The sequence below is a fragment of the Pseudomonas sp. Pseusp16 genome, from assembly GCF_047324915.1.
Taxonomy (GTDB): Bacteria; Pseudomonadota; Gammaproteobacteria; order Pseudomonadales; family Pseudomonadaceae; genus Aquipseudomonas; species Aquipseudomonas fluorescens_CD.
The window spans coordinates 853,781-910,496 of sequence record NZ_CP168522.1 but is presented as its reverse complement, the minus strand read 5'-3'; the positions used below and the strand labels follow the sequence as shown (position 1 = coordinate 910,496).

The 56,716-nt window shown below is 60.8% G+C and carries 51 protein-coding genes and 1 pseudogene (1 of these 52 only partly in view); 15 read left to right on the top strand and 37 right to left on the bottom strand.

Annotation, left to right across the window (positions count from 1 at the left end; genetic code table 11):
- From ACEN8Q_RS04005 to ACEN8Q_RS03995, 3 genes are all read right to left on the bottom strand, one after another.
- Positions 1-721: the beginning of a tyrosine-protein phosphatase gene (locus ACEN8Q_RS04005; RefSeq protein WP_413428906.1), read on the bottom strand. 1,199 nt of this gene lie to the left of the window's left edge; only the first 721 of its 1,920 coding nucleotides appear in the window; its start codon is at positions 719-721; its stop codon lies beyond the left edge, outside the window.
- 283 nt (positions 722-1,004) lie between these two features.
- Positions 1,005-1,511: a hypothetical protein gene (locus ACEN8Q_RS04000; protein WP_413704576.1), complete on the bottom strand. Its 507-nt coding sequence runs from the start codon at positions 1,509-1,511 to the stop codon at positions 1,005-1,007.
- A 121-nt stretch (positions 1,512-1,632) separates the two neighbouring features.
- Positions 1,633-2,079, bottom strand: a complete 447-nt coding sequence (locus tag ACEN8Q_RS03995; RefSeq protein WP_413426818.1) for an anti-virulence regulator CigR family protein — start codon at positions 2,077-2,079, stop codon at positions 1,633-1,635.
- Positions 2,080-2,261: 182 nt separating this feature from the next.
- Between ACEN8Q_RS03995 and ACEN8Q_RS03990 the strand changes: the two genes are divergently transcribed.
- The 3 genes from ACEN8Q_RS03990 (at position 2,262) to ACEN8Q_RS03980 (ending at position 4,632) form a co-directional block, all read left to right on the top strand.
- Complete coding sequence (locus tag ACEN8Q_RS03990; protein WP_413426820.1) at positions 2,262-3,170, top strand: alpha/beta fold hydrolase; 909 nt, start codon at positions 2,262-2,264, stop codon at positions 3,168-3,170.
- Positions 3,171-3,467: 297 nt separating this feature from the next.
- Complete coding sequence (locus ACEN8Q_RS03985) at positions 3,468-3,704, top strand: hypothetical protein (protein WP_413426822.1); 237 nt, start codon at positions 3,468-3,470, stop codon at positions 3,702-3,704.
- Between the two features lie 190 nt (positions 3,705-3,894).
- A complete protein-coding gene (locus tag ACEN8Q_RS03980) occupies positions 3,895-4,632 on the top strand; it encodes a hypothetical protein (RefSeq protein WP_413426824.1) in 738 nt (245 codons plus the stop codon).
- Between the two features lie 34 nt (positions 4,633-4,666).
- On the opposite strand, the gene ACEN8Q_RS03975 is transcribed toward ACEN8Q_RS03980, so the two are convergent.
- The 30 genes and pseudogenes from ACEN8Q_RS03975 to ACEN8Q_RS03830 form a co-directional block, all read right to left on the bottom strand.
- Complete coding sequence (locus ACEN8Q_RS03975; protein ID WP_413426826.1) at positions 4,667-5,470, bottom strand: hypothetical protein; 804 nt, start codon at positions 5,468-5,470, stop codon at positions 4,667-4,669.
- Positions 5,471-5,697: 227 nt separating this feature from the next.
- Positions 5,698-6,852: an OmpA family protein gene (locus ACEN8Q_RS03970; RefSeq protein ID WP_413704575.1), complete on the bottom strand. Its 1,155-nt coding sequence runs from the start codon at positions 6,850-6,852 to the stop codon at positions 5,698-5,700.
- Positions 6,853-6,879: 27 nt separating this feature from the next.
- Positions 6,880-7,314 (bottom strand): type VI secretion system baseplate subunit TssE, encoded by a 435-nt coding sequence (tssE, locus tag ACEN8Q_RS03965; RefSeq protein ID WP_413704574.1) that lies wholly within the window; start codon positions 7,312-7,314, stop codon positions 6,880-6,882.
- A gap of 3 nt (positions 7,315-7,317) precedes the next feature.
- Positions 7,318-7,854: a type VI secretion system lipoprotein TssJ gene (tssJ, locus tag ACEN8Q_RS03960; RefSeq protein ID WP_413704573.1), complete on the bottom strand. Its 537-nt coding sequence runs from the start codon at positions 7,852-7,854 to the stop codon at positions 7,318-7,320.
- Complete coding sequence (gene tssG / locus ACEN8Q_RS03955) at positions 7,835-8,932, bottom strand: type VI secretion system baseplate subunit TssG (protein ID WP_413704572.1); 1,098 nt, start codon at positions 8,930-8,932, stop codon at positions 7,835-7,837. Before tssG ends, tssJ begins: the two co-directional genes overlap by 20 nt.
- Complete coding sequence (gene tssF, locus ACEN8Q_RS03950; protein WP_413704571.1) at positions 8,896-10,665, bottom strand: type VI secretion system baseplate subunit TssF; 1,770 nt, start codon at positions 10,663-10,665, stop codon at positions 8,896-8,898. Before tssF ends, tssG begins: the two co-directional genes overlap by 37 nt.
- A gap of 24 nt (positions 10,666-10,689) precedes the next feature.
- Positions 10,690-12,276, bottom strand: a complete 1,587-nt coding sequence (gene tssA / locus ACEN8Q_RS03945) for a type VI secretion system protein TssA (RefSeq protein WP_413426838.1) — start codon at positions 12,274-12,276, stop codon at positions 10,690-10,692.
- Positions 12,273-15,641, bottom strand: a complete 3,369-nt coding sequence (locus ACEN8Q_RS03940) for an ImcF-related family protein (protein WP_413704570.1) — start codon at positions 15,639-15,641, stop codon at positions 12,273-12,275. Before ACEN8Q_RS03940 ends, tssA begins: the two co-directional genes overlap by 4 nt.
- Positions 15,634-16,770 (bottom strand): hypothetical protein, encoded by a 1,137-nt coding sequence (locus ACEN8Q_RS03935; protein WP_413704569.1) that lies wholly within the window; start codon positions 16,768-16,770, stop codon positions 15,634-15,636. Before ACEN8Q_RS03935 ends, ACEN8Q_RS03940 begins: the two co-directional genes overlap by 8 nt.
- Positions 16,767-17,030 carry a PAAR domain-containing protein gene (locus ACEN8Q_RS03930; protein WP_111286946.1) on the bottom strand — a complete coding sequence of 88 codons (264 nt, stop codon included), beginning with the start codon at positions 17,028-17,030 and terminating at the stop codon, positions 16,767-16,769. Before ACEN8Q_RS03930 ends, ACEN8Q_RS03935 begins: the two co-directional genes overlap by 4 nt.
- Complete coding sequence (locus tag ACEN8Q_RS03925; protein ID WP_413704568.1) at positions 17,030-19,399, bottom strand: T6SS phospholipase effector Tle1-like catalytic domain-containing protein; 2,370 nt, start codon at positions 19,397-19,399, stop codon at positions 17,030-17,032. The genes ACEN8Q_RS03930 and ACEN8Q_RS03925 overlap by 1 nt, the downstream gene beginning before the upstream one ends.
- Positions 19,387-19,908: a DUF3304 domain-containing protein gene (locus ACEN8Q_RS03920; protein ID WP_413704567.1), complete on the bottom strand. Its 522-nt coding sequence runs from the start codon at positions 19,906-19,908 to the stop codon at positions 19,387-19,389. The genes ACEN8Q_RS03925 and ACEN8Q_RS03920 overlap by 13 nt, the downstream gene beginning before the upstream one ends.
- Before the next feature lie 14 nt (positions 19,909-19,922).
- Positions 19,923-20,240 (bottom strand): hypothetical protein, encoded by a 318-nt coding sequence (locus ACEN8Q_RS03915; RefSeq protein WP_413704566.1) that lies wholly within the window; start codon positions 20,238-20,240, stop codon positions 19,923-19,925.
- The gene (locus ACEN8Q_RS03910) at positions 20,228-20,746 is read right to left on the bottom strand and encodes a DUF3304 domain-containing protein (RefSeq protein ID WP_413704565.1); all 519 of its coding nucleotides are present in this window, start codon (positions 20,744-20,746) and stop codon (positions 20,228-20,230) included. Before ACEN8Q_RS03910 ends, ACEN8Q_RS03915 begins: the two co-directional genes overlap by 13 nt.
- Before the next feature lie 104 nt (positions 20,747-20,850).
- Positions 20,851-21,923: pseudogene (locus ACEN8Q_RS03905) on the bottom strand (T6SS phospholipase effector Tle1-like catalytic domain-containing protein); the annotation flags it as partial.
- Complete coding sequence (locus ACEN8Q_RS03900; protein ID WP_413704564.1) at positions 21,911-22,426, bottom strand: DUF3304 domain-containing protein; 516 nt, start codon at positions 22,424-22,426, stop codon at positions 21,911-21,913. The gene ACEN8Q_RS03900 and the pseudogene ACEN8Q_RS03905, both read right to left, overlap by 13 nt.
- 54 nt (positions 22,427-22,480) lie before the next feature.
- Positions 22,481-22,912: a YceK/YidQ family lipoprotein gene (locus ACEN8Q_RS03895; protein WP_181456806.1), complete on the bottom strand. Its 432-nt coding sequence runs from the start codon at positions 22,910-22,912 to the stop codon at positions 22,481-22,483.
- 49 nt (positions 22,913-22,961) lie between these two features.
- Positions 22,962-23,732 (bottom strand): DUF4123 domain-containing protein, encoded by a 771-nt coding sequence (locus ACEN8Q_RS03890; RefSeq protein WP_413704563.1) that lies wholly within the window; start codon positions 23,730-23,732, stop codon positions 22,962-22,964.
- A 16-nt stretch (positions 23,733-23,748) separates the two neighbouring features.
- Positions 23,749-26,145, bottom strand: a complete 2,397-nt coding sequence (locus tag ACEN8Q_RS03885; RefSeq protein WP_413704562.1) for a type VI secretion system Vgr family protein — start codon at positions 26,143-26,145, stop codon at positions 23,749-23,751.
- Between the two features lie 2 nt (positions 26,146-26,147).
- Positions 26,148-28,793: a type VI secretion system ATPase TssH gene (tssH, locus tag ACEN8Q_RS03880; RefSeq protein ID WP_413704561.1), complete on the bottom strand. Its 2,646-nt coding sequence runs from the start codon at positions 28,791-28,793 to the stop codon at positions 26,148-26,150.
- Positions 28,794-28,943: 150 nt separating this feature from the next.
- Positions 28,944-29,435, bottom strand: coding sequence for an Hcp family type VI secretion system effector (locus ACEN8Q_RS03875; RefSeq protein WP_413426859.1), 492 nt, complete (start codon positions 29,433-29,435; stop codon positions 28,944-28,946).
- A gap of 34 nt (positions 29,436-29,469) precedes the next feature.
- Entirely contained in the window at positions 29,470-31,176 is a 1,707-nt protein-coding gene (locus ACEN8Q_RS03870) for an OmpA family protein (protein WP_413426861.1), read from the bottom strand.
- Between the two features lie 7 nt (positions 31,177-31,183).
- A complete protein-coding gene (tssL, locus tag ACEN8Q_RS03865; RefSeq protein ID WP_413426863.1) occupies positions 31,184-31,867 on the bottom strand; it encodes a type VI secretion system protein TssL, short form in 684 nt (227 codons plus the stop codon).
- Positions 31,864-33,219, bottom strand: coding sequence for a type VI secretion system baseplate subunit TssK (gene tssK / locus ACEN8Q_RS03860; RefSeq protein ID WP_413704560.1), 1,356 nt, complete (start codon positions 33,217-33,219; stop codon positions 31,864-31,866). Before tssK ends, tssL begins: the two co-directional genes overlap by 4 nt.
- 39 nt (positions 33,220-33,258) lie before the next feature.
- A complete protein-coding gene (gene tssC, locus ACEN8Q_RS03855; protein WP_413704559.1) occupies positions 33,259-34,797 on the bottom strand; it encodes a type VI secretion system contractile sheath large subunit in 1,539 nt (512 codons plus the stop codon).
- Positions 34,798-34,830: 33 nt separating this feature from the next.
- The gene (gene tssB, locus ACEN8Q_RS03850; RefSeq protein WP_413426869.1) at positions 34,831-35,334 is read right to left on the bottom strand and encodes a type VI secretion system contractile sheath small subunit; all 504 of its coding nucleotides are present in this window, start codon (positions 35,332-35,334) and stop codon (positions 34,831-34,833) included.
- A 476-nt stretch (positions 35,335-35,810) separates the two neighbouring features.
- The gene (locus tag ACEN8Q_RS03845) at positions 35,811-36,359 is read right to left on the bottom strand and encodes a cupin domain-containing protein (protein ID WP_007975263.1); all 549 of its coding nucleotides are present in this window, start codon (positions 36,357-36,359) and stop codon (positions 35,811-35,813) included.
- 362 nt (positions 36,360-36,721) lie between these two features.
- Positions 36,722-38,020 carry an NAD(P)/FAD-dependent oxidoreductase gene (locus ACEN8Q_RS03840; protein ID WP_413426871.1) on the bottom strand — a complete coding sequence of 433 codons (1,299 nt, stop codon included), beginning with the start codon at positions 38,018-38,020 and terminating at the stop codon, positions 36,722-36,724.
- 53 nt (positions 38,021-38,073) lie between these two features.
- Positions 38,074-39,564 (bottom strand): aldehyde dehydrogenase, encoded by a 1,491-nt coding sequence (locus tag ACEN8Q_RS03835; RefSeq protein WP_413426873.1) that lies wholly within the window; start codon positions 39,562-39,564, stop codon positions 38,074-38,076.
- Between the two features lie 203 nt (positions 39,565-39,767).
- A complete protein-coding gene (locus ACEN8Q_RS03830; RefSeq protein ID WP_008019695.1) occupies positions 39,768-41,144 on the bottom strand; it encodes a glutamine synthetase family protein in 1,377 nt (458 codons plus the stop codon).
- A gap of 283 nt (positions 41,145-41,427) precedes the next feature.
- Between ACEN8Q_RS03830 and ACEN8Q_RS03825 the strand changes: the two genes are divergently transcribed.
- The 5 genes from ACEN8Q_RS03825 (at position 41,428) to ACEN8Q_RS03805 (ending at position 46,741) form a co-directional block, all read left to right on the top strand.
- Positions 41,428-42,189 (top strand): gamma-glutamyl-gamma-aminobutyrate hydrolase family protein, encoded by a 762-nt coding sequence (locus ACEN8Q_RS03825; protein ID WP_413704558.1) that lies wholly within the window; start codon positions 41,428-41,430, stop codon positions 42,187-42,189.
- A 349-nt stretch (positions 42,190-42,538) separates the two neighbouring features.
- Entirely contained in the window at positions 42,539-43,681 is a 1,143-nt protein-coding gene (gene potA, locus ACEN8Q_RS03820) for a polyamine ABC transporter ATP-binding protein (RefSeq protein ID WP_111286908.1), read from the top strand.
- Positions 43,678-44,592, top strand: coding sequence for an ABC transporter permease subunit (locus tag ACEN8Q_RS03815; protein WP_413704557.1), 915 nt, complete (start codon positions 43,678-43,680; stop codon positions 44,590-44,592). Before potA ends, ACEN8Q_RS03815 begins: the two co-directional genes overlap by 4 nt.
- The gene (locus ACEN8Q_RS03810) at positions 44,589-45,473 is read left to right on the top strand and encodes an ABC transporter permease subunit (protein WP_413426879.1); all 885 of its coding nucleotides are present in this window, start codon (positions 44,589-44,591) and stop codon (positions 45,471-45,473) included. Before ACEN8Q_RS03815 ends, ACEN8Q_RS03810 begins: the two co-directional genes overlap by 4 nt.
- Positions 45,474-45,643: 170 nt before the next feature.
- Positions 45,644-46,741, top strand: coding sequence for a polyamine ABC transporter substrate-binding protein (locus tag ACEN8Q_RS03805; RefSeq protein WP_413426881.1), 1,098 nt, complete (start codon positions 45,644-45,646; stop codon positions 46,739-46,741).
- Between the two features lie 238 nt (positions 46,742-46,979).
- Here ACEN8Q_RS03805 and thpR read toward each other — a convergent pair whose 3' ends face one another.
- Positions 46,980-47,522 (bottom strand): RNA 2',3'-cyclic phosphodiesterase, encoded by a 543-nt coding sequence (thpR, locus tag ACEN8Q_RS03800; RefSeq protein WP_413428660.1) that lies wholly within the window; start codon positions 47,520-47,522, stop codon positions 46,980-46,982.
- 122 nt (positions 47,523-47,644) lie between these two features.
- On the opposite strand from thpR, the gene ACEN8Q_RS03795 reads away from it, so the two are divergent.
- A complete protein-coding gene (locus tag ACEN8Q_RS03795; RefSeq protein WP_413704556.1) occupies positions 47,645-47,839 on the top strand; it encodes a hypothetical protein in 195 nt (64 codons plus the stop codon).
- Between the two features lie 14 nt (positions 47,840-47,853).
- On the opposite strand, the gene ACEN8Q_RS03790 is transcribed toward ACEN8Q_RS03795, so the two are convergent.
- Positions 47,854-48,207, bottom strand: coding sequence for a DUF1428 domain-containing protein (locus ACEN8Q_RS03790; RefSeq protein ID WP_413704555.1), 354 nt, complete (start codon positions 48,205-48,207; stop codon positions 47,854-47,856).
- Between the two features lie 16 nt (positions 48,208-48,223).
- Positions 48,224-49,291, bottom strand: a complete 1,068-nt coding sequence (locus ACEN8Q_RS03785; RefSeq protein ID WP_413428657.1) for a hypothetical protein — start codon at positions 49,289-49,291, stop codon at positions 48,224-48,226.
- A 398-nt stretch (positions 49,292-49,689) separates the two neighbouring features.
- Here ACEN8Q_RS03785 and ACEN8Q_RS03780 point away from each other — a divergent pair, with 398 nt between their 5' ends.
- Positions 49,690-49,950 (top strand): hypothetical protein, encoded by a 261-nt coding sequence (locus ACEN8Q_RS03780; RefSeq protein WP_413704554.1) that lies wholly within the window; start codon positions 49,690-49,692, stop codon positions 49,948-49,950.
- 38 nt (positions 49,951-49,988) lie between these two features.
- On the opposite strand, the gene ACEN8Q_RS03775 is transcribed toward ACEN8Q_RS03780, so the two are convergent.
- The gene (locus tag ACEN8Q_RS03775) at positions 49,989-50,225 is read right to left on the bottom strand and encodes a hypothetical protein (protein WP_413428655.1); all 237 of its coding nucleotides are present in this window, start codon (positions 50,223-50,225) and stop codon (positions 49,989-49,991) included.
- A 180-nt stretch (positions 50,226-50,405) separates the two neighbouring features.
- Between ACEN8Q_RS03775 and ACEN8Q_RS03770 the strand changes: the two genes are divergently transcribed.
- The 5 genes from ACEN8Q_RS03770 to ACEN8Q_RS03750 all read left to right on the top strand — a co-directional run bounded on the left by ACEN8Q_RS03770 (position 50,406) and on the right by ACEN8Q_RS03750 (position 56,634).
- Complete coding sequence (locus ACEN8Q_RS03770) at positions 50,406-52,169, top strand: L-lactate permease (RefSeq protein ID WP_413704553.1); 1,764 nt, start codon at positions 50,406-50,408, stop codon at positions 52,167-52,169.
- Positions 52,170-52,428: 259 nt separating this feature from the next.
- On the top strand, positions 52,429-53,928 hold the full coding sequence (glcD, locus tag ACEN8Q_RS03765; RefSeq protein ID WP_413428653.1) for a glycolate oxidase subunit GlcD: 1,500 nt from the start codon (positions 52,429-52,431) through the stop codon (positions 53,926-53,928).
- Positions 53,928-54,992, top strand: a complete 1,065-nt coding sequence (gene glcE / locus ACEN8Q_RS03760; RefSeq protein ID WP_413704552.1) for a glycolate oxidase subunit GlcE — start codon at positions 53,928-53,930, stop codon at positions 54,990-54,992. The genes glcD and glcE overlap by 1 nt, the downstream gene beginning before the upstream one ends.
- 3 nt (positions 54,993-54,995) lie before the next feature.
- The gene (gene glcF / locus ACEN8Q_RS03755) at positions 54,996-56,213 is read left to right on the top strand and encodes a glycolate oxidase subunit GlcF (protein ID WP_413704551.1); all 1,218 of its coding nucleotides are present in this window, start codon (positions 54,996-54,998) and stop codon (positions 56,211-56,213) included.
- Between the two features lie 19 nt (positions 56,214-56,232).
- Positions 56,233-56,634, top strand: coding sequence for a heme-binding protein (locus ACEN8Q_RS03750; protein ID WP_085717966.1), 402 nt, complete (start codon positions 56,233-56,235; stop codon positions 56,632-56,634).
- Positions 56,635-56,716 lie beyond the last annotated feature (82 nt).

Genomic DNA, 56,716 nt, shown 5'->3' with positions numbered 1-56,716 from the left:
CGGCTTGCAGGTAACTGGCCTCCACACCGATCAGCGGCGCATAGATGGTCGCCATGGCCGGTGGCATCGCCGCCAGGGTCGCCTTGATACGCGCGGCGGTGTAGTCGTTGGTCGCCAGGTAGTTGCTCATGATGGTGGCATCGTCGACTCCGGCGATGCTTTGCAGCACAGCCGCGGTCCAGCCGGTACGGTCCTTGCCGGCGGTGCAATGGAACAGCGCCGCGCCGTCGACCGCGGCCAGCTCATTGAACAGCTGGTTGAATTCGCTGCGCATCCCCGCGTTCCTGACGAAATCACGGTTGGTGTCCTGCATCATGGCGGTGGCTTCGGCGGCGCTGTGGAACGCGACATTGGTGACGTTCGCCCCAGACGTGGAGCCGCCGATGATGTCGATGTTGGTGTACGTCGCGCCCGTGAGCATCCTGTCGGGCGTAGCGGCGATCTCGCTGGGCGTGCGCAGGTCGTAGACCGCCTTGATGCCCAGGCCGTTGAGGGTCGCCAGATCCGCCGCCGACGGGGTCAGCGCGTTGGAGCGGTAAAACACCCCGCCACGCAGGGTACCGTCATTGGCCGTGGTATAGGCGGTGGCAAGCCCGGCGACATCGCGGAAATTGTCGATGCTCTTCAGGCGTGGCGTGTTGAGGGGGACCGTCTCGGCAGCCTGGGCGGCAGCGATGGACAGGCTCAAGACAGACAGCGAACACACAAGTCGTTGGAACACAGGGCAGCCTCATTGAAATCGCATTGGGCTGACTAATATCTACATTGAAATGACGCTGAACATGACAAATCGCCCGCGGACGCAAATCACTGCGCGATGTGTCCGGGTGGCTCGTTTTCTGTCCGTGCAAGGGCCGTTTTGCGGCCACTTTACTGAAGGAAGTGAATGATGTGCGGGGTGCGACGCGAGATGCGCAATGGCCGGTGATCTAATGCCTGGTGCAAAAAACCCGCCTCTCGGCGGGTTCTTTGATTTTCTGAAACTGATTTCTACAACCGCGAACTCAATGGGATTTTTTCGAGGTCGACAGTCCGGCTTTACTCAAGCCTTTGGTGTTGTGATCACCCGGCTTCGAGGCCGAAATGGCCCGGGCCTTGGCGACACCGCGAGTATCCTTGGAATGGGCGATGCCTGAGGTCGTGGTGCCACGGCCGTTATCGTCATTGCGCTCACTGCCGAAATGGTTCCCGCTGAGGCCATGGTCGCGCACGGATTTGCCGGCATGGTCGCTGTCCAGCCCGTTGCCGCGGCCGTTACTGCCGGAATGGCCTGTACCGGCGTGTCCGCCACCCATGCCGCCGCCGTGGCCTGCGCCGTTTCCGCCACCATTTCCGCCGCCGTTTCCGCCACCGCCACCGCCACCGCCGCCGTTTCCACCGCCACCGCCCCCACCGCCGTCCTTCGCGTATGCAGAACCCATGATCGACAGGCCGTCAGGGAGTAACGGGGCGGCTGCAAGCATCATGGCGCATGACATTACAGCTACGAGACTCTTGTTTTTAAAAAGCATGATTGCTTCCGTAGGTGGTTGATATCGCGTGGCGTATGACGCGATATCCCTCAGACAGTTCAAGTTGTCACGACAGACGGCTGGAGCACCTTGAATCAGCAGGAAGACGACCTTCCTCAGGTTAATCAAACGCGCCGTCGAGAATTTCATAAATGACCCCGGTGGCCAGCGCTACCAGGATCAAATCCGTACCGACCTGCTGCCACTCGTAACCCTCATAGTGGGGCAGTCTGCCGACCAGTCGGCCATCGAGTTTTTTGGCAATGCCCGGTGGAAGCGGCTTGCCTCGGGCGAGGTTCTTTTGAATACCCGGTGGCAAAGCCGGCCCGGGGCTCCAGTAGCCCGTATTCCCGCCAATGATCTCGAGCACGCTGCCTCGATTGATGCTTGGACCATTGCTCCAGTCCCCGCCACCGGAATTCTTGTTCTTGTTGCCATGACTGCCCTGGTTGCCATGGCTTGCCTTCCCGTTGCCCTGGCCGTTACCCGGATCGGCCAGCGCAGTCAGCGGACCGCTGACCAGAGTCAGACAGGTAATCGCTGCAATCAATGATCGAGACCTGAACATGAGTCGCTCCTTCGTGGCGGGAATATTCCCTGAAATTTAGACGCTATTGACGAAGTTGGTTCCATCGAGGCACAGAACCATAAACCGTCTACGCTCATCCGATCGAAGCCTTGCAGGTGTTTGCCGAAGGATGGGGCATGTCGATTGTATGCATCTCACAGCACCTCCCCGGAGACAGCGCCATGATCCGCCCCCTGCTGACCGCCCTCACCCTGCTCGCCTCAAGCGTCGCGGCCCACGCCGATGTCACGCCGTTCCCTGCCTCCTTCCAGACCCAGGACATCCCCGTCGATGGCGTCACGATGCACGTGCGCGTCGGCGGCAAGGGGCCGGCGGTGGTGCTGTTGCATGGCTTTGGCGACACCGGCGACATGTGGGCACCGCTGGCGGCCGATCTGGCGCGGGACCACACCGTGGTGGTGCCGGACCTGCGCGGCATGGGCCTGTCATCGATTCCAGCGGCGGGCTACGACAAGAAAACCCAGGCCGGCGACATCCGCGGCGTGTTGCATGCGCTGAAGATCGAGCACTCGGTGGTCGTCGGCCACGACATCGGCACCATGGTCGCCTTCGCCTATGCCTCGCGCTACCCGGAACACACCGATCGCCTGGTGGTGATGGACGCGCCAGTACCGGGCATTCCGCCGTGGAACGACATCGTGCGTTCGCCAATGCTGTGGCACTTCGACTTCGGCGGACCGGACATGGAACGCCTGGTCGCCGGGCGTGAGCGCCTCTACCTCGACCGCTTCTGGAACGAATTCGCCGGCAACCCGGCCAAGGTCGACGAAGGCACCCGCCAGCACTACGCCAGACTCTACGCCCGCCCCGGCGCCATGCACGCGGCCTTCGCCCAGTTCCGCAGCATTCGTCAGGATGCCGTGGACAATGAAGCGTCGATGGTCAAAAAACTGAGCATGCCGGTACTCGCGGTCGGCGGTGAGAAATCCTTCGGGGCCAATGAGGCCATCGTGATGCGCAATGCGGCGGACAAGGTCACCGAAGTGGTGATTCCGGGGGCCGGGCATTGGCTGATGGAGGAAGCGCCGACGCAGACCATCGCGGCGATTCGCGGGTTTATCGACAAGTGACGTCGAGACCTGCGATTTCCTGCAGGCACAACTCTGAAACCTTGTATGGAATTCCATTCGGTGAGCGCCCATTCGGCCCGAGATACTCGCCGCAACCTTCTTCGATATGAATCCACCCTTGATACGTCGCAGATACTTCAATGCGTGGCGCTGTTTCCCGATTGTTACCTCAGCGCCGCAGTTGTCACTTCTGCGCCGCCGAACTGGCCAATAGAGTATGGCCGTCGGTGTGCAGCAGGGTCGTCGACTTGTCGGCCCGCGCCGGCACCGATCCCCCCATCACGGAAGAGGTGAATCATGAGTTTCGTCAAAGTGGAAAAAAACCAGAGCAGCGCCCCGTCGGAAGCCGACATGAAAAAAGCCATGGTCGAGTCGGGCGGCAAGCCGGGCGAGGTCACCGGGACCAATGCCGCCCGCACCCTGACCTACACCGGCGTGGTCAATCACACGGTGTACGAGAACAAGCTGATCGAGGTCGCCAAGGGTAAGCGCACGAGCTGGAACTTCGTCTGGGCCGATGCCAAGGCCGCCTGAGGTCAAGGCGGGGCGGCCGATTGGCTGCCCCGCTGACTTGCCCCCTGATACAACCCCGATACCCGCTTGTAACACCAAGACACTTAGCCGCCCTGCCCCTCGCCCCTAGAGTGAAGCCGTCAATGGACTGCAGTGCCAGGCGCCAGCAACCCATTGATTGTCCAACACACCACCAAGGAAGAGGGAAACCATGAGCAAATCAATCGCTGTCAGCCAACAGAGCCAGCAGCTTCACAATGATGTGCAAGAAGCCGTCAAGTCGATCATGGGTGCAACGCAACTGAAGACGTCGGATTACGGCCCGGTATTGAGGTCGGCCCTGGCGGCTTCGCAAAAAACCGTCACCATCGAAATCGCCGCCGGCGACCTGACGCTGCTGAAGAAGTCCGGCTACAAGCTGTGCTTTGCCAAGAAGGTGGGTGACGCCGACTACAACGTGGTCTGGCAGTCCTATGACGCTTACCTGAGCAACAACGAGTTCAGCTGGACGCCTCAATATCAGCTGTTTGCGTCCAACCTGTTCAAGGCAAATGTGCAGGTCAAAGTCTCGACCAATATCGTCAATATCGGCCTGGGGCAAACATCGACACTCGATGAGCACGGTCTGTTGAGTTCGGCGGTTACCGGAGGACCGAACATTTCCATGACCTTTGTAAACGACTACGCACCCATCCATCCGGGTATCAACCAGCTATCTACCGGCATTGATGGCACTCAGGTCAGCACCCCCATTTACGTTGCGGTGGATCAGGTCGTCACCGGTGAAACCGTGTTGACGCCGGTGGAAACCATCCTCGTGTGGTTCGAACAGAACGTACAGACCAGCACCATGTTCAGTACCTCACGCTCCAAGGCGATCGAAATCGACTTGACGTTCGATAACACCGCAGGTCGCCTTTACGAAGGCGGTCAGTGGAAAACCGTGTAACCGTCATGCCGGGGCAACCTTGCGGTTGCCCCTTTCACTCCTCGTTGCCCGTCGTGGCGAAGTAACCCGTCAGCGAGCGGCAGATCGACTGCGCGAGGTCCTCCTGGGTGGCGATGCCATAGGGTCGATCACGATCGAACTGCGCCGACCAGCGAATCCGCCCCTGCGCCACATCCACCAGACGCAATGACGCTCGCACCCGCGAAGGCTCGACCCGCACGCTGCCCTCCAGGCAATAGCTGTAACGCCCGCCACGCTTGAAGTCCGGTACCGGTTCGCTGTTGCGTGCCACCCGCATCAACACATGATTGGTCCCGGTCTGCGCCTGTTCGAACGACTCGAACAGGCGGCAGCTCAACTCCTCGCACAAGCCCCGGGTAAAGTCATCGCCATCGCGGGTGAGGCAGGTAAACGGCTGGATCTGGACCACCGGATGGCGAGTGCCGACGCCCTTGGGCCGCAGCCGCTGATAGGTCAAGCGATAACACCCGGGTGGAATGCTCAAGCGCACCGGGTCCTGCTGGCCATTGCCGGCGTAATGCGCTGCGAGCTTGCGCCGCAAGCGCCCCACCTGGACTCGCACCACCGGATCGTCGCCCGTGCAATACACTGCCGGGTCACGACGAAACACCGCGATGCCGATGGCGTGTTCGGTCAGCGGCGTGTTGCAAGCCTGAAGGTCGTGCTCGACCAGAAAGCGCAACAGACCGCCCATGCGCCTGGACTTGGCAAACAACGGGCTGGCCAGCAACAGCGCCAGCACCCGCTCGATTTCTTCCCGATCGAGCGGCACGGGAACCCCCGCCGCAGTCGAATCGGCCATGCTTTTGATCACCATCGCCTGCCTCCGTGCAGGTTGCCGACAGGAATGGATGTCGCGCTCCGTAATTACCCTTGCAGCGTGAGCAGGAATGAGGCTCGGGCACTGCAACGACCAAGCGTAGCAGCCGTGTCGATATCGGCAGGCAATTGCGATGGTAGCAACCCGCCATCCGACGAACGTTCAATCTCGACGTCTGAAGAATTTGCACGACTTGCCCGCTTGTGGCCGCTGAGCCATTGCCCTCAGCCGCTGGCGAAGGGCTGCCCGCAGGCGCCCGCCTGCGGCACCAGCTGGATATCGACACGGCGGTTGGCCGCACGACCGGGTTCGGTGTCGTTGCTGGCGACCGGCTGGCTGGCAGCAAGTCCCTGGACGGCAAAGCAGCTGTCCGGCAGGTCGCCCATCCGTTGCATCCAGCCACGCACGGCAATGGCGCGGGCGTGGGATAGCTGCCGATTGTGCTCAGGACTGCCGCTGGCATCCGTATGCCCGGTGATCACGATCAGCCAGCCTGGCTGGGCCTTGATGTCGGCCAGGGCGCTGATCAAGACCTTGGTCGAGTCGGGCTTGAGCTGCGCACTGCCCGCCTCGAACAGTGAAAGACTGTCCAGTCGCACGGGGTCACGGACGACCTGCCCCGGTTGGAAGAGGCCCTGCAGACCCGGCCGGCCCTCACCATTCCCGGCCGAAACGCTCCACCAGACCCCGCTGGCCAGTATCAGCGTGGCCGCCACTGCCCCCATCAGGAACGCGGTGCGACGACTCGATGTTTTCATCCCGGGCATAGGCATAGGGGCAGCCGGCAAAATCACAACAGGGGTGACCAGTGCCCGTTCAGGGGCAGCCATTGCCAGCGGTACCGTGGTGCCCGGCAGCCGGCTTTGCTGCACGCGGAATATGACACTCTGGAGCTGCTGGCGCAGGGTCTGCAAGGCGACCACGGGAACCGCTGCCTGAAGATCCAGGCGTGATTGCAGATGCTCCATTTCAACCGCAAGGTGAGCGAGAGCCGTCAGGTTTCGTTCATGCACCTCCAGGCTGCGCAGCAACCATTGCAGTTGAGCGAACAGCCAGGCCAGGATCTCCAGGCGGACAGATGGCGCGGGCGGCCACACGCCGGGCCACTCACCGGCAAGTGCCTCGATCAGTGCAATCCCCTGGGTCATGCCGTCAAGTCCGCAGCGGTGACTGCGGGCCAGCGCGAAGGCTGCCGCCGTCTGCAGATCCGCTCCGTTGCGCTGGAACAGCACCAGGCACAACTGCTCCACCCTGGCCCAGTCCACATCGGGACAGGCCGGGTGACTCAGTTTGGCCAGTTCATCGCGCAGTGCCACACACTCAGCAAACTCGCGCGGATCACCGCCCACGCGAATTCGCATTTCAAATAACGCCGTCATCCGGCCTCCCCTCCCCAACAGATTCGATTACGACAGCCAGTTGCGCTGCTTGAGATGACGCACCACGACTTTGCCCTGGGCGCCCAGGGTCGTGCCGAACGTCACCCGGCCGCCGCCCTTGAGTTGCACCTCCAGGGCATATTCCAGGTGCCCCGGTTGAACCTGTGGCAACAGCTCGATGCTCACCGCCGCCAGACGTGGTTCGTACTTGATCAGGGTCTCTTGCAGCGTCCTCATCAACCCCTGTGCCGAGGCGGGCAACCCCTGCAGGATCACGCCCATGTCCGGGAGCCCGTAATCGGGCAAATGGGCGAGAGTACCGGCACGGCTGTTGAGGATGCGCTGCACATTGTCCAGCACTGACAGAGTGTACTGATCCTCTTCACTGACCTGGGACAGTTCCAGGTCACCGTCGAAGTTCTGCAGGAGCGTTTCATAGAGCGAAGGACTCAACTCGGGCATTGGTTACTCCTTGGCCAACGGTCGCAGGGTCAATCGGTTATCCCCCAACTCGATGACGCGCGCGCGGTCCGGCTCCAGGTCATCGCGCGACAGCGTCAGGCGCCAGGTATTGCGCTCGGTGTCGGGCAGGCGAAACAACGCGACCACCGAGATGAACCGTGCGTCCTTATCCATCGGTACATTCAGTTGCATCCCTTCCCCGGGCTTGACCACCACGGCCCGCGTGTCCAGCAGGTCGCCGGACAGCACATTGTCGTCATCGCCCAACAGGCTGTCGTAGGCGGCCCTCTGTACTTTCCTGTCATCGCGCAATTGGTACACCCGCACCAGCGTTGGCACCGACAAGCCATTCATGTCTGTCCCATTGGTGTTCGTCGCCACCCGGGCATTCAAATCCAGGTGCAGGGTTTTCACCTGTTTGTAAAACATCGCCCGGCCGATGGATGCGGTGGAATCGCTCGCCGATTGGGTCAGACCGCAGCCGGCGAGCAACGCGGCGAGTGCAACGATCATCAGTGGGTTAATAGCGGTACGCGACATGCTGTAGTTCCTTGGCGTCGGGGTTGCTTTTCAGGCCTTGGTAGCGGCCCAGATTGATCGTGATGCTGTGGTCTTGTGCGTCCTGCCGGGTATCTCGACCCAAGCTCAACATGCCGGTCATGCCCAGCAGTACGGGGGTGCCTCCCAGAATCGCTTGCGGCAGGCTGCGTACGGGCAGCGATAGCTGCAGTCGGGCGGTGCAACGCCAGCCCAGGTAAACCCGCAGCAGTACCAGCAGGTCGTTGTACAACTGGCCATGAGGCAGCCAGCCACGCGCCTCGTCTTGATCCTCGGTGAACAGCGCCAGCTGCAATTGGCTGTTGGCGTCGTACCCGACAGCGCCAAGCGGCGTGCCCTGGGACAGGCTCACCGGCTGACGCGTGGACAGGCTTGCCGGCTGCGCCAAAGCAATCTTCTGCGGCCAGTGCGGGGTCACTTTCACTCGGGTATTGGGCGCAAGCAGCGTCACCAGCGCGATGATGCCCTCGGCATTGCGGGTGGGCAGACGCATCGCGCCAAGCAGCGCCAGAAAGCGCGAGACCGGTGTGGCGATGCGCTCGGTGGTGCCGGGAATTCCCAGGCCGATCAAGCCCAGCAGGCATTGCGAAGTCGCATCGCTACCGCCTGCTTCGAAGGTGGCCGGGTACGAGTACTTGCGCCAGATGCGATAGAACTGGGTGAAGATACGGTGATTGAAAATATCGAGGAAAGCCTCCAGCGCCTGATGGCCTTCCCGACGCTGGGCGATATCGTCCAGGAAAGTCGTCGGCATTGGCGAGTCCACGCCATACAGGCCGAGCAGGCGCGTGCGTACCGTGGCCGGGCGCCGAGGATGATTTTCATCGGTTTCGATCGTTTTCAGTTCTCCGGCAGGAAAGCCCATGCCCGGATCGGGGCGAAAGCGCACCGGGTCATCTGCCGGGTGCGTGGTGCTGCCCAGAGGAGGCCGATCCGGCATCGCCTGCTCCAGCAACTGGCAGAAGCGATACAGACTGGCCTCGGCCACCCGCCCCTCCAGCGCCTCCAGCAGTCCACTGGCTTTCAGCCGGGAATACGCTGACTGTGGTTCTCGTTCCATCGCAGGCACTTTCCAGTAGGTTGAAGAATCAGCGTGAGCTGGTTGAACAGGTGTATGTCGGCGTACAAACCGAAGAAGCGATGGAGCATTTCGCCGAACAGGCTGATGTCGCCTTCACCGCAAAAACCGTTGGCATCCAGGGTGACCTCGATGTCCACCCCACGCAGCAGAAAACCTTTTTCGAAGCGCTGCACCAGGTGGTGCCTGACCTCGACGATGGCCGCCAGGCGCCGCCGGTTCAGCTCACTGCCGGTCCAGTCGTACAACGCCAGGGTGCCGCGCAGCACTTCGGCGTTGTCGAGCATTGGCAGGAAGTTCGAGCCCAGGTGGCTGAGTACTCGCCAGTGGAAACGGTCGCGGTTCGGCGGATAGCACGGCAAGGTCGGCGCACAGAGGTTGCGTACTCGCAAGTCCGTCTGTGTGGACTGCACCAGGGTGTCGAGCAAGGTGCTCTGCAACGCCTTGCGCGGCAGTTGGCCGTGGGTGCCGGTCAGGTGCAGGGACAGGCTTTTGTCGTTACGCAGATTGTCCTTGTCAAAGCCCTCGCCGCCGAGGATCAACCAGGTATCGTGCAGGCCATTGGCACCCTGTTTCAGGCGGGTATGGAAGTAACGCTCTGGCGCTACATCGCGCAGCATGCCGCCCTTGTGGCGGAAACTGGTGAATGGCACGTAGTCGTGGCGCTCGGCGTTCTTCGACGCGGTGACCCGATCCACCGAATAGATCTCCGTATGACCGTCCTGCAAGCGCATGGGACGAAGCAGGTAGTCCGTCTGCAACGGTTGCAGCGTCAGCGGGTCGGACTCCAGCGTGAACAGATTGATCACCGGCACCGCATGCAGGCGAATGTGCTCGGCGCTCAGGTTGAAAGCTTGAGGCCAGGACTCGCGCAGGACCACCTCCAGTTCAAACCAGGCTATACCCGTTGCAAACTTTAAATGCTCGAGCCCGCACAAGGTCACGAACATGAATTTTTCGCGGAAGGTGAAATATTCCAGCAGCAACTGATACCCGCTGAAGGCGCTGTCACCCTTGGGCCACAGACGATCCTCTTCGGCAAAGCCCTTGGTCGCAAAATGCCCCTCAAACGGTTGACGCTCCGAGTCGCCCGGCAGGCGTACGTACAAGGCCTGGGTATTGAGGGTCAGCGCCTGATGCAGCGCGCTGGCCAGCGGCGCGTCGGCATTGAGGTACAGCGGCAGGCGACTGAGGTCAATCTGGTTCCAGTCGGTCATTGCACCGCAGGTAAAGCGAAGTCGCAGCAACGAACGCCCGTCGGGTTCGTGAGCCAGTCGCACGGACTCGAGAGCCAGCGGCCGTAACGTCAGATCCTGGGTGGTGGTGTAGCGGCAACGGGTTCGCTGCGGGCCGATGGGCTGCGACAGCACTTCAAAACCGGTTGCGATCACTTCGCTGTGCTTCAACTCGTCCAGCTGCGGTGAAAGCTCGACAATCGATAGCGATGGAATAGTGCGCAGGTAATGCGGCCACAACAGACTGACCAGGCCTTCGGTCAACTCCGGCAGATCATCGTCGAGCTTCTCGCGCAGGCGCCCCATCAGGAAGGCGAAGCCCTCGAACAGGCGCTCCACATAAGGATCGCGCGCGCCGGGCTTGTCCAGGTTCAAATGCGCAGCCCGGTCCGGAAAAGCCTCGGCAAATTCCTGACCGGCCTCACGCAGGTAGCGCATCTCGGCGTCGTAATAACGCAGTGTCAGATTGTCCATGCTCACAATAAAAATCCTGATGAATGAGGGTTAACCGCACAGCACCGCGGCGCGTACCGGATCGATGGCCACCAGCGCCGCTAGCAGTGCGTCCATTCGCTGGCCCAGGGCGGTTTTGTCGGTGTCGTTGCGCTGGGCTTTCAAACGCAACAGCTTGAGCAGCCGGGCCTTGACCTCGAAACTCAGCTGCGGCTCCCACTGCGCCAGCGCCTGGCGCTGCGCGGTCGCGTCCAGCTCGCCGAGCAGATGCAGCGCCAGATCACTCTTGCCGTACTGCTCGGCCACCCGCGCCATCAGCAGGTGCAACAACCAGCGCTGTCGGCCGGTGTGAATGTCGGGACGCTGCGCCAGCCAGGCCAGCGCATGCTCGACGCCGTCGCTGTCGGCCTGCGCCAGGGCTTCGCTCTCCAGCAACAGGATCTCGGTGTCCGCACTTGCCGGTGCGGCGGACGGTGCAGGCAACCACTGCTGTTGGCGATTGCCGCTGACGTGCTGGGTGATCCACTCGCGGGTGGTCTCATCGGCGAAAGGCGTGCCGTCGCTCCAGCACAGCGTTTCCAGGCCCGGCAATCGGTCGAGGAACATCCCCAGGTCGCGCTTGGCGATATCGGCCCAGCTGTCCTGGGGCGCGGGTTGTTTGCTCAACGCCTGGCAGGTGTACCACTGCAGATCCAGCCAGAAATGATTGACGCCTTCGGCGTAGATTCGCTCGACCTGATCGAGCAACTCGCTCCAGCTCTGCTGCAGATACAGGCGCTTGAGTTGCGCCCGGTAGTCGCCCCGGGGCGGCGTCAGGCGCGTCAGGCCATTGGCGTCTTGAGGCGGCGTTTGCTGCACCGTGTCCCAACGCAGGCTCTTCATCAGGCGATGGGCCGCCAGCCAGCCCTGGGGTTGTTCGCGCAGATACCCGGCGAGCGCCCGACCACTGTCCAGCAGATCACGACCGGATTTGATGGCCGTCGCAGCGGCTGCACCGGTCTGGACATTGGCGTCATGGCTGGCACTGTTCTGCGGCACCAGTGCATCCACCCCGCCGGACTGCGCCAATCGCGCGGACAATGCGCCATACAGCGCGTCCAGCGCCGGACGTTGGTCCTGAGGCCATGCGTCCAGTCCGCGCTCGAGCCAGGCCAATGCCGTCACCGTGCGCTCCGCTTCGTCCTTCACCACTTCCGGGTACAGCGACAGGCAGTCGAGCACCTTGGCGCTGGTCAACCACTCCAGGGCCATCTTGCGGCTATTGGGCCGCATGGGCAGGACTTGTTCGGCGTAGCGTTCGATCAAGGCCGCCAACAATTCCAGGCCATCGGCCAGACCGGCCTCACCGTCCTTCTGCAAGCGCGCCCACAGGTAGTAGGTGGCCACGCGCAGGTCCTTGCAGCGCTGGGTGAGCAGTTTCTGCGCCAGTTGCATCACCAGGTCGGCGTCCGCGCCGGACAGCTTGTTGACCTCCTCGCGCATGCACTGGAAGTCGTCGTCGTAGCCGGGGTCTTCGCCGACCGGTGATTCAACGCTGATGGGCTGCAACCAGGCTTGCCAGCGTTCGGCGTGCAGCCGGGCCAGAGACAGGGCGTCACGCTCACCCAGGCAGCGGGCGATCAGGCTTCGCAGGCTCATTCGACACTCCCGTTTTGCGCTACTGCCGCACCGCTCTCACCGACGAAAATCTGCGTCGGCAACTTGAAGTCCCGCAGCTTGAGCAAGGTCAGCGGGCCCGCCCCCAGTTCCGTGCGCAGGTACCAGGTCAGGTCGATGCCATCGGGGGCCCTGAGCTGCAGGCGGACCTGGCTGCCACTGTCGGTCAGCGGCGTGACCTTGGCTTTTTCCAGCAGGCGGATCAGGCCCCAGGTGCCTTCGTAATCGCCGAACAGGCGCTCACCGGCAACCACGCTGGTCCAGGTCAGGCGGGTACCTGGATGGCTGGTGAAGCCCGGCCAGCTGAAGCGTTGCCAGCTTTCTTTCTGGTTGAAGTAGTGGTGTTTTTCGCCGTTGAGGATGAAGGTGGTTTGCACCACATCGCGTACCGGTTTGCCCTGCAATTCGAAACTCATGCCCATGCCGCCGTCGGTGTAGAGCACGTCGGCCAGGTGGCTGAGCTGGTTGATCGCTGCGAGGAACTGCGGGTTGAAGCGCAGGCCCTGGCTGTGCCGCGAGTCGGCCACCCAGCGGCTGCCTTCCTTGCGCAGCACGCCGCCCAGTTGTTGCTGCAGGAATTGTTCGATGCGCCCGGAATCGGCGCGGATCATCTGCCCGAGCATGGGCAGGGAAGCGTCGTTGGTGGTGGCCGCAAAGGGGTAGCGGCCGGCGAAAGCGCTGTGCCAGTCGCTGACGATCGCCCGTTGCCACTGGCTGTTGAGGCCCGCGGCCGAGGGTTGCAGGACGCGTTGCCAGGCCTGTTCCAGCGGCTGCACGAACAAGGTCTGGCCGACGCTGTCCCACTCTGCGCCGAGGCTGGCGGCGAGCAGGCTGGCGTAGGCCTGGGTGTCGGTGAGGTCGACGTTTTTGCCCTGGAACACGCTTTGGGCCAGGGCCTGGATCATGGCTTGCGGGTCGGTGGCACTGCGCACTTGCTGCAATTTCAGGCGCACTTGGGTAACGCGGTTGAGGAAGGCGTGCAGGCTCAGGCGTTCGTCGTTTTTGCCTTCGGCGTCCTTACCCAGCAAGGCCAGCAGCGGGCCGAAGCTGGCGTCCAGCGGATGGCTGAGGGTGGGCTGTTCGATCACTGGCACCGGGTCCTGAGCGATCAGTTTTTGCGCCGACTTCACCAGCGAATCGGCCAAGGCCTGCCCGCGCGCGCCGGCCTGGCCCTGATACGCCAGGGTGTTCATCAGCGCGATCAGCGGTGACTGGCGCACGTCGCTCATCAGCGCCAGTTGATCGATCACCTCGCCGAGGCTGTCCACCGGCTGCCAGCGCAGGCTGTTGAGGAAGTCCAGCCAGGCGTTGGCGTAGTCCTGGAAGTAGCGCTCGGTCAGCTGTTGGCGCAACTGGTCCGGGGTCAGCTCGGCGGCGAGGTCTGTCGGGCGGTCGCTGAGCACCCAGTCGATTTCCTCGCGACGGGCCTCGGCGATGGCGTCGATGGCGCCGCGCACCTGGCCTTCCCAGGCCTGGCGGGTGAACACGCCGGAGACGGTTTTATTGCTGACAAACAGCGCCCGGGCATCGGTGTCGCCGACCATCTGCGGCAGGCTCAGCGCCGGGTAGTGATTGGCCGCGTCGTTGAGGACTTTTTGATACAGGCTGGCCTGGGCGTTGCGCTGGCCCAACTGGCCGAGCAGCACTTGGCGGACTTGCGCCACCAGTCGTTTATCGGGCTCGATGCGCCAGTCCGGGTGCTCCGCCAGTTGCTCGGCGTAGAACTGCCAAAGGATTGGCGACAGGGCTTGCCAGAGGCCCGGCGAAATACCGGTGCGTTGTGGTTGCGCCTCACCAAGGGTCTGGGCGAGGAAAGTTGCGTCGGCTTTTTCCGGATGGGCCAACATCAAGTAGGCCTTGAGCTGCGCGTAGGCGGCAGCGGCGCCGGTGACACGCTCGGGGCTGTCCGGGGGCAGTTTGAGCAAGGCGTTGAGTTGCTGTTGCAGAGTGGCGGCAGCCGGGTCGCGCAGCAGGCGGTTGTTGGCCTCCACAAAACGTGGCCATAGCGTTGCCAGCAGTTGCTCGTTGTGGTTCAGGCCGAAGCGTTGATACCAGGGGGTGCCGTGTTCGGCGCGGCAATCCAGGCGACCCAATTCCCGGGCGACCTCATGGAGAGCGCGCAATTGTTCGTCAGCAGATTGCGCCTGGTGCATCGCTGTGACGGCCGTCTGTACCTCGGCGATGTGCACGCGGTTGCTCGCGAACGAGTACAACAGGCCGGCGCCCCATACCGCGATCAGACCTAACGCCAGCACATGGCCGACTCTCGCAGCGCCCCAGCCGAAGCGACGGTGCTGAACCGCCTTGTCGTCGAGCACGCCTTCCCAGGGCGGGGTGACATGCCAAAGGTGCTTCGCGTGTTCATGAGCGCCCTGCAACGGCAAGCTGAACCACAACCCGCGCAACGGCACACCACGCTCAAACACACGCCACAACGGATCAAGCGCCTGCCGCCAGCGGGCAATGCCCTCGACCTGAAGATCGCGAGCCAGGCGCACCAGAAAGTCATGACCCATAACGTCGCGCATCTGCGTCCAGCCTACCTGACGCAGGGGATCGAGCAGGCTGTCCAGCGAGGTTTCCAGAGCCTGCGCCGTGGCAGGTGACGGCAACAGGCAACCGACCGGCTGGGTCGGACGTTTGTCCTGTTTCCATTTGCTATCGCAGACCTGCCACAAGTGCAGCGGTAGTTGCCAGCGCAGTTGGCAGGCCAGTTCTTGCAAGTGACGCGCGCCGACGTCCATGGCGGCGGTGTCGGCGCTTTGCGCTGTGTTCAGCGCCCAGACCACACCGTCCAGCGGACGCCAGCGGGTCAAGCCATGCCAGCGTGTGCGCCATGACTGGTCCAGTTGGCTTTGTGCGCTGCCGCCCCAGAGCAGGATGGTGTCGTGGCTTGCGAGCCATTTTTTATCTCTGAGGGTTGGAGCGATGGCGTCGATCTGATCAGGTTCGCCAACCATGAGCAGCAAGCGGAATTTATGGCGCCAGAGCAGGTTGTGATTTTCGAGGAGGTATTTCCTTAGCCCCGGCACCCATGAGTCATTCGCTGAAGCGTCCTCTTTGCTCAACGGCGAAGTCGCCATCGCGCCCGTTGCGCCAACCACTCGACTCGATTGCGTGACTGCCAATCGATCCCACGCCAGCAGTACCACCGGGCAGAACCAGCACAAGGCAAACCAGGTCCCTGCCCCCCACAGCGCCAACGACTTGAGTGGCAGTCGAGGCCAGCCGAAATACTCGCGGCTCAAGTCGTACAGTAGACAACCGAGCACCACCAGTACCGTCAACACCAGCAGATAACCCAGTCCCACCTTCTTCAGAGAGCCTTCGCTCGTCTTCTTAATCATTGCCATGAGGCACCGCCATTCCTATAGCCAATCGATTGTTTCCGTCCTGGCTCAGCCAGCCACAGGGCTGTCCGGCCGCCCTTGCCTGCAACAACGCCAGGGACATGCCGATGAAGGGCGCCAGTTGCGCCAACACGCCCCAGTGCCCTGACAATTGATGTTCGGCAGACTGCCAGCCGCCTGCCACGAAAGCGCCCTGACTGGTTTTATCCAGCGCCAGGCAAGCCGGCGGTGCCGCGTCCAGCCCGGCGTAGCGCTGTAGCTGCACACAGAGCTCAGCGGGCGATTCGTCGGACTCGCGCAACAGGTACTCGCCCCGGTGCAATAACTGCCGGCCCTGATGGCTCACCAGCCAGAGAAATCCTGCTTCACCGGGCAGATCCGGCTCGTCAGCGCTCGGTACCGAGACCACCCCGACGCAGAGCACCCAATCCGCCTCATCGCGACAGTCGTGGTGAAACGCATCAATGAGCGTGTCCAGATCGCTCAGGTCAGCCAAAGGCATGCGCGCTTCGGGCAACACCACGCCGCCCTTGGTCACTGCCTTTAAATAGGCGCATTGACTGGCCTCATCGCCGATCCAGGCGATCCCTCGCAACGACGGCCAGCGTTCTTTCAACTCGGGGAGTTCAAGGGTCATCCGCGCCAGGCGTCGGGCCAACGCCGGAGTACGCTCACTGGACGAGCCCAGCGCCACCGGGCAGCACAACATGGGCTGCGTGGAGCCATCGGGCTTCGATGGCTTGGGTGCGGGTGCACCGGCCATCAAACCGTGGTAATGGGTTTGCTCATCGCCCACGGGCCCCAGCAGCAACACTTGCTCCACCGGCAGACCCAGGCACCGCCACCCCCACCAGCGCTGCACAGCGGCATCAACCGTGCGCCGATACACATCGCGGTTGAACAGGCCGATTTGCCACCCCAGCACACGCAGGGCCAGTGCCAACATCCAACACAACGGCAGCACGGCACTCCATAACCAGAGCTCCAGTCGTGGCTGATCCTCTGGCCATAACGACAACAACACCGCCGACTGCAACCCCCAGAGCCACAGCAAAGCGAGCCACCAGCGTCGCCAACGGGGTTCGCGCGGTTCGATAACGTCCGGGTATTGCGGCGCCCGATTCATGGCGCCGACATCATTGACGAAGCGGCAAGGGAGCTGACCAGTTGGCAGCCGCATTCACACTGGCACCCATCCAGCGCCACGGGCGTGTCGTCCATGGTCGCTATCGAGGTGCCCTCCTTGATGCGTGTCAGCCCGTGCAAATCGCAGCGGGCCTGATCCCCCACGCAGGCCACCGGGAAACCGAAGGCCTCGTAGTGACCTTCAAGCACTTCACCACCGAAAGGGCTGAGCGAGTCGCCCATGCGTACCAGAGGCAACATCACACGTCCTCCCCGGTGAGTTCGAACAAACTGCCCGCCTCGCGCAGCATGGCGGTGGTTCGATCGATCATCTGCGCATAGTTTTCCTCGGCAATCTGCTGCTTGAGCTCAGCCGCCACCTGGCCGATATGAGCCGTCGGTTTGAGCAACTGCGCGGCCTCCGGCAGGAACGGCAGCGCCACACCCCGCGCCTTGTCGATCACCTGATAGCCGATGGTGGCGCCACCGATGCCAGCGGCCAGCCCGCCAACCCCGCCCAGCACCCCACCGCGCTTGATGCCGTAGACCGTTGCACCGGCGAGCATCGCCACGCCCAGTATTCGTCCAGCCACCACCACGGGTGCCAGGTCCCGGCTGTTGGCATTGCCGAAATACGTCATGCGATAGAAGAAATAACCGGCCCACAGCTCACGGGATTTCAACGCGTCATGCATGAACCAGGCGCGGGAGTCATGTATCTGGTCATCGAACAGCGCGACCACCAGCGCCATGCGCGGGTCGGTGCTGGGCGTGCCTCGATCGTCGCGGAACAATTGTTTGGTGCGCAGATCACCTGCGGCCCTGATCGCGGCGTGGTCGTGCAATTCATCGTTTTCGTTGAGCAGATAGATGGCGTCGCGCAAGATCACATCGGTGATCGTACCGGCCGCACTGGTTTGCTTGCGGTCGAAGCCTCTGTAGTCGCGCTTGAATTCCGCAGCCGCCTCGCTGAGCTGGGTCTTGTCGATCTGCGGTTCGTAGATGGGCGGGCCGGGATGATTCGTTGCCGCCTCGGGCGCTTTCAGCCGATCGGCCAAGATGATTTTCTTCTCCTTTTCATAGGCCTCGCGTTGTTGCTCAGTCTCGTAGCCAGTGATTTCGTTGGCCTGGGTGAAAAACGGCTGATGCTTGTAACTGTCGTTGTTCTGCAACGGGTCATTTGCATAACGACCGATGCGCCAGCCGGTGATCCAGCCCAGTTGATCAGCGAGGGCTTCTTCCACTGTTGTACTGAGTAGCTCGGGTTTGTACTCCCAGGGTTTTGTATGGGTGGGGGTGGGGGTGGGGGTGTAGGTGGTTATGCCTGGGAGGGTTTGGCGCCAGGCGTTGAAGCGTTCGACTAGCGTGTCACTGATTCCAAACTCTCTCTCGGTTGCAGGACTCATGGCACGCCATTGTCTAGACGGCAGCAGGCATTCCGGAAGCACGGTTTCCCGTACCTGCAACGGCGCGCCCGCAGCGAAGGCTTCGGCATACATATCGTGCAGGACGATCTGCGACACCAGTTCATTGGTACCGCCTCGGGCTTTGCCTTGGTCATTCTGCGGATAACCACCCCCGACATCGGAATGCACACCGGGGTACACCACTTCATAAGTGTTGAGCGGGTACTGACCGTCCTCGTTGCGGATCGAGTCCAGCGGAAAACACGAGCGTTGCTCGAAGGCCGCGACGAAGTGCCGGCAGCGTTTGACGAAGTTCGGAAATTTTGCCGCGTCGGGCAACAACTGACTGTCATCAGCCCAGTCCATGTGCCCGGCAAAAAAAGGCGCTGCATGGGCGATGCCGACCGAGGCGACCGTGTCCAGCACACCGAGAAACTCGACGCTGACCGGCAGACCGATCAGTCGCTGTTCGGGAAGCTCGGCACCGGCCGGCGTATCGAACAACTGGCTCAGCCAGGTCACAAAGGCGCGCGCCTCAGCCGCGCCGCGCGAGAAGCCGTATACGAACAGTTTGATTCCCAGCACCTTGGGTAGCCGGGACTTTTCTTTGCAAGCTTTCAAGGGGCCTAGCAGCCCGTTCATGACTCGACGTCGCTTGCCATCTCCCAGGACGCTCATCAGCGGTGCCTGCCAGGTGCTCATTTCCTTGACCGCGTCCTTGGCGTCTGTACGCTTTATTTCTTCTTTGTTTTTCAGTGCATAGGACAATGCACTGGCTACCTGTACCAACGCCCAATTGATCCGATCCTCACCTCCCGTCGCGAACCGTAGCCCGTCTGCGCTGTAATCGAGTTCGCCAATTTCCGGAAACGGCGTGCCGACACCGGGCATGTAGTAAGAAAAGTAGCCTTCATCCTTGGCCTTGTTTCCTTGAATTGACGCATGGTAGAGCTTGGCGATATTGCTCGGGTGATTCTTCTTCGTATCGTTGAACTCGTTATTGTTAGTGCCATCGAAGAACAGACTGATGTGCAGACTGTGGCAGCATTCAAACCCCAGGGACTGTCCTTTGGAATCGACGCCTCGCTGGTGACAAACCTCTTCGGCGATTTGCTTTTTGTAATTGGCTGTCACTGTCACAACATCACTAGGCAAACGCCTTTCCAGTGGAAAAACCGGCGGAGCCCATACCTTGGCGCTTTTATTTTTCTTTACTTCGGACATACGGTAGGCTCCTTCATATCCTGTGGCTCTTTAATGGGGTTATTGGGCGATCCGTACCCCCAACATGAAGTCGTAACTTTTATTTGATTGCACGTTAAGAAATGCACACTTAAACCACATGAATCTGTTCCCGACCATTCGGGAATATCCACAATAGTGCTGTAGCGCTGAAACTTCGCCTCATGCGCAGCCCACGCACCCTCATCAAATTCAAACCCAGTTGTTTTTCGTTTTATTTTTGCAAAAGGTTCAGGATCGATTTCCCATTCAATATGAGCCTTTAAACCTGGGCGCCATTTAGTCGGCAAAATAATACAACACGCACTTCCCCCACCTCCGTGAGCTCGGTACCCATTAACGGAAAACCAATTAATCGCATGCAGGGTGTGGTTAACCGCCTGTAGATTCCCCCCCGCCATTTCATTGTCCGCCGTGGAGCATCCAACTAACGCCAGTCCAAACAAGCCCAACAACCATCGCACCCTTGTTTTTTTCATAGTTATCTCCATCACCGATCACTCCCTTATTTCATTTCAGGCTGCATGGGAAAAATCCCCACTGGGAGCTTTCCCATACAGTCTCTTGGGTGATTCTTATTCGTATCGTTGAATTCGTTATTGTTAGTGCCATCGAAGAACAGACTGATGTGCAGACTGTGGCAGCATTCAAACCCCAGGGACTGTCCTTTGGAATCGACGCCTCGCTGGTGACAAACCTCTTCGGCGATTTGTTTTTTGTAATTGGCTGTCACCATCACAACATCACCAGGCAAACGCCCCTTCAGTGGAAAAACCGGCGGAGCCCATACCTTGGCGCTTTTATTTTTGTTTACTTCGGACATACGGCAGGCTCCTTCATATCCTGTGGCTCTTTAATTGGGTTATTGGGCGATCCGCACCCCCAACACGAAGTTGTAACTTTTATTTTATTGCAAGTTAAGAAGTGCACACTTAAACCACACAAATCCGTTCCCGACCACTCTGGAATATCCACAATGGTGTTGTAGTGCTGATATTTAGCTTTATGCTGTAACTGAGCTGCCCGGTAACCCTCTGGATCGGATGGCCATTTTGAGTACGCGAATTGATCGGTATCCACCTCCCATTCAATATGAGCCTTTAAACCTGGGCGCCATTTAGTCGGCAAAATAATACAACACGTACTTCCGCCGCCTCCGTGGGTTCGGTACCCATTAACGGAAAACCAATTAATCGCATGCAAGGTATGGTTAACCGCTTTGAGATTACCTCCCGCCATTTCATTGTCCGCCGTAGAACATCCAACTAATGCCAATCCAAAAAAGCCCAACAACCATCGCACCTTTGTTTTTTTCTTAGTTATCTCCATCACCGATCACTCCCTTATTTCATTTCAGGCTGCATGGGAAAGAAGTCCGCACGGGCATTTTTCCCATGCAGTCTGAAGAGCGAAGAAACGTGTGGGGAAATAACCTGTTCATTCTGCGGATACCCGCCCCCGACATGGGAATGCACACTGGGGTACACCACTTCATAAGTGTTGAGCGGGTACTGACCGTCCTCGTTGCGGATCGAGTCCAGCGGAAAACACGAGCGCTGCTCGAAGGCCGCGACGAAGTGCCGGCAGCGTTTGACGAAGTTCGGAAATTTCGCGGCGTCCGGCAGCAACTGACTGTCATCGGCCCAGTCCATGTGCCCGGCAAAAAAAGGCGCCGCATGGGCAATGCCGACCGAGACGACGGTGTCCAGCACACCAAGAAATTCCACACTCACCGGCAGACCGATCAGACGTTGCTCAGGAAGCGCGGCACCGGCCGGCGTATCGAACAGCTGGCTCAGCCAGGTCACGAAGGTTCGGGCCTCAGCCGCGCCGCGCGAGAAGCCGTATACGTACAGTTTGATTCCCAATACCTTGGGTTGCCGGGACTTTTCTTTGCATTTCTCCACCCCCCCAGCAGTCCCTTCATGACTCGCCGTCGTTTGCCTTCTCCCAGGACACTCGTCAGTGGGGCCTGCCAGGTGCTCATGTCTTTGACTGCTTTTTTTCTGTCGGCTATGGATAATTCTTCGTTGGTCAATGCAAACTTCAGCGCATGAGCCAAGGACATTAATGCCCAATTGATGCGATCTTCACCACCCGTCGCATATCGTAGGCCGTCTGCGCTGTAATCCAGTTCGCCAATCTCCGGAAACGGCGTGCCGACACCTGGCATATAATAAGAAAAGTAGCCCTTACCCTTAGCTTTGTTTCCTTGAATCGACGTATGGAGGAGTTTGGCGATATTGCTCGGGTGACTCTTCTTTGTGTCATTGAATTCGTTATTATTAGTACCATCGAAGAACAGGCTGATGTGCAGACTGTGGCAGCACTCGTACCGTTGGGACTGCCCTTTTGAGTCGACCTCTCGCTGGTGACCGTGCTCCTCGGCAGTTTGCTTTTTATAATTGGCAGTCACCGTCACAGTATCACCAGGCAAACGCCCCTCCACCGGAAAAACTGGCGGCACCCAGACCTTGGCGTTTGAATTATTCTTTACTTCGGGCATACGACTGGCTCCTTCATATCCTGTGGCTCTTTAATTGGGTTATTGGGTGATCCGTACCCCCAACACGAAGTCGTAACCTTGACTTTATTGCAAGTTAAAAAGTGCACCTTAAGGTCGCATGACTCTGTTCCTTGCCACTCTGGAATATCCACTATGGTGCTATAGTGCCGATATTTAGCCTTATGAGTTTTCATAAACTCTCTGAACTCATTCGTCCCGAGGGGTGGTGACTCAGCAAAAGGCTCCGGATCAACTTCCCACTCAATACTTGCCTTCAAACCAGGACGCCATTTAATCGGCAAAATGATACAACACGAACTTCCACCACCACCGTGAGCTCTGTACCCATTGACCGAAAACCAATTAATCGTATGCAAAGTATGATTAACCGCCTGTAGATTTCCACCGGCCATTTCATTGTCCGCCGTGGAGCATCCAACCAATGCCAATCCAAGCGACCCCAACAGCCATCGCGTCATAGTTTTTCTCAAAGGTATCTCCATTACCGCTTACTCCCTTATTTCATTTCAGGCCGCATGGGAGAAATCCCGATGTATCTAAAGCACAGTTCTGGCTGGACAGGCATTTACGTCAAGATCATAGAACTCAAGCCTTTCCTTATCCGGGAGTCCGTTATCGGCCTGGCAGTATTTATCCAGCAGGTAGCCTTCGAACTCCCGATCAGCGATCAGTTTTCTCTTGTGGTCGCTGTGCAACAGCATAGTGTCGACAACGAAGTCCACAGGCATACCGAGCACAATAATGAAGGGGCAGGCGATACTCAGATAACAAACTACAGGTGTGTAGTCGTAACCTCCGCGGCCCTCCAGGGTGAGCATGGCCCAATCATATTGAATGGCCGGATAGTAATAGTTCGAACTATAGTTTTTTCGCGATGACGCGTCTCGCTCAATCAAAGTCCCGCAGCCGACAATTGAAAAAACAACACCCAGTAACGGTATAACCATCATGCGCTTCAGCACGTTCATCTCCTTCACTCGTTTATCCCTATAACGCGCCACGAGCATTAAACAGCTATCAAACCGGCACATTGGAAACAGGAAAGTTCTGCCAAATGTAGTCGCTCAAATCGCCAACATAACTTTCCTGTCTGGCTTGCAAGATCAATGAGTACAGCAAGTTGAAACGCTGTTCCCGAGAGCCATCCAGATGATCGAATTCACCGCCAGTGAGCAGTTGTTGAGCCTCACCGATGCACATAATCCGTGCGCATTGCTCATTGCTGAGTTTTACAAAGGGGCTGACTCCGACGCCCGTCTGCTTCTGCAGGCGAGTGCCCGGTCTCCATTGCGGCTGGTTGTCGCGATCAAGCCAGCCCCAGAAGCAGGCGACTCGCAGGAACTCGGCGCGCTGTTCGCTGGTGAGGATGGTGTTCAGCAGCAGGGGAAAGATTCGCGGATCGTAAAAACGCAATAAGCCGACCCGCTCGCCCCACTGCATTTGAAGCAGAGCTTGCAAGGCATGACTCAGTTCTTCAAACCGCAGGGACGTAACCAGAACCATCAGCCTGGCCTCGGAAGCGCCGTGTTCGATCAGCTCTTCCAGCCAGGCCCTGTGTTGCCAGATGGTCAGGTCCAGGCGCATCAACAGCGGAGCCTGGTCCAGCAGCTTTTCCTCCGGCATACCCGTGAACAAAGAGAACCATGGCGCCTTGGGGCCCAGTGCCTGCAACCCGGGAACCGCGCAATGGCTCCAATTAGCCTGATCAAGCAAAAGATTGACTTCATGTAACTCGGCTGAGGCGCACACCTGTTCGATTTGCTCCAGCCATTGGATAGGCGTTTTCATCCGTATGTCTCCTCAATCAACCTTGACGCGTCAGCAAACCAATCGCTCTCTTTTGGGCCTTTTTCAGGCAGTCCTCGCACACCGATTTGGGCAACACCATCAACGGGATACGCTGGCCGCCGGGCCCCTCCCAGATGTGCTGCCCCCTGGAGCGAATCTTGGTGTGACTTTCGAAAAGCAGCCCTTCATTCGGGTCGAGGTAGATCCCCACATCTCCGGTGCCGAGCGTGATGCTTTTTTCGGCCAACAACTTCAGATGCCCCTGTACCGACTGCACGTTGATGTCCTGCTGGGCGAACAGGTTCATCGGGCCGCCATGGGACTCGATGTCCAGTGGACCCTCGCCGGACACCAGACGCATGCCTTCCCGCTGGGCGAGCAGCGAAATGCCTTTTTTGGCGTGTGCCGACAGGTGCTGCTCGGCGGCAAAGTTGATGTCGTCCTGGCTTTGCAGGTACATCCCGTCGCCGCTTTCGAGCAAAAGGGCCGCCGGGGTGACCGCGCCGATACCGTCGGGGGCGCTGAGGAGGATGGCCGGGGCGGACAGGTCTTGGGCGTCTGCTTGTAGTTGGTGCAGGCCTTCGATGGCAGGTGGTCGACTGTTATGGGCCTGGGCAATTTCCTGCCACTGGGCCATTTGCTGCCGGGCGCCTTCGATCTGGCGGGTGGCCGGGCCCATGTCGAGCACATCGCCCGAGGCTTTGGTCTGTTCATCGGCAGTGATGAACACGCCTTTGCCACCCCGGATGCTGCCCCAATCATCGGTGCGCAGCTCAAAGCCTTCCCCACGCTTCTGCTTCTCGGCATCCACCAGATGCCCCAGATTCAGCTGGCTCTTGCCCCCATACTCGGTACTGAGCTTGACGTGCTCCTGCCCGCGCCGGTCTTCCATGCGCAGCTTGTTGTTGGCCGGGGTGCGCAGCACGTTGCGGGTGTAGTCGCGCTTGGCCAGGGTCACGTGGTCCGGGTGGCGGTCGTCGTGCAGGGCGTGGGCGATGTAGGGGCGGTCGGGGTCGCCTTGTTCGAAGGCGATGGCCACTTCGGTGCCGGCGATCAGCGGCAGGTGCAGGCCGTGGGTGTCGCCGGCGTAGGGTCGCGCCAGTCGCAGCCACAGGCTTTCCTGGCCGAGCTTCCAGCTGTCGCGGTCGAACAGGAAGTTGACCTTGTAGCGGCCTTCCTTGTTGATATCGGCGTAGAGGTCGCGGGCCTGCGAGCTGCTGACGCGGGCCGGGACGGTGCCGGCGATATTTGGCTTGGGCAGCAATGGCGGGCGAAAGCACACGGTTTCCGCGTAAGGGATGGCCTCGAAGGTGCATTCGAAGCTGGCATCGCGGGCGGCGCGGGTAGTCAGGTGGGTGATCACGGCGCGGGGGGCGAAGGCCTGGGGCGCACCGCCAGTGATGGTGAGGACCTGGCCCGGTACGAGGGTGGCGCTGCTGCTGACACCGCTCAGCAGGGTCTGCTCGTTGAGGTAACGCTCGTGGCGCAAGCGGGCGTAGAAGTAGCCGCTTTCGCTTTGCAGGTCTTCGTCCTGGTCGTAGGTGTCGCCGAGTACGGTGTAGGGCTCGGCGTAGTGGTAGGCCTCGCCGTAGGTGGTTTTCGCCCCCCGGGTCTGGTCGACGTCGCTCTGCAGCCAGGCGTTGGCGTTACGCGGGTCGTAGGCGCGCAGGTGGAGGTTTTTTTCCACCACTCGATGGCTCGATTGCAGCCGCCAGACGCCGTCCTGATCGTTGCTGTTCAGACCGGCGGGCGGACGGTACGACAGCTCGATATCGAACTGGTAGCCGCGCTGGTCGTCGCAGAGTTCCACGACATCGATGTTCAGCCGTTGGTCGCTGGTGAACCGGTACCAGATGCCCACTTCGGCCAGCAGCCGGGCGATGAACGCCAGGTCACTTTCGCCGTACTGCATGACCTGTTCGCGCTTGGGGTAGTCGCGCACCAGCCTGAACAGGAAGTCCTGGCCCTCGAATTCGTGGCGGCTGCGCAGGACGTGTTCGACGATTTCCGGCACCGACTGGTGCTGGTAGATGCGGTATTGCCGACCGCGGCCGAGCAGGGCCAGGCGCGGTTGCAGGGTGAGTTCGTAGCGCGCTTCGTCGACGGAGGCGGACAGGCGTTTGAAGGCGGTGATCACGCCGTTCAGGGTGCGCAGCGGTTTGATTTCTGGCGTGGGCAGGCCCTTGATCACCGGTGGCTGTTTGCCGGCGTACAGGCTGAAACGCGCGTCCTTGCCGAGCAGCTGTTCGGCGGCGAGGTCTTGCTCGGTGCTGGTGAATTCGATGTGGTAGCTGAAGGGCTGGCTCAGGTGCTCTTTGCCGTGGAAGGCGAGGACATCGAGTGGAGCCTCGAGGTTGCGAACCCAGAGTTTGTGGCGGCTGTGGTCGAAGAAGACGGGCAATGAATCGAGCATGTTCAGGCCTCCTCGACCCTAGAGGACGCCGTTTGCCGAGCGTCGGTGAAGGACAGGCAGATGCCGTGTTCGGCGCTGAAACCCAGCATCACGCCAAGGGTTTTCAAATTGACGGCCTGACGCTGCAGGAGCTGCTGGCTGAGGACCGGCAATATCTGCTGGTTGAGCAAGCTGTCGATGTTGCGTGCGCCGGTGTCGGGCAATAGGCAGGCGGCAACCAGTGCATCGTTGAGCGAGTCTTCGATCCGGCAAGTCAGGCCGTAATGGCGGTGCAGGCGCCTGGCGACCTGGGCGAGTTTGAGCGCGACGATACGCTTGAGTGCGCAGGCATCCAGCGGGCGGTAGATCAGGGTTTGAAAGCGTGCCAGCAAGGCTGGCTGAAAATGCTCGCGCAGGATCGGTCGCAGCCATTCGTGCAGGGTGCTGTCCGGCGCATCGGGTTGCTCCTGAAGACCGGCCTGCAGTTCGTCGCTGCCAAGGTTGGAGGTCATCAGGATGACGGTGTTGCGAAAGTCGATTTCGCGTCCCTCGCCATCGCGCATGAAGCCGCGATCGAAGACTTGATAGAACAGGTTGAGCACGTCGCGGTGGGCCTTTTCCACCTCATCCAGCAACACGACACTGTAGGGGCGCTGGCGGACCGCCTCGGTGAGCACGCCGCCCTGGCCGTAACCGACGTAACCCGGTGGCGAGCCCTTGAGCTGGCTGACGGTGTGCGCTTCCTGATACTCGGAAAGGTTGAGGGTGATCAGTGATTTCTCGCCACCGAACAGGCAGTCGGCCAGGGCCAGTGCGGTTTCGGTCTTGCCCACGCCACTGGTGCCGACCAGCAGGAATACACCCAGTGGCGCGTTCTCCTGGGTCAGGCCGGTCTTGGCTGCGCGAAGGTGCTGGGCCAATGCATTGAGAGGTTGATCCTGGCCGATCACCCGCTCTGCCAGCTGTTGTTCGAGCAGCAACAGGTTGGCCTGTTCGTCCTTGAGCAGACTGCCCAGCGGCACCCCGGTCCAGTCGGCGATCACCTCGGCCACGCTGCGCGCGGTGACGTCGAGTGAGAACAGCGGTTGGTTGCCCTGGATTTCGCTCAGGCGTTGTTGCAGCACTACACAGTCGTCGGGGCGAGGTGGTTCGGCCTGGCGTGTGTCGAGCAGTTGTCGGGTCAGTTCGAGCTCATGCTGGTATTGCCGGACCCGTTCGATTTGCTGACGGTCGAGCTCGGCGTGTTGAACCTCGATGGTTGCCAGACGATCTTCGACAGGGCCGCCACTGAGTCGCTGATCTTGCAGCAGGGCCTGCTGCTCCAGCTCCAGCGCCGCCTTGCGGGCCTTGAGCCGGACCAGCGCCTGCGGTTCGCAATCGAGGCCCATGCGCACCCGCGCGCTGGCAGTGTCGAGCAGGTCGACGGCTTTGTCCGGCAATTGTCGGCCCGTCAGATAACGTCGCGACAGGCTGACCGCCGCCTGCACCGCCGCGTCCTGGATATGCACGCCATGATGGCTGGCATAACGGGCCTTGAGACCGCGCAGCATGAGGCAGGCACTGTCGTCATCGGGCTCGTCGACCTTGACCATCTGAAACCGCCGCTCCAGCGCGGCATCGCGCTCGAAATACTGCTTGTACTCACTCCAGGTGGTCGCGGCGATGGTGCGCAACTCACCACGGGCCAGCGCCGGCTTGAGCAAGTTGGCCGCATCCGCCCCGCCCGCCTGGTTGCCGGCACCGATCAGGGTATGGGCTTCGTCGATGAACAGCAGCACCGGGTCAGCCGACTGCTGCACGGCGTCGATGACATTCTTCAGACGTTGTTCGAACTCACCCTTGACCCCGGCGCCCGCCTGCAACAACCCCAGATCGAGGGTGCGCACACACACCGGCTTGAGGCTGTCCGGGACATTGCCTTCAGCGATGCGCAAGGCAAGGCCTTCGACCAGTGCCGTCTTGCCCACACCTGGCTCGCCGACCAGGATCGGGTTGTTCTTGCGTCGGCGGCTGAGGATGTCGATGACCTGGCGGATTTCATCGTCACGGCCGAATACGGGATCAATGCTCCCTGCCCTCGCCTTGGCCGTGATGTCCTGAGTGAATCTGTCCAGCACGGCCAGCAAGGCATCGTTGGGCACTTCACTGGAAGTCGAGCCCTCGAATGTCTGCTCCAATGCTGTTGCCTGTTGCACCAGCGGACGTTCTTCGGAGTGTTGGTCGAGCACTGCAAACAGGTGTTGCAACTGGGTTTCGCTGAGACTGAGCAGGGGCCAAGCGGTTTCGCACGCCAGCAGGTCGGGACTCTCCAGCAGCGCACCGAGCAGGTGCGCCGAACGCAGGCTGTCCTTGCTCTCCAGCGACGCACGCAGCCAGGCGTTCTTGATCAATTCCTGCAACTTGCCACACAGCTGCGGTTTGCCCTGCACGCTGCGCGGCAGTGTGTCGAGATGGTCGAGCAGTCCGCGCCACAGCGCGTCCATGTCCCATTCATAACGGCGGGCAATCAGGGTCAGGTCGCCCTCGCCCTGCTCCAGCAGTTTGAGCAGCCAGTGTTCGATGCTGACCTGCGCATGGGCACGGCTCTGGCACAGCGATGCCGCTGCGCTCAGTGCCTGGGCACAGAAAGGATTGAGGCGGCGAAGCAAGCGTGTGGAAGCGAGTGCCATGCGGTACGTCCTTGTGCTGGATCCCCAGCGAGTAGTCGGTTGTGCAAAATGGAAAGCGTGGGGATATGCCTTGTTGAACGTCCGCATGCAGACGCTCGACAAGGCACACCGCAACCAGCAGGCGGATGCCCGCCTGCTGGTTGCCTTGCATCAGGAGCTCTGGCGCTCGCTCCAGGAATCGGAGTGGATGATGTTGCCGTCCTTGAAGGTCCAGGTGACCTTCTCGTACCGCAACTCGATCTGCTCCAGGTGGTTGTGTTTTTCCTTGGTCGGATCTTTCACGTCGTGCATTTTCGACGCGACTTTCACCACCTTCACGTTTTCCAGTCTGGTGTTGAAGTACTCGACTTCCTGGCCGGCATCGTCGATGCGATACCACCTGAACTCGGCGCTCTTCAGCGTCTGGCCGGTGGTCACCGCCTTATAGAGGTAGGGGGTCGAGGCATCGATTTCCTTGCTGAACTGAAACGGGGTATGCACCCGCGTGCCAGTCAACTTGCCGGTGTTGTTGTCGGTGGGGATGTACAGGCTGTGGTCCTGGGCGACCACCTCGATGCTGCCTTCGCGCTTTTGCACGTCCACCGAACCCTTGATGTCCGCGTCGCCGTCATCTTTCAGCCACAGGTAAACGGGAATTGCCATGTGAAGCTCCTTTTCTCGGATCGTGAATGCCGCGTTATGCGACAGGGGGGTGCTGGTCCGCTCCTGCAGCGGGAGGCACGCAGGCCCCCGCTTCAGGAATCAGACGTATATCGACGCGACGATTGGCCTGGCGACCAACCTCGGTGGCGTTGCTGGCGATGGGCTGACTGGCACCGAAACCCTGCACCGCGAAACAGCTGTCGGGGATATCGCCCATCTGCCGCATCCAGTGGTGAACCGCTGCGGCGCGGGCTCGTGACAACGCCAGGTTGTGCTCGGCACTGCCACTGGCATCCGTGTGCCCGGCAATGACGATCAGCCAGCCGGGCTGGGCCTTGATGCCGACAAGGGCGCTGATCAGCACCTTGGCCGACTCGGGCTTGAGCTGGGCGCTGCCGCTGCTGAACAGCGAGAGGCTGTCCAGGCGAACCGTCGTGGCGGATGCCGCCTTTGGCTGTCGGTGGCCGGCGATCACCGCCAACAGATGTTCACGTAGCCGTTCGCCGCGATACAGGCCAAACCCCAGGGACAGGGGCGCGCCGTGGCGGTAATAGTGGTCAAGACGCAGGGCGTCCTGATGCAGTACTACCAGGTTTTTTTCGCGCCTGTCGACGTCAGGTCGGGATACCTGATCCGCCGGAGTGATGGCGTTGTATCGCCGCAGGTCATCGGTCACTTGCCGTGCCAGCAAGGTGTTCTGCCACGCCGAGTTCACCAGCGCGACCAGCGCGGCAGCCGTGAACATCCACAGCGCAATCACACCCGCACGACGGTTCGGTGAGTAGCGCGAATCCCTCGGCAGCAGGCTCAACAACGGATCAGGAAACGGCAAGGCCTGTGACGCATCAGGCTCGATGGGCCGTGGGTCCGCCAATGCAATCCTGTTGCGCAACCATTGCTGCCACAGGTTGCCCGGCACACGCCGGGGCCCCTCCGCGACCAGCGTGATGGCACTGGCCACGACCAGGTCGCTGTGGGTGTGGGCCTCGCGGGGGGCGAGATGTGGTAATACGGTTTCAGCCAGCCACGCCGCCGCGCTGTTGAGCCGAACGCTGGTCTGCAATCGCAACGCGCGCGTGGCATTGTCCGCCACCTGCACCTGCCATTGGTCCAGGCTGACGCACTCGCCGGCTTCGCGCACGTTGGGGCTGGCCTGCCCGGATTCCCAACTGAACCACTGCCCCGCCCCCCGCGGGCTTTGCAGGTAACTCAACACCAGCAGCGGCGCGGCAATGCCCTGTTTGCGCACACGCATCAATTGATGGCGCACCGTCCGCACCCGGCCGGCGAGCACTTCGCTGTCGACCTGTTCCTGGGGATTGACGATGAACAGGACGCTCAATTGCCGGCCCCAGTCAGGACGCAGGGACATCAGGTTGTCAGCTACCGCGGGTAACTGTTCCAGACTGGCCACGCGCACATAACAGCCCTGCCCGGTGATGCGCAGGGCCAGTTGCCCGGCGGGGATCTCCCCAAACAGACCGACCAGGCCGTCACCACAGACCAATACCACCGGCAGGCGATAGGACGCCGGCGGCAATGGCTGGCTTTCGCTCATCAGCAGCGCCTGGCGCTGATGAGCCGCCTGCCGGCCGATCCGCTTCCAGGCCATGCCGACGCCGACAACCACCACGACGATTGCCATGACGCGAAGCCAGAGCGTCATTGGAATGATCAGCAGCAGTACGGTCGCCAGTGTGCCCGCCCAGAGCCAGAGACCACGTTTGAGTTTGAAGGTCATCGGCCCCTCACACCCGGCCAGGCACAAGCGTGGCGATCAGATCGCCCAACAGATAGTCCAGTCCGCACCAGACCGCCGCCAGCAACACACCTGCAGCCAACCCCTGGGCCAGGGGCGTTCGCAGCCAGGCAGGCGTGATGCCGCGAGTGCCCGGGTTGAACTGCGTGTCGATCGACTGGCCGAGTTTCAACGGCTGCACCCTGGCACTCAATGCGGCCAGCAGTTGCTCCCGCTCGGGGTCATCCAGTTGCTGATAACGGCCCTTGAACCCCAGCATCAACACCCGGTGAAAGGCCGTCAGTACATGCAAGTCCGGCGCGGGATCGCGCAGCACTTCGCGCATGTCCTCATACAGGAACTCACCGGCCTGGTGGCGATTGAAAAACCTGGCTTGCAGGGGTTCATTGGCCCACTTGGCGTGGTCTTCCCCTTTGGCGAAGCCCAGCACGGTTTCATCCAGCAACGCGCACTGCGCATGACTGATATGGTCGATGCTGCGTCGGCTCAACCCGGCTTGTTCAAGCTGCCCGAGTACGTGCTCGATCTGTTTGATGCACAGTGCCGATATGTCCTGGCTGCCATGTACGGGTGTGCCGTGCAGCAGCTCGACCACCAGCAGGTAGCTGTCCTGCAACAGCGTATCGACGTCCACCGCCGCTACGGCAGGTAGTTTGGATAAGGTCGGTTTCATGTGCGTAATACCGCGAACAGTTCGAGTTTGACGTCGGCCAGGGTGCCGGGTACGTAGAAGACACAGGTCCCTGCGGCCAGCATGGCCTGCCCCTTCGCATGGTTCAGGTCAAGGGCGAAGTACTGGTTTTCCAGGCGCAGGGGAATGGCCGCCGGAACATGGCTCAGTGGCTGCAACGGCACGCCGTCAAGCGCGGCGTTGACCAGACGCTCGACATCGTCCGGCGCGCCGATCTTGCACAGGCGCGGGAACTGGCTCTGCAACTGCGCCGCCGGCAAGCCGCTACGCACCGACAGATAGAAGTCGGCGCCGTCCTGTTCGCGCAGGCGCCCATCGTCGAGACGGACCTGCCAGCGGTTGGCGCCGGCCTCCTCCAGCGCAAGGGCAATGACTCGCGACGGCAGGCTGGCCTCCAGCAAGGTGGAGATCAGGCGCAACAACGGTGGCAATACCTGTTCCAGATGTTCGTGTCGGTAAGGGGGGATCTGCTCGATGTCGTGTTCGAGGGAAAAGGTCAGCAGGCTGCCGGCCAGCCTGGTCAGCTCCAGGTAGACCTGCTCGGGGTGCCGTGCAGGCCAGGACTTGAGATCGGCCAATACCGGCTGGTAAGTGTTCAAGGCGTTGAGCAGCCAGAACAACGACACGTCCGCCACGGCAAAGTCAGCCATGCGCTGATTGCTTTCGCGACGCATGCCCATCAAGCGCTGACGCTTGGCGGACAACTGGGTCAACAGGTTATCCAATTGCGCCAACAGCCCCGGATGCGCCGCGAAGCTGAGTAGCGGCGGCACATAGCCGGGATCAAGACTCCAGGCGCCCTGCCCGTCGCGCACCAGGCGCGCGATCGGGCAGGTCAGGTAGTCGCCGTTGTCGTCATGGGCAAAGCGCAGGCTCAGTACGTGCTCCAGCACGCCGATCGATTGCGCCTCATCGCCATACAGGTCCTGCACCTGGCGCCAATCCTGACGAAAGCGTGTCGGTCGATCGGCCTTGACGTCGTCGAACAGGCAGTTGTTGCCATTGCCCTGCTCCAGCGGCAAGGCCAGGAGCAACGTTGCACCCGCAAGGTCATCGGGCAACAGGCGCGCCAGTTCCAGGCCCGCTGGCAGACGATCCACATGATCAGTATCGATCAGTGTCCCGTCGGGCATGCGCAATCGCAGCTCAGTGGCCTTGAGCTTACCCAGGCGCAGAGCTTCCAGGTCAAACGCCACCGCCTGGATGCCCCAGGGATGAACCAGCGACAAATGCGCCAGACGCTCATTTGCCCAGGCCTCCCAGCGTGCCTGCTGCTGGAATTGCTGCGGAGACAGAAGAGCCCCCGCGGCCCACAAGGGGCGGTCGATTTTCATGACGTCGTTTCCCTACGAAATGAACAGCGGTTCGGAGCCTCAGGCTTTTGCCTTGGGCATCTGCGAAACCAGCGACAAATTGACGTCCATGCCTTCCACCTGGAAATGCGGCACGGCATACAACTTGACGCGGAAGAAGCCGGGGTTGTCCTCGATGTCTTCCACGGTGACCTTGGCATCGCGCAACGGGTGCGAAGCCTGCAAGTCATCACTTGGGTCGGTCATCTCGGTCACCAGGCCGCCGATCCACTTGTTCAGCTCCAGCTCCAGCAGACGACGATCCTTGGTCGTGCCGATGTTTTCGCGCTGGATCAACTTCAAGTAGTGAGCGATGCGCGACAGCAGGAAGATGTAGGGCAAGCGCGAGTTGATTCGGCTGTTGGCAGTGGCATCGGCCGTGTCGTACAGCGCCGGCTTCTGCGCAGAGTTGGCCGAGAAGAAACACGCGTAGTCGCGATTCTTGTAATACGAGAGCGGGATGAATCCGAGGTTGGCGAACTCGAATTCGCGAGTTTCCGGAATCATCACCTCCGAAGGAATCTTCACCTGGTTGCCCGTGCCCAGATCGTATAAATGGATCGGCAAACCGGTGACCGCACCGCCAGACTGCGGTCCGCGAATCTGCACGCACCAACCGTTGGCAATAAAGCTTTTAACCATGTTGGCAGCGAAGGCAAACGAGGCGTTGGTCCACAGGTATTTGTCGTGATCCAGGCCTTTGACGCTTTCGATGTAGTTGAAGCTGCGCACCGGAACGGTGTCTGGACCATACGGCAGACGCCCCAGCACCCGCGGCATGAGCAAGCCGATGTAACGGGCATCGTCACTCTCGCGGAACGCCTTCCACTTGATGTATTCGGCACGGTCGAAGTAATTGCCGATGTCCTTGATGGCGGCGACTTCTTCCATCGACTGCTTGCCAAAGAACTCGGGGCCGACGGCACCGATGAAAGGCATGTGCGCAGCCGCCGAGACTTTGGAGATGTTGCGCAGCAGGGCTATGTCCTGCGGATCGCGACCAAACTCGTAGTTGGAAATGGCCGCGGCAATCGGCTCCCCGCCGGGCGTGTCGTACTCCTGGGTGTAGGTGTGCAAATACAGGCCGCTTTGCGCGATTTCCGGAGCGTCTTCAAAATCCTGTACCAGGTGCGCCTTGCTGATATCGAGCAGCTCGATTCGTACGTTCTGGCGAAAATCGGTCTGGTCGATCAGCGACTTCACGCCACGCCAGGTTGACTCGGTTCGCTGGAAGTCAGGATGGTGCATCACAGCGTCGAGTTGACGGCTGATCTGTGCATCCAGCATTGCGATATGGCCGTCGAGCAGCGCTCTGTCCAGGCGCTCGATTTTCTGCGACGACTGCTTGAGCAGGTTCAGGAACACACTGACAGCGGCCGTCACGCGCTCATCGGCCGTGGCCTCAGCCAGCGCCTCGGCATTCTGAAAGCTGTCGATGCCGCCTAATTTCGCCACTGGACTGAGATTGATCTTTCCAAACAGTGCGCCATACACGCTTGCATTTTCTTCAGGCAACACTGTAGCGCCGCGCGATTGCGCGTTAGAACTTTCTAAAGACATTGTGGAACTTCCCTTTAAACGAACCGAATTGAATTAACGAGCTTCTTCCGGAGCCAAGGCGGCCAACTCGGCCCGCAGCTCATCACTCAACACATCGTCCTTGAGGATTCGCTCCAGTTCGTGACGGAAGGTAGCGTTGTCCAACAGGTTGGACTTGAGGTCGCGCAGCAGGTTGCGCATCGCCAGCAAGGCACGCAACTGGGGGATTTGCCTCGCCACCTGCTCAGGCTCGAAATCCTTCATGCACTGAAAGTTCAATTCGACCGAAGTGTCGACGCCGTCATCCACCAGGGTATTTTCCACCGCCAGTTTCAGGACTGGCGAGAACTCGGCCAATACGCTATCGAAGTTATTCTTGTTGATTCCAACTTTGTGGCGCTCCGAAAGCGGGCGCTGCTCCTTGCCGTTGCTGTAGTCACCCATGACCATCAACTTCAAAGGCAGCTCGACCTTTTTTTGAGCACCGCCAGTGTGCAAATCGAGCTTGATGTTGACCCGAGCCTTGGGCACTTCATTTTGAAAACTGTTTGAAGCCATAACTCCTCCATGCGAACTCGCAACAGCCGCGAGCAACATCTCTGTCGATAAATGTATCAATCATTTCGGGGGGCAACAATGAACTATCCTGGAGGGACGCACCACCCCGAAAAATACGATTCAGATGCTTCCGACCCTTTTAGGCAAACACTACCTACACGCCAAGTAGGAATTACCCTACACAATTTATGAAACAACCTACAGTCAAGGCGAAGGACCGATAATTTGAAATACAAAACACTTCGACAAATATCTATTTACAGCAATAAAGGCACCGCTTTTACTGTGAAAAATACTTACCTTCGGCGTATTACATCAGGAAACAATTAACGACCAAGGTGGATTACAACAATTGAAACTGACCAAAGCGGGCACCACCAAAACAAAAAAAATCCGATCCCTGAACAGGCATCGGATTTTTTGTTCCACTCGATAAAAGCCGTTTCAACCAACCAGCTGATTATCCTTGCGCGCCGTCAGAAGTTCGCCGGCGTGTTGGCACTGATAATCTCGGCCTCATCCGCCCCGATATTGCGAAACCGATGCGGCAAGGTCGTCGGGAAGTAATAGCCATCCCCGGCATTCAGCACGCTTACCTGTCCGTCCACGGTCAACTCCACGGTACCCCGTGTCACCAACCCACACTCCTCGCCTTCGGAATGCACGATCGGCTCTTCACCCGAACTGGCGCCCGGCGCGTATTGCTCGCGCAGCAGGCGCATCTGCCGGCTCGGCACGGAAGCGCCGATCAGCAGCAGGCGCAGGCCATGGCGGCCGAGGTCGGGCTGTTCGTTGGCGCGGAAGACGTACTGGTGTTCGCGCGGTGGCTGATCGAAGGTGAAGAAGTCGGCCAGGGACATGGGGATGCCCTCCAGCAACTTTTTCAGGGAGCTGACGGAAGGACTGACCCGATTCTGTTCGATCAGGGAGATGGTTGCATTGGTGACGCCGCTACGCCGGGCCAGCTCGCGCTGGGACAGTTTGTAGCTTTCGCGTACTAATTTGAGTCGTGAGCCCGTGTCCATGACAGCCTTATGCGCCAACCTGCAGGAGCGAGCAAGCTCGCTCCTGCAGGGATAATGGAGGGGTGGAGTGCAGGCGCGGATCACGCCGTTTTCCGCTCCCGGAAACGTGAAAGGCGGCTATTAAATCACGTTTGTTCGTAATGCTCAGCAGGTTCGATAAACGGCTGGAAAAATAGCCATTTGCCACGAAGTTGCACAACCTGTGGGAGCGGGCTTGCTCGCGAAAGCGGTGTGTCAGGCGCCATCAATTTTGGCCGAGATGACCTCTTCGCGAGCAAGCCCGCTCCCACAGGGGACCGCGGTGTTTCTGGTATTAAAAAACCGGCGGCACCCTTTTGGGGCGGCCGCCGGCGAGGTAAAGCCTAGATCCCGAAACGGTCGCGCAGCGAGTAGTACACGGCACCGAGGGCGGTCAACGGCGCGGAGAAAGTGCGCCCGCCGATCATCGGCATGTGCGGCAGCGAGGCAAACGCATCGAAGCGCTCGGCGTCGCCACGGATCATTTCCGAGATCAGTTTGCCGGCCAGGTGCGAGCACGTGACGCCGTGGCCGCTGTAGCCCTGCATGTAGTAGGCGTTTTTCTCTATACGGCCGAATTGCGGCATGCGCGACATGGTCAACAGGAAGTTGCCGGTCCAGCGGTAGTCGATCTTCACGTCCTTGAGTTGCGGGAAGGTCTTGAGGATCTTCGGGCGAATCAGTTGTTCGATGTCGTCCGGCTCACGAGCGCCGTAGACCACGCCGCCGCCGTACAGCAGGCGGTTGTCTGCGGTCAGACGGTAGTAGTCGAGCAGGTAGTTGCAGTCTTCGACGCAGTAGTTGTTCTTGATCAGGCTGCGGGCCTGTTTTTCCGACAATGGCTCGGTAACGACGATCTGCGAACCGCACGGCATGCTCTTGCTGGTCACGCGGTTGTCGAGGCCCTGTGGCAGGTAGGCGTTACCGGCGATCAACAGGTACTTGGCCCGCACCAGGCCTTTGGCGGTGCGCACGGTGATCGGCTCGCCGTAGTTGATCTCCACCGCCGCCGACTGCTCGTAGATCTTGCCGCCCAGGCCGATGATGGCCGAGGCTTCGCCGAGGGCCAGGTTCAGCGGGTGAATGTGGCCGCCCTGCATGTCCAGCAGGCCGCCGACGTAGGCATCGGAACCGATTTCACGCTTGATGTCAGCCGCATCGAGCATTTTCAGGTTCTTGTTGCCGTAGCGTTCCCAGCTCTTCTTCTGTTCGGCCAGGCCCTTGAGTTGCTTCTTGTTCATCGCCGCGAAGATGCCGCCGGGACGGTAATCACACTGGATGTCGTAGTGCTGTATGCGCTGACGAATGATGTCGGCGCCTTCGAAAATCATGCTGCCGAGGATTTCGGCGGTCTTGTCGCCGTAGCGCTCTTCGATGACATCGACGTCGCGGCTGTAGGAGTTGACCAGTTGGCCGCCGTTGCGACCGCTGGCGCCGAAACCGACCTTGGCCGCTTCCAGCACGGTCACGCTGTAGCCCGCTTCAGCGAGGAACAGCGCCGAGGACAGACCGGTGTAGCCGGCGCCGATCACGCAGACGTCGCAGTCCACCGCTCCTTCCAGCACCGGGAAATCGCCGGTGAAGTTGCGGGTGGCGGCGTAGTAGCTGTCTACATGCTTTTGTTTAACAGAATCTTGTTTCATAGGTTTCTCCGATGGCCACCGGCAACGTGCAGGCGACCGCCGTTTAAAAGGTCTTAGAGCTTGATCCAGGTCGCTTTGAGTTCGGTGTACTTGTCGAACGCGTGCAGCGATTTGTCCCGACCGTTACCCGACTGCTTGAACCCGCCGAACGGCGCGGTCATGTCGCCGCCGTCGTACTGGTTGACCCAGACGCTGCCGGCACGCAGGGCACGGGCGAAGGTATGGGCCTTGCTCAGGTTGCTGGTCCATACGCCTGCGGCCAGGCCGTAGATGCTGTCGTTGGCAATCGCCAGAGCTTCTTCAGCGGTGTCGAAGGTAATGACCGACAGCACCGGGCCGAAGATTTCTTCCTGGGCGATGGTCATGGCATTGGTCACGCCGTCGAAAATCGTCGGTTCCACGTACTGGCCACCGGTGTCTTCGAGGGTGCGGCTGCCGCCAGCGATCAACTGAGCGCCCTGCTCTTTGCCGATACCGATGTAGCGCAGCACGTTGTCCAGTTGACGCTGGTCGACGACCGCGCCGACGGTCGTCGCAGGATCGAGGGCGTGGCCCGGCTTCCAGGCTTGCAGGGCTTCCACCAGCAGCGGGATGAACTGCTCGCGAATCGAGCGCTCCACCAGCAGGCGCGAACCGGCGGTGCAGACTTCGCCCTGGTTGAAGGCAATGGCACCGGCTGCGGCCTGTGCTGCCGCGCGCAAATCCGGCGCATCGGCAAACACCACGTTGGCGCTCTTGCCCCCCGCTTCGGCCCAGACGCGTTTCATGTTGCTTTGCCCGGCGTAGATCATCAGTTGCTTGGCGATCGCCGTGGAGCCGGTGAAGGCCAGCACGTCGACGTCCATGTGCAGCGCCAACGCCTTGCCGACGGTGTGGCCGTAGCCCGGCAGGACGTTGAACACGCCTTTCGGGATGCCCGCTTCCAGCGCCAGCTGCGCGATGCGGATCGCGGTCAGCGGAGACTTTTCCGAAGGCTTGAGGATGAACGAGTTGCCCATCGCCAGAGCCGGAGCGAATTTCCAGCTGGCCATGATCAACGGGAAGTTCCACGGCACGATAGCCGCGACCACGCCGGCTGCTTCGCGCGTCACCAGGCCAAGCTGATCCTGGGGTGTGGCGGCGACTTCGTCGTAGATCTTGTCGATGGCTTCGGCGGTCCAGCGGATCGCGTTGGCGGTCGCTGGAATGTCGATGCTCATGGAATCGCTGATCGGCTTGCCCATGTCGAGGGTTTCGAGCAGGGCCAGTTCTTCACGGTTTGCCAGAATCAGGTCGGCAAAACGGATCAGGACACGCTTGCGCTCGGCCGGGGCCAGGTTGGCCCAGACGCCGGACTCGAACGCGCGGCGCGCCACGGCGACCGCCGCATTGGCGTCAGCTTCGTCGGTGCTGGCGACGTTTGCCAGGAAACGACCGTCTACCGGGCTGATGCATTCGAACGTGGCGCCACTGGCGGCCGCGCAGTATTGGCCGTCAATGAATGCGCGACCTTCAATGGAGAGGGACTGGAAGCGTTGCTCCCAATCGCTGCGAGTGTTTGTCATGGTTGTGACTCGACGCAGGGGAATAGGTGGTCGCCGGATTGAACGCCAACCAATTACGACCTTGGAAATACGGTCCCCTGTGGGAGCGGGCTTGCTCGCGAAGGCGGTGTATCAAGCGACATCAGTGTTGACTGTGCCGCCGTCTTCGCGAGCAAGTCGGAACGCCGCACCGCCGCTCCCACAGTTGATCGGTGTGATCCGTCTTAAACGGTATGCAGGTACCAGTTGTACTCAAGGTCGGAGATGGAGTTCTCGAACTCGGCCAGCTCGCTTTCCTTGCACGCCACGAACACGTCGATGTACATCGGGTCGATGTAGCGCGCCATGACTTCGCTGTCGTCCAGTTCGCGCAGGGCATCGCGCAGGTTGTTCGGCAGGCTTTGCTCGTTCTGCTCGTAGCTGTTGCCTTCGACCGGAGCGCCCGGTTCGATCTGGTTGGTCAGGCCGTGGTGCACGCCCGCCAATACCGAAGCCATCAGCAGGTACGGGTTGGCGTCGGCACCGGCTACACGATGCTCGATGCGTACGGCGTCCTTTGAGCCGGTCGGTACACGGACAGCCACGGTGCGGTTGTCGATGCCCCAGCTCGGTGAGTTCGGCACATAGAACTGCGCGCCGAAACGACGGTACGAGTTGACGTTCGGGCAGAGGAACGCCATCTGCGCCGGCAGGGTCTCGAGCACACCGCCGATCGCGTGACGCAGCGCGGCGTTCTGCTCGGGATCCTCGCTGGCAAAGATGTTGTTGCCTTCCTTGTCGAGAATCGAAATGTGCACGTGCAGACCGTTACCTGCCTGGCCCGGATACGGCTTGGCCATGAAGGTGGTGTCCATCTCGTGGTCGTAGGCGATGTTCTTCACCAGACGCTTGAGCAGGACCGCGTAGTCGCACGCCTTGATCGGGTCAGCCACGTGGTGCAGGTTGACTTCGAACTGCGCCGGGGCGCTTTCCTTGACGATGGCGTCAGCCGGGATGCCCTGCTCTTTCGCGCCTTCAAGGATGTCTTGCAGACAGTCGACGTATTCGTCGAGGTCGTCGATCAGGTACACCTGGGTCGACATCGGACGCTTGCCCGATACCGGCGAACGTGGCGATTGCGGACGACCGTTCACGTTGTCCTGGTCGATCAGGTAGAACTCCAGTTCGAACGCGGCGCAGATGGTCAGGCCCATGTCGTCGAACTTGCGCACGATATTGGCCAGCACTTCCCGCGGATCGGCGAAGAATGGCTCGCCTTCGAGTTCGTGCATGGTCATCAGCAGTTGCGCAGTCGGGCGCTTCTGCCAGGGTTCGATGCTCAGGGTGCCCGGGATTGGGTAGCAGATCCGGTCGGAGTCGCCGATGTCCAGACCCAGGCCGGTGCTTTCCACCGTGGAACCGTTGATGTCCAGAGCAAACAGAGACGCCGGCAGGTTGATGCCTTTCTCGTAAACCTTATGAAGACTGGTGCGCTCGATGCGCTTGCCGCGCACCACACCGTTCATATCCGCAATCAGAAGGTCGACGTACAAAACCTCAGGATGTTTCTTAAGGAATGCGTTTGCTTCGTTGAGTTGAACGGCACGCAGAGGGACCGACATGATGCACCTATTTTTTACTGTTAATTATTATGTTCACCGCCCTTTCACGAGCCCAGTCAATCCGAAAGGCAAAGTGAAGTCAATAGCGAACACTCAGCCGTTCAGCGTTTATTTTCGGGCCTCTCAGAAGGACGAGAGTGCCAGACAAGCCCTCAAACACGCGTAAACCCTGAAGATCGGACGTGCGGCGTTTAGAATTTTTTACATGAGAGTTGTTAATTAAAATCAACAAGGCTAAGCTCCGGAAAAGCTCGTTCAAGTGTGAAACTTCGAGGTGATAAAAATGGCACTCAAGCCATTGATCGGCGTTACTGCGTGCGTCAAACAGATTGGCCTGCACCCCTACCACATCAGCGGCGACAAGTACTTGCGTGCTGTCAGCGTCGCGGCGCTGGGGCTGCCTGTCGTTATTCCTTCCTTAGGCGACCTGACCGAAATCGATGACCTGCTGCCGCAGCTCGACGGTCTGTTGCTGACCGGCTCGCCGTCGAACGTGGAACCCTTCCACTATCAAGGCCCGGACAGCGCCCCCGGTACGGAGCACGATCCGCAACGGGACCGCACCACCCTGCCGCTGATCCGCGCAGCCATCTCAGCCGGCGTTCCGGTCCTCGGCATCTGCCGGGGTTTCCAGGAAATGAACGTGGCGTTCGGTGGCAGCCTGCATCAAAAAGTCCATGAACTCCCAGGCTTCCTTGATCACCGTGAAGCCAGTCACCCGGACCTGGCCGTGCAATACGCGCCGGCCCATGGGGTGAGTGTGCAGCCCGGCGGCGTGTTCGAAGCGCTGGACCTGCCGGCGGTGTTCCAGGTCAACTCGATTCACAGCCAGGGCATCGACCGCCTGGCGCCCGGCCTGCGTGCCGAAGCCGTCGCACCCGATGGCTTGATCGAGGCGGTGTCGGTGGAGAACAGCAAGGCCTTCGCCCTCGGCGTGCAATGGCACCCGGAATGGCAAGTCCTGAACAACCCTCCTTATTTGAGTATTTTCCAGGCGTTCGGCGAAGCCTGCCGGCAACGGGCAGCGCTGCGTCACTCGGGCTGACGAAAAAACACTGACAAACGATTTTCTGCCCCCGCGGGTCGGGCGGGCGTGCCTTTGCGCGTCCGTCACCCGCGACAACAACACACTGCAATAACAACAAGTACGAAAGGCAGCCAGGATGGCGGCGCCGAATAAACCCGAGCGGTTTGGGTCAGGCAAGCACGTTCCATGTGGGAGCGGGCTTGCTCGCGAAGGCGGAGTGTCAGTCGACACCATTGTTATCTGATACACCGCTTTCGCGAGCAAGCCCGCTCCCACAGGTTGCGTGTCACACCCGCCACCGGGTTTGCAATCCACTATTAAGCCGGGCCGTGTTGGCCTGGCGACTGAAACCTGTTGGGAGTTTCACATGGCAAACGCCTCCAGCATCTACAGGAAGGCTATTGAAGGTCACCAGGCACCGAAAAAGGTGTTGGTGAAAGTCGATCGCGTCACCAAGAAATTCGACGAAACCACCGCGGTGGACGATGTGTCCCTGGAAATCCACCAGGGTGAAATCTTCGCCCTGCTCGGTGGTTCCGGCTCCGGCAAATCGACCCTGCTGCGCATGCTCGCCGGTTTCGAGCGCCCGACCGAAGGCCGGATTCTGCTCGACGGTGTCGACATCACCGACATGCCGCCGTACGAACGACCGATCAACATGATGTTCCAGTCCTACGCGCTGTTCCCGCACATGACGGTGGCGCAGAACATCGCCTTTGGCCTCAAGCAGGACCGTTTGCCAGCGGCCGAAATCGAAGCCCGCGTGCAGGAGATGCTGCGGCTGGTGCACATGACCCAATACGCCAAGCGCAAGCCGCACCAACTGTCCGGCGGCCAGCGTCAACGCGTGGCCCTGGCCCGTTCCCTGGCCAAGCGTCCGAAGCTGCTGCTGCTCGACGAACCGATGGGCGCCCTGGACAAGAAGTTGCGCTCGCAAATGCAGCTGGAGCTGGTGGAAATCATCGAGCGCGTGGGCGTTACCTGCGTGATGGTGACCCACGACCAGGAAGAGGCCATGACCATGGCCCAGCGCATCGCGATCATGCACCTGGGCTGGATCGCCCAGATCGGCAGCCCGGTCGACATCTATGAAGCCCCCGTCAGCCGCATGGTCTGCGAATTCATCGGCAACGTGAACGCCTTCGACGGCACCGTGGTTGAAGACCTGGAAGGTCACGCGATCATCCACAGCCCGGACCTGGAGCAGAAGATCTACGTCGGCCACGGCGTCAGCACCTCGGTGCAGGACAAATCGATCACCTACGCGATCCGCCCGGAAAAACTGCTGGTCAGCACCGTCAAGCCGGAGAACCGCTACAACTGGTCCAGCGGCAAGGTGCATGACATCGCCTACCTCGGCGGCCACTCGGTGTTCTACGTCGAGCTGCCTGGCGGCAAGATCGTCCAGTCGTTCATGGCCAACGCCGAACGCCGTGGCGCACGTCCGACCTGGGACGATCAGGTCTACGTGTGGTGGGAAGACGACAGCGGCGTGGTACTGCGCGCATGAAAACCTTCAATCAGCAATTTCTGAGACTGGTCCCCAGCGGGCGCAAGTTCGTCATCGGGATTCCCTTCATCTGGTTGTTCCTGTTCTTCATGTTGCCGTTCTTCCTGGTGATGAAGATCAGCTTCTCGGAAGCGGCCCTGGCCATTCCGCCCTACTCGGAGATCTACACCTACGCCGAGCAGAAATTCCAGCTGTTGCTCAACATCGGCAACTATTCCCTGCTGGGCGAAGATGAGCTGTACCTCTCCGCTTACCTGGGTTCGTTGAAGGTCGCGCTGTTCAGCACCCTGATGTGCCTGGTGATCGGTTTCCCGATGGCCTACGCCATCACCAAGGCCAGCAAGGAAGCGCAGAACGTGCTGATGCTGCTGATCATGATGCCGACCTGGACCGCGATCCTGATCCGCGTCTATGCGTGGATGGGCATCCTCAGCAACAACGGTCTGCTCAACGCGTTCCTGATGTGGACCGGCCTGACGTCGCACCCGATCGAGATCCTCAACACCAACACTGCCGTCTACATCGGCGTGGTGTACGCGTACCTGCCGTTCATGGTGCTGCCGCTGTACGCCAACCTGGTCAAGCATGACCAGAGCCTGCTGGAAGCCGCATCGGACCTGGGTTCAAGCACGTTCAACAGCTTCTGGAAAATCACCGTGCCGCTGGCCAAGAACGGCATCATCGCCGGCTGCATGCTGGTGTTCATTCCGGTGGTCGGTGAGTTCGTGATTCCTGAACTGCTCGGCGGTCCGGAAACCCTGATGATCGGCCGTGTGTTGTGGCAAGAGTTCTTCAACAACCGCGACTGGCCGGTGGCGTCTGCCCTGGCGGTGGTAATGCTGTTGATCCTGATTGTGCCGATTCTGCTGTTCAACCGCAGCCAGGCCAAAGAGATGGAGGCACGGGGATGAAACGCTTCGGATTTTCAAAGTTCATGCTGATTTTCGGCCTGTCGTTTATCTACCTGCCGATGCTGATCCTGGTGATCTACTCGTTCAACGCCTCGAAGCTGGTGACGGTGTGGGGTGGCTGGTCGATCAAGTGGTACGCCGGCCTGCTCGACAACTCGCAACTGATGGGTTCGGTGGTGCGCTCGCTGGAAATCGCCTGCTATACCGCCGTCGCAGCAGTCGCACTAGGGACGTTAGCCGCGTTCGTGTTGACCCGCGTGACACGCTTCAAGGGTCGTACCCTGTTCGGTGGCCTGGTCACCGCGCCGCTGGTGATGCCTGAAGTGATCACCGGTCTGTCGCTGTTGCTGCTGTTCGTGGCCATGGCGCAGCTGATCGGCTGGCCGCAGGAACGCGGCATCGTCACCATCTGGATCGCCCACACCACGTTTTGTGCAGCCTACGTGGCGGTGGTAGTCTCCGCCCGCCTTCGCGAACTGGACCTGTCCATCGAAGAAGCGGCCATGGACCTGGGTGCGAAGCCGTTCAAGGTGTTTTTCCTGATCACCATCCCGATGATCGCGCCGTCACTGGCGGCGGGCGGCATGATGTCCTTCGCCCTGTCGCTGGATGACCTGGTGCTGGCGAGCTTCGTGTCGGGACCTGGTTCCACGACCCTGCCGATGGAAGTGTTCTCGGCGGTGCGTCTGGGCGTGAAGCCCGAGATCAACGCCGTGGCCAGCCTGATTCTGCTGGCGGTGTCGATCGTGACCTTCATGGTCTGGTACTTCAGCCGTCGTGCCGAAGAAAGCCGCAAGCGCGCGATCCAGGAAGCCATGGACCAGACCGCCAGCGAATCCTGGCAACAACCGAAAAAGCAAATGGCAGAAGCAGCGGCCTGAGGCCGCCCCCTGTAGGAGCGAGCATGCTCGCGATGGCCATCAACGATGACGCGGGCTATCTGAATGAACGCGTCGTCCTTGAGTTTTTCGCGAGCAAGCTCGCTCCTACAAGGAGCGTGAAAGCTTATTTACTGTGTGATTTGAATAAGAAAAGAAATGGAGTTGTACCGATGAAAATGTTTGGCAGGACTCTGCTGACACTGTCCTTATTGGGCGCGATCGCCACTGGCGCCCAGGCCAATGACAAGGTTCTGCGCGTCTACAACTGGTCGGATTACATTGGCCCGGATACCGTCAAGAAGTTTGAAGACGAGACCGGCATCCAGGTGACCTACGATGTGTTCGACAGCAACGAGACCCTTGAAGCACGCCTGCTGGCGGGCAAATCCGGCTACGACATCGTCGTGCCGTCCAACAGTTTCCTGGCCAAGCAGATCAAGGCCGGCGTCTACCAGACGCTGGACAAATCGAAGCTGCCGAACTGGAAAAACCTCAACCCGGTGCTGCTGAAGAACGCCTCCGCGAGCGATCCCGAAAACGCTCATGCCATCCCGTACATGTGGGGCTCGATCGGCATCGGCTTCAACCCGCAGAAGGTCAGGGAAGTGCTCGGCAGCAACGCTCCGACCAATTCCTGGGACCTGCTGTTCAAACCGGAAAACGCCGAGAAGCTCAAAGCCTGCGGCATCAGCTTCCTCGACTCGCCGACAGAAATGCTCCCGACCGCCCTGCACTACCTGGGCTACCCGGTGAACGATCAGGACAAACAGCACATCGCCGAAGCCGAGGCGCTGTTCATGAAGATTCGCCCGAACGTGGCGTACTTCCATTCGTCGAAATACATCTCGGACCTGGCCAACGGCAACATCTGCGTGGCCGTGGGTTACTCCGGCGACGTGCTGCAGGCCAAGGCCCGCGCCCAGGAAGCCGGGGACAAGGTGAAGATCGACTACAGCATCCCGAAAGAAGGCGCCGCCAGTTTCTACGACATGCTCGCCATCCCCCGCGATGCCGCCAACGTCGAGAACGCTTACCTGTTCATGAACTTCCTGATGCGCCCCGACGTGATCGCCGACATCACCAACAACATCGGCTACAGCAACGCCAACGCGGCGGCCACGCCGTTGGTCGATGAAGCGATCCGCAACGATCCGGGCTCCTACCCGCCGGAAGCGGTGATGGCCACGCTCTATGCCGTGCCAGACCAGCCGATCGCCATCCAGCGGATCATGACCCGTGGCTGGACCAAGGTGAAGTTGGGCCAGTAATCCAGAACCCCACCGATCAAGTGTGGGAGCGGGCTTGCTCGCGAAAGCGGTGTGCCAGCCACCATTAATATTGAAGGTGATGGCCTCTTCGCGAGCAAGCCCGCTCCCACAAGGAGTGGTGGTGTTCCAACCTTTTCCGTTCACGCAGCGCCTTACCACCGCTGCCTCTCCTGCAGTAGAACGGCCTCACCTGGGCTCCCTCGGTCAAGGTGAAGTTTGGCGCCTTCGGGCGCCCTTTTTATTGGGGATCAATCAAAGGCCATTCGGCCAGAGTCCGATAGCGGCCTTTGTGGGATTCGAACAGGGCGAAGCGGTCGGCACGCAGGAAAAATTGCGGCGCGGTCGCGGACTCCGGCACCGGCGCCCGATACTGCCGTGCCAGGGTCAGGTGCGGACGGTATTCCCTGGGTGCTTCCTCCAGACCGAACGGCAACATCGCCTGTTCCAGCGCATACACCAATCGCAGCAATGCCGGGGGCGCCTGCTCCGGCGCGAGCACCAGCGCCCCCGCCCTGCGCCACACGTCCAGCCGGTCCAGTACCACCGTCAAGCGCTCGCCCGGTGTGCGGATGGACGCCGCAGCGGTGCAGATGTCGGCAATCTGCGCCACACCCACCGCCCCCAGAAACTTCAGCGTCAGGTGAAAGTTTTCCGCCGGCACTGGCCGCCCGTTGCGCAGTTGCAGCGCACTGCGCCACTGGGCGATGTCCCGGCGCTGGGCAGGAGCGCAATCGAGCGCAAAGAACAGACGCTTGAACGGCTCGCGGGATTCGTCGCTCATGCCGGACACCTCTTGGGAAGACTGCCTGAGTGTACTCAACCCTCGCGTACCGGCCAGCGCATTTCTGGCACCGTCCGGCAGGCGCGTTATAGTTCTAGCATCCCGAAAAAGCGGAGGGGACCATGCGACAGATCCTCAGCAAAGAGCCATGGTGGGCCAGACCGCCCGAGCCAGGTCAGGACGAACTCAAGCTGGAATGGGGCTGGCTGGTGCATTACAGCGAGGGTGAGCCGCGCTTCGAATTCATCCGCGAGCGGCCGACGGACGACGAGATTCAGAAGCGCAAGAGTTGCAGGATCACCCCGACGCCGGAGTGATCCCAAGGCTGGCGTCAGACTTTGAGGAGTATTTCAAACCCGCCGTACACCAGGCGCTGACCGTCAAATGGCATCGGATTGACGTTCGGCTGCATGCGCGGGTCCTGCATCATCTTGTCCATCCCGGCATTACGGGTGGCCTTGTCCGGCCAGATGATCCAGCCAAAAGCCACGGTTTCGCCGTCCTTGAGTTTCACCGCCATCGGGAACGATGTGACTTTGCCCTCCGGCACGTCTTCGCCCCAGCATTCGACCACGCTCAAGGCACCGTTTTCCTTGAAGATCGAAGCGGCGATTTCGGCATGTTTGATGTATTGCTCACGGTTGGCGGTGGGTACGGCAGCGATAAAACCATCGACGTAAGACATGAGTGCTCTCCTTGGGTCATGGGGTGTGCTGCTGGATAGTCGGTTGCGCTGGCGTCCGATCGACAGTGCCGGTGCCCAAACCGACCGGCGGTGCAGTGCGGTCCGCCAGGCTGCCTTCGATCTGCGCCGCCATGTAAAGCGTGGCGGCCATGACGCCGCTGGTCGGGCTCTGCACCAGTTTGGTCCAGGCCTTGTCGAAGGTATTGCCCAGGCTACGGCGAATCAGCGCCTCGCTATCGGGCCGGTCAAAGGCCTGGATGAATGCGCGAATGCCAGCCACCCCTAGCGTGATCAAGCCACCGGCCAGTTTCCCGGTCGCTGCGGCCACGGCGCTGGCGGCCCCGCGCGGGGCCATCTCGGCTTCCATGCGCCGGCTGGCGCGCCTGGCCACCGGCGCCATCGCGGTATCGGTCGAGCCCACGCCCTTGTCGCCACCGGCCTTATGGACTTTGTCGATCAGCGCGGCGAAGGCCGGCAAGGAGTTCAGCGGTTCGGTGTGCACGACCTGGTACAACGAGGCGTCCCTCGTCGGCGGAGGCCCGAGGGCGATGGCCGGGACTTTCTGGATGCGCCCGTTGAGCTGGGCCATCGGCACGCCGTGGCGGTGGGAGATTTTCTGCAGCTCTTCCTTGAGGATATCGATATAGAACGCCGCTGCCAGGCCGAGAATCGCATCGGGATCGACTTCCACGGCCGCCGGGGCCAGGACCTTCTCCTGATAGGCTTCGAGCAAGTACGCCGCCAGGTGTTTTTCCACGGCGTCCTGCTCACCCTTGGCGCTGATGGTGTACCAGCTGACCTTCATCGACAGCCATTCCTGGGTCCAGTAACTGCTGAACCACGGAATGAAATTCTGTTCGGTCAATTCATAGACCCGTGTGCGCCAGTATTCCATGGCGCCGCGGGCGTAGATTTTGGTCTCCTCGGTCGCCGCCTGCGACGCGGCGACGATCTCCCGGTCCACTTGTTGCCAGGTGCTGGCAGGAACGACGATGACCGGTGCCACTTCCACTGGCGCGCGCACAGGCGTAGCACACCCCGCCAACACCACCAGCACGGCAATGATCAGCGAACGCAGGTTCAAGATGGCGGCTTCCTGGAGTGTGCACCGGGCGAAATGCCCGACACGCGTAACCCATGATTCAAGTATAGGTGGCGGCGCCCTTGAGGCCGCCTTCGCGAGCAAGCCCGCTCCCACAGATTCACCGCCGATCAGGGTGGGAGCGGCGGTGCGGCGATCCGACTTGCCCGCGAAGGGGCCCGCATCAACAGCGCAAAAACCACCATCACTTGCGTCGATAATCACCATCGCCGCGATTGCCTTCCGCTTGATGGCCGTCAGCGTAGGATCAATCCCAAGCCAACACGAAACCCCGAATCGGAGGGGAATATCATGCTGATCCATCTGCTGACCTGCCTGGCCCTGACGGCGTTCACATTGGGTGTGTTTTCCTGGTACGTCCTGAGCGAGGAGCAAATGTCATGATTCACTCCGTCACCCTCGCCGTGCATTTTCCGCTGTTCGGCAACAATTTCTACGCGCAGGAATTCGAGTCACGTAAAGAGTTGACTCTGATGTTCGACAAAAATTTCGAGGCGTTGCTGATTCCGGCAGCCGATCATCACTTCAGCAACGAAGTGGTCGGGCTCAATGATCAGTTCCGTTTTCTGAATGACGTGCTGGTCGAGCATCTACTGGATGTAGAGCTTGCAAAAGGCTCGGCCCGTTCGTTCGGGTTCTGACAGCGACCGCCGGTCACCCGGGCTCGAACGGGAAGCGCTCACAACGTTCGCTGGCTGTTGCCAATCCCCTTGGCAATATCGATCCCCCAATCCATCGCCGCCTCCATGTCCATCATGTGCGGCCGTGGATCGTGGTTCTCATTGATGACGGTGCCGTCCGGCCAATAGACACCAATGAACATGCCCAATGAACCGTCCTTCAATATCTCGGCCTTGACTTCAATCCGGCATCCGTTCGACAGCGTTTCCTTGTGGACCTCATGGCGCTCAGTCATTGCTGCTTTCCTCCCGCCTGTGGATTGCGAGTCTACCGGCAATGCTAGCTCAGCCCCCGCAACTGCGTAGACCTGCTGGACCAGAGGCCAGCCCTGACAGCGGCGCAATGCCACCTATACTCAAGACCACCTCCCCCCCAGGGGATCTGCACGTTCAACAATAAAAAGCAGAGGTGGAACATGGTCTGGCAGCAAGTCTACGATCCGTTCGGCAATCCGGTGCTTTCAACCATCATGGCCGCCGTACCGGTGGTGGTGATGCTGGCGTCCCTCGCTTTTTTCCATGTCAAGGCGCACCTGGCGGCGTTGCTCGCCCTGACCTCGGCCTTGCTGATCGCGATCTTCGCCTTCGGCATGCCGGCAAACATGGCAGGCTCCGCGGCGCTGTTCGGTGCAGCCAACGGTCTGCTGCCGATTGGCTGGATTGTGTTGAACATCATCTTCCTGCACCGCCTGACCACCGAGAACGGCTCGTTCAAGGTGCTGCAAGACTCCCTGGCGCGCATCACCGATGACCGGCGCCTGCAATTGCTGCTGATCGCCTTCTGCTTCGGTGCGTTTTTCGAAGGAGCGGCCGGTTTCGGTACGCCGGTGGCGGTGACTGGCGCGATTCTGATCGGGCTGGGGTTTTCGCCGCTCGCCGCTTCAGGTCTGGCGCTGATCGCCAACACCGCCCCTGTTGCGTTCGGCGCCCTCGGCACGCCGATCATCACCCTGGCCAAGGTCACCGGGCTGGATGAAATGGAGCTGTCGATGATGGTCGGCCGGCAGTTGCCGTTCTTCTCGGTACTGGTGCCGTTCTGGCTGATCTGGGCCTTTGCCGGCTGGCGCAAGATGCTGGAAATCTGGCCGGCGATCCTCGTGGCCGGGGTCAGTTTTGCCGTGCCGCAGTTCCTCGTGTCCAACTATCACGGGCCGATGCTGGTGGATGTGATCGCCGCACTGATTTCCATGGCCTGCCTGGCCGGTTTCCTCAGGGTGTGGAAACCGGCCACGGTACACACCTCCGCCGCCCTGTCCGGACGGGTCGACAACTCGAAGATCGACGCCGAACACGACGAAAAGCCGGTACCGACTGCAACCTTTGCCAATGAGGCAAAACCGGCAGTGATGCGTGCGTGGATGCCGTGGATCATCCTCACGATCTTCGTCTTCATCTGGGGCACCCAGGGCTTCAAGAACACCTTCGACACCCGCCCTGCCATCGACCCGCAAACCAGCGCCGCCAAACTCGACCCCCAGGGTAAACCATTGCGCGAGGCGAACCCGGTGTTTGCGCCGGTCTTGACGTTCAGTACCTTGCACTTGCAAGTGGTAAAGGTCCCGCCGGTGGTGGCGGCGCCGAAACCCGAGGAAGCGGTGTACAAGTTCACCTGGTTCACCGCTACCGGCAGCGGCATTCTGCTGGCGGCGATTGTCGGCGGCTTGCTGATGGGTTACTCGATCCCGCAACTGATCCACCAGTACCTGCGCACCCTGTGGGTGGTGCGCTACTCGCTGATCACCATTGCGGCAATGCTTGCCCTGGGCTTCCTCACGCGCTACTCCGGCCTGGATGCGACCATGGGCCTGGCCTTCGCCGCGACGGGCATCTTCTACCCCATGTTCGGCACCCTGCTCGGCTGGCTCGGCGTGGCGTTGACCGGTTCGGACACGGCGTCCAACGTGCTGTTCGGCGGCTTGCAACGGGTGACCTCCGAACAGTTGGGCATCAGCCCGGTGTTGATGGCCGCCGCCAACAGTTCCGGCGGGGTCATGGGCAAGATGGTCGACGCCCAGTCGATCGTGGTCGCCTCCACCGCCACCCGCTGGTACGGCCATGAAGGGGAAATCCTGCGCTACGTGTTCTTCCACTCGATCGTGCTGGCGATACTGGTCGGTGGACTGGTGACGTTGCAGGCCTACGTCGCGCCGTTCAGCCATATGGTGGTGGGAGGACATTAAATCGAATACACGCGTCATTCTGCTTGAGCCTGATCCCTGTGGGAGCGGGCTTGCTCGCGAAGGCGGTGTGTCAGACGGCAATGTCTTCGACTGACACTCCCTCTTCGCGAGCAAGTCGGATCGCCGCACCGCCGCTCCCACATTGGCGAGTGGTTTTTATTGAATGAATGGTCCGTCGTGCGGACAAACATCCCATGGACAGCCGGCCGTCTCAGGCCAATGATGAAGGTCAGTGGCCTCCAGCGAGAATCGTCAACCCATGAACATTCTCTACGATGAACGCGTTGACGGCGCCCTGCCCGACGTCGACAGGCAGGCGCTGTTGCACGCCCTGAAATCCCGCTTGCCGAATCTGGAAATCCTCCATCACCAGGAGGAACTCAAGCCCTACGAATGCGACGGGCTCTCGGCCTATCGCACCACGCCGATGCTGGTGGTGCTGCCCCGATACATCGACGAAGTGCAAGGGGTGCTGCGCGTCTGTCATGAACGGCACGTCCCCGTCGTGGCCCGTGGCGCGGGCACCGGTTTGTCCGGTGGCGCCTTGCCTTTGGAGAAAGGCGTGCTGCTGGTGATGGCGCGCTTCAACAACATCCTGCACATCGACCCCGCCGCCCGTACTGCGCGGGTTCAACCCGGCGTACGCAATCTGGCGATTTCCCAGGCGGCGGCACCGTTCGGCCTGTATTACGCGCCGGATCCGTCCTCGCAAATCGCCTGTTCCATCGGCGGCAACGTGGCGGAAAACGCCGGTGGCGTGCACTGCCTGAAATACGGCCTGACCGTGCACAACGTGCTGAAGGTCGACATCCTCACCGTCGACGGCGAGCACCTGAGCCTGGGCTCCAACGCCCTCGATGCCCCCGGTTTCGACCTGCTGGCGCTGTTCACCGGCTCCGAAGGCCTGCTCGGGGTCATCACCGAAGTCACGGTCAAGCTGCTGCCCAAACCGCAGACCGCCAAAGTGCTGCTGGCAGCCTTCGACTCCGTGGAAAAAGCCGGCCGTGCCGTCGGCGACATCATCGCTGCCGGCATCATCCCCGGAGGCCTGGAAATGATGGACAACCTGGCCATCCGCGCCGCCGAGGACTTCATCCACGCCGGTTATCCGGTGGACGCCCAGGCCATTCTGCTGTGCGAGCTCGATGGCGTGGAAGCCGATGTCCAGGATGACTGCGAGCGGGTGCGCCAGGTACTGCAACAGGCCGGCGCAATCGAATTGCGTCAGGCGAAAGACGAAGCCGAACGCGTGCGTTTCTGGGCCGGGCGCAAGAATGCCTTCCCGGCAGTGGGCCGCCTGTCGCCGGACTATTACTGCATGGACGGCACCATCCCCCGTCGCGAACTGCCCGGCGTGCTGCAGGCCATCGCCGAGCTCTCGAACGAATACGGCCTGCGGGTGGCGAACGTGTTCCACGCCGGTGACGGCAACATGCATCCGTTGATTCTATTCGACGCCAATCAACCCGGTGAACTTGATCGGGCCGAAGCCCTGGGTGGCAGGATTCTGGAGTTGTGCGTGAAAGTCGGCGGCAGCATCACCGGTGAACACGGCGTGGGTCGCGAGAAGATCAACCAGATGTGCGCGCAGTTCAACAGCGATGAGCTGACCCTGTTCCATGCCATCAAAGCCGCCTTCGACCCGAGCGGCCTGCTCAACCCCGGCAAGAACATTCCGACCCTGCACCGCTGCGCCGAATTCGGTGCCATGCACATTCATGACGGGCAATTGCCCTTCCCTGAGCTGGAGCGTTTCTGATGCGCGGCCCTGAAGATTTCGATGACAGCCAGTCGCTGCTGGAACAGGTCAACCAGGCGCTGGAAAACGCCACGCCGTTGCGCATCCAGGGATCCAACAGCAAGGGCTTCCTCGGCCGTGCCACGGCCGGGGAAATTCTCGATACCCGCTCGCACCGCGGCATCGTCAGTTACGACCCGACCGAACTGGTGATCACCGCCCGTTGCGGCACGCCGTTGGCGCAGCTGACGCAGGTGCTCGATGCCGCGCAACAGATGCTGCCCTGCGAACCGCCGGCCTTTGGCGACGGTGCCACAGTCGGCGGAATGATCGCCTGCGGGCTGTCCGGACCTCGGCGTCCTTGGGTCGGCTCGGTGCGCGATTTCGTACTTGGCACGCGGGTCATCACCGGGCAAGGCAAGCTGTTGCGCTTCGGTGGCGAGGTGATGAAAAACGTCGCCGGCTACGACCTGTCGCGCCTGATGGCCGGCAGTTACGGCTGCCTCGGGCTGATCACCGAAGTCTCGCTCAAAGTGCTGCCCAAACCCCGGCAGTGCCTCAGTATCAGCCTGGAAATGGACACCGCACAGGCCTTGCTGCGCCTGGCGGAATGGGGCCAGCAACCGTTGCCGATCAGTGCCGCCTGTCACGACGGTTCACGCCTGCACCTGCGGCTCGAGGGCGGTGAAGGTTCGGTGGCGGCGGCCCATGACCGCCTCGGTGGCGAACGGCTGGACGCTTCATACTGGGACGATCTCAACGAGCAGCGCTTGAGTTTCTTCGATCAAGACCAGCCGCTTTGGCGCCTGTCACTGCCACACAACACGCCATGCCTGACGTTGCCGGGTCGCCAGTTGCTCGACTGGGGAGGCGCCCAGCGCTGGTTGAAATCCGATGCCGAAGCGGCGTTCATCCGCCAGGTCGTCGACGAGGTCGGCGGCCATGCCACCTGTTTCAGCCACGGCCTGACCGACACCCCGTTCCAGCCGCTGCCCCCGGCCCTGATGCGTTATCACCGCAACCTGAAACAACAGCTCGATCCACGGGGCATCTTCAACCCCGGACGCCTGTACGCGGAGCTTTGAACCATGCAGACGACCTTGAGTGAAAACGCCAGCCATCTGCCCCGCGCCGCAGAAGCCGAAAGCATCCTGCGCACCTGCGTGCACTGCGGGTTCTGCAATGCCACGTGCCCGACCTATCAATTGCTCGGCGATGAACTGGACGGACCACGGGGCCGCATCTACCTGATCAAGCAAGTGCTGGAAGGCAACGAAGTCACGCAAAAGACCCAACAGCACCTGGACCGCTGCCTGTCGTGCCGTAACTGCGAAACCACCTGCCCGTCGGGCGTCGATTACCACAACCTGCTGGACATCGGCCGGGCGGTGGTCGATGCGGCGGTGCCGCGCCCGCTCGGTCAGCGCCTGTTGCGCGAGGGGTTGCGTCAGACCGTGCCGCATCCCGATCTGTTCAAGAGTCTGGTCAATAGCGGTCAGGTATTCCGTGCGCTGCTGCCCGGCCCCCTGCAAAGCAAGTTGCCGCGCAGGGTCTACCCGGCCAAGCCGCGGCCCATGACCGTGCGTGAGCGTCAGGTGCTGATGCTCGAAGGATGCGTGCAGCCCAGCCTGTCACCCAACACCAATGCCGCGGCGGCGCGGGTGCTGGACCGGTTGGGGATCAGCGTCATCGCGACCCGCGAAGCCGGTTGCTGCGGTGCCGTGGACTATCACCTGGACGCCCAGGCCGCCGGCCTCGATCGCGCCCGGCGCAACATCGACGCGTGGTGGCCGAGCATCGAAAAAGGTGCCGAAGCAATTGTGCAGACGGCCAGCGGTTGCGGCGCCTTCATCAAGGATTACGGCCACCTGCTCGCCAGTGACCCGGCCTATGCCGACAAGGCAAAAAAGGTCAGTGCGCTGGCCCGGGACCTGGTGGAAGTGTTGCGCGACGAACCGCTGGAGCAACTCGGCATCCACGCCTCGCAACGCCTGGCCTTCCATTGCCCCTGCACCTTGCAGCACGGGCAGAAACTCGGCGGTGCCGTGGAAGCACTGCTGACCGGGTTCGGTTTCAACCTGACGTCCGTTCCCGACGGGCACCTGTGCTGCGGTTCGGCGGGCACCTACTCGCTGACCCAGCCCGAACTGTCGCGGCAACTGCGCGACAACAAGCTCAACGCCCTGGAAAGTGGCCATCCCGAGGTCATTGTCACAGCCAACATCGGCTGCCAGGCGCACCTCGATGGCGCGGGCCGAACCCCGGTGCGGCACTGGATCGAACTGGTCGAAGCTGCCCTGCCTTAACCGAATCCCGGAGATGCCCATGAACCGCAAAGCCGTCCTGAGCCAGACCGAAGTCAGCCAGATCATCAAAGCCGCCCGCGCCGAAGCACAGGCCAATCAATGGGCCGTGACCATCGTGGTAGTCGATGACGGCGGCCACCCGCTGGCCCTCGAACGCCTCGACGGCTGCGCGCCGGGCAGCGCCTATATCGCTACCGAAAAGGCCCGTACCTCGGCCCTCGGGCGGCGCGAATCGAAAAGCTATGAGGACATGATCAACGGTGGGCGCTACGCTTTTCTGTCAGCACCCTTGCTGACTTCGCTCGAGGGTGGCGTGCCGATTGTTTTCGATGGCCAGGTGATTGGCGCTGTCGGGGTGTCGGGCGTCAAGCCTGAGCAGGATGCGCAAATTGCGAAGGCCGGTGCGCAGAGCCTGAAATGAGATTTTGACTTTATCCTGGACCCCTGTGGGAGCGGGCTTGCTCGCGAAAGCGGTGGCACATCTGACATCCATGTGTCTGATA

What these genes read in the sequence shown, in the direction of transcription:
- ACEN8Q_RS03970 (WP_413704575.1), bottom strand. Translation starts at nt 6,852, where the DNA reads ATGACGGCGTTATTTGAAATGCGAATTCGCGTGGGCGGTGATCCGCGC.
- ACEN8Q_RS03980 (WP_413426824.1), top strand. Translation starts at nt 3,895, where the DNA reads ATGAGCAAATCAATCGCTGTCAGCCAACAGAGCCAGCAGCTTCACAAT.
- tssK (WP_413704560.1), bottom strand. Translation starts at nt 33,219, where the DNA reads ATGAAAATCGACCGCCCCTTGTGGGCCGCGGGGGCTCTTCTGTCTCCG.
- ACEN8Q_RS03845 (WP_007975263.1), bottom strand. Translation starts at nt 36,359, where the DNA reads ATGGACACGGGCTCACGACTCAAATTAGTACGCGAAAGCTACAAACTG.
- tssJ (WP_413704573.1), bottom strand. Translation starts at nt 7,854, where the DNA reads ATGTCGCGTACCGCTATTAACCCACTGATGATCGTTGCACTCGCCGCG.
- ACEN8Q_RS03870 (WP_413426861.1), bottom strand. Translation starts at nt 31,176, where the DNA reads ATGACCTTCAAACTCAAACGTGGTCTCTGGCTCTGGGCGGGCACACTG.
- ACEN8Q_RS04000 (WP_413704576.1), bottom strand. Translation starts at nt 1,511, where the DNA reads ATGCTTTTTAAAAACAAGAGTCTCGTAGCTGTAATGTCATGCGCCATG.
- ACEN8Q_RS03780 (WP_413704554.1), top strand. Translation starts at nt 49,690, where the DNA reads ATGATTCACTCCGTCACCCTCGCCGTGCATTTTCCGCTGTTCGGCAAC.
- ACEN8Q_RS03815 (WP_413704557.1), top strand. Translation starts at nt 43,678, where the DNA reads ATGAAAACCTTCAATCAGCAATTTCTGAGACTGGTCCCCAGCGGGCGC.
- tssL (WP_413426863.1), bottom strand. Translation starts at nt 31,867, where the DNA reads ATGAAACCGACCTTATCCAAACTACCTGCCGTAGCGGCGGTGGACGTC.
- tssC (WP_413704559.1), bottom strand. Translation starts at nt 34,797, where the DNA reads ATGTCTTTAGAAAGTTCTAACGCGCAATCGCGCGGCGCTACAGTGTTG.
- ACEN8Q_RS03940 (WP_413704570.1), bottom strand. Translation starts at nt 15,641, where the DNA reads ATGATTAAGAAGACGAGCGAAGGCTCTCTGAAGAAGGTGGGACTGGGT.
- ACEN8Q_RS03890 (WP_413704563.1), bottom strand. Translation starts at nt 23,732, where the DNA reads ATGAAAACGCCTATCCAATGGCTGGAGCAAATCGAACAGGTGTGCGCC.
- ACEN8Q_RS03900 (WP_413704564.1), bottom strand. Translation starts at nt 22,426, where the DNA reads ATGGAGATACCTTTGAGAAAAACTATGACGCGATGGCTGTTGGGGTCG.
- ACEN8Q_RS03995 (WP_413426818.1), bottom strand. Translation starts at nt 2,079, where the DNA reads ATGTTCAGGTCTCGATCATTGATTGCAGCGATTACCTGTCTGACTCTG.
- tssA (WP_413426838.1), bottom strand. Translation starts at nt 12,276, where the DNA reads ATGAGCCTGCGAAGCCTGATCGCCCGCTGCCTGGGTGAGCGTGACGCC.
- ACEN8Q_RS03895 (WP_181456806.1), bottom strand. Translation starts at nt 22,912, where the DNA reads ATGAACGTGCTGAAGCGCATGATGGTTATACCGTTACTGGGTGTTGTT.
- ACEN8Q_RS03875 (WP_413426859.1), bottom strand. Translation starts at nt 29,435, where the DNA reads ATGGCAATTCCCGTTTACCTGTGGCTGAAAGATGACGGCGACGCGGAC.
- ACEN8Q_RS03925 (WP_413704568.1), bottom strand. Translation starts at nt 19,399, where the DNA reads ATGTCCGAAGTAAAGAAAAATAAAAGCGCCAAGGTATGGGCTCCGCCG.
- ACEN8Q_RS03985 (WP_413426822.1), top strand. Translation starts at nt 3,468, where the DNA reads ATGAGTTTCGTCAAAGTGGAAAAAAACCAGAGCAGCGCCCCGTCGGAA.
- potA (WP_111286908.1), top strand. Translation starts at nt 42,539, where the DNA reads ATGGCAAACGCCTCCAGCATCTACAGGAAGGCTATTGAAGGTCACCAG.
- tssE (WP_413704574.1), bottom strand. Translation starts at nt 7,314, where the DNA reads ATGCCCGAGTTGAGTCCTTCGCTCTATGAAACGCTCCTGCAGAACTTC.
- glcE (WP_413704552.1), top strand. Translation starts at nt 53,928, where the DNA reads ATGCGCGGCCCTGAAGATTTCGATGACAGCCAGTCGCTGCTGGAACAG.
- ACEN8Q_RS03805 (WP_413426881.1), top strand. Translation starts at nt 45,644, where the DNA reads ATGAAAATGTTTGGCAGGACTCTGCTGACACTGTCCTTATTGGGCGCG.
- ACEN8Q_RS03920 (WP_413704567.1), bottom strand. Translation starts at nt 19,908, where the DNA reads ATGGAGATAACTATGAAAAAAACAAGGGTGCGATGGTTGTTGGGCTTG.
- ACEN8Q_RS03840 (WP_413426871.1), bottom strand. Translation starts at nt 38,020, where the DNA reads ATGAAACAAGATTCTGTTAAACAAAAGCATGTAGACAGCTACTACGCC.
- thpR (WP_413428660.1), bottom strand. Translation starts at nt 47,522, where the DNA reads ATGAGCGACGAATCCCGCGAGCCGTTCAAGCGTCTGTTCTTTGCGCTC.
- tssH (WP_413704561.1), bottom strand. Translation starts at nt 28,793, where the DNA reads ATGGCACTCGCTTCCACACGCTTGCTTCGCCGCCTCAATCCTTTCTGT.
- ACEN8Q_RS03885 (WP_413704562.1), bottom strand. Translation starts at nt 26,145, where the DNA reads ATGCTCGATTCATTGCCCGTCTTCTTCGACCACAGCCGCCACAAACTC.
- ACEN8Q_RS03830 (WP_008019695.1), bottom strand. Translation starts at nt 41,144, where the DNA reads ATGTCGGTCCCTCTGCGTGCCGTTCAACTCAACGAAGCAAACGCATTC.
- ACEN8Q_RS03825 (WP_413704558.1), top strand. Translation starts at nt 41,428, where the DNA reads ATGGCACTCAAGCCATTGATCGGCGTTACTGCGTGCGTCAAACAGATT.
- ACEN8Q_RS03935 (WP_413704569.1), bottom strand. Translation starts at nt 16,770, where the DNA reads ATGAATCGGGCGCCGCAATACCCGGACGTTATCGAACCGCGCGAACCC.
- ACEN8Q_RS03790 (WP_413704555.1), bottom strand. Translation starts at nt 48,207, where the DNA reads ATGTCTTACGTCGATGGTTTTATCGCTGCCGTACCCACCGCCAACCGT.
- ACEN8Q_RS03915 (WP_413704566.1), bottom strand. Translation starts at nt 20,240, where the DNA reads ATGTCCGAAGTAAACAAAAATAAAAGCGCCAAGGTATGGGCTCCGCCG.
- ACEN8Q_RS03975 (WP_413426826.1), bottom strand. Translation starts at nt 5,470, where the DNA reads ATGGTGATCAAAAGCATGGCCGATTCGACTGCGGCGGGGGTTCCCGTG.
- tssB (WP_413426869.1), bottom strand. Translation starts at nt 35,334, where the DNA reads ATGGCTTCAAACAGTTTTCAAAATGAAGTGCCCAAGGCTCGGGTCAAC.
- ACEN8Q_RS03770 (WP_413704553.1), top strand. Translation starts at nt 50,406, where the DNA reads ATGGTCTGGCAGCAAGTCTACGATCCGTTCGGCAATCCGGTGCTTTCA.
- glcD (WP_413428653.1), top strand. Translation starts at nt 52,429, where the DNA reads ATGAACATTCTCTACGATGAACGCGTTGACGGCGCCCTGCCCGACGTC.
- glcF (WP_413704551.1), top strand. Translation starts at nt 54,996, where the DNA reads ATGCAGACGACCTTGAGTGAAAACGCCAGCCATCTGCCCCGCGCCGCA.
- ACEN8Q_RS03810 (WP_413426879.1), top strand. Translation starts at nt 44,589, where the DNA reads ATGAAACGCTTCGGATTTTCAAAGTTCATGCTGATTTTCGGCCTGTCG.
- ACEN8Q_RS03795 (WP_413704556.1), top strand. Translation starts at nt 47,645, where the DNA reads ATGCGACAGATCCTCAGCAAAGAGCCATGGTGGGCCAGACCGCCCGAG.
- tssG (WP_413704572.1), bottom strand. Translation starts at nt 8,932, where the DNA reads ATGGAACGAGAACCACAGTCAGCGTATTCCCGGCTGAAAGCCAGTGGA.
- ACEN8Q_RS03750 (WP_085717966.1), top strand. Translation starts at nt 56,233, where the DNA reads ATGAACCGCAAAGCCGTCCTGAGCCAGACCGAAGTCAGCCAGATCATC.
- ACEN8Q_RS03775 (WP_413428655.1), bottom strand. Translation starts at nt 50,225, where the DNA reads ATGACTGAGCGCCATGAGGTCCACAAGGAAACGCTGTCGAACGGATGC.
- ACEN8Q_RS03930 (WP_111286946.1), bottom strand. Translation starts at nt 17,030, where the DNA reads ATGTTGCCTCTGGTACGCATGGGCGACTCGCTCAGCCCTTTCGGTGGT.
- ACEN8Q_RS03990 (WP_413426820.1), top strand. Translation starts at nt 2,262, where the DNA reads ATGATCCGCCCCCTGCTGACCGCCCTCACCCTGCTCGCCTCAAGCGTC.
- ACEN8Q_RS03910 (WP_413704565.1), bottom strand. Translation starts at nt 20,746, where the DNA reads ATGGAGATAACTAAGAAAAAAACAAAGGTGCGATGGTTGTTGGGCTTT.
- ACEN8Q_RS03835 (WP_413426873.1), bottom strand. Translation starts at nt 39,564, where the DNA reads ATGACAAACACTCGCAGCGATTGGGAGCAACGCTTCCAGTCCCTCTCC.